The sequence below is a fragment of the Kitasatospora sp. NPDC088351 genome, from assembly GCF_040685575.1.
Classification (GTDB): Bacteria; Actinomycetota; Actinomycetes; order Streptomycetales; family Streptomycetaceae; genus Kitasatospora.
In genome coordinates this window covers 1-57671 of the sequence record NZ_JBFBIL010000007.1, presented here as the reverse complement: position 1 = coordinate 57671, position 57671 = coordinate 1, and the positions used below count along the sequence as shown (strand labels likewise).

At 71.3% G+C, this 57671-nt stretch carries 49 protein-coding genes and 4 tRNA genes (1 of these 53 running past the window's edge); 35 read left to right on the top strand and 18 right to left on the bottom strand.

Translation table 11 applies throughout. From position 1 onward, the window contains the following. Positions 1-1262, bottom strand: the 5' portion of a protein-coding gene (locus AB0P06_RS07705) for a hydrolase (protein WP_363605869.1). The gene continues 10 nt to the left of window position 1, outside the view; 1262 of the gene's 1272 nt are visible here — the first part of the coding sequence; the start codon lies at positions 1260-1262; its stop codon lies beyond the left edge, outside the window. A 253-nt stretch (positions 1263-1515) separates the two neighbouring features. Here AB0P06_RS07705 and AB0P06_RS07700 point away from each other — a divergent pair. The 6 genes from AB0P06_RS07700 to AB0P06_RS07675 all read left to right on the top strand — a co-directional run bounded on the left by AB0P06_RS07700 (position 1516) and on the right by AB0P06_RS07675 (position 4087). After that, positions 1516-1588: transfer RNA gene (locus AB0P06_RS07700), tRNA-Thr, on the top strand. 43 nt (positions 1589-1631) lie between these two features. Beyond that, a tRNA-Met gene (locus tag AB0P06_RS07695) sits at positions 1632-1704 on the top strand. An 83-nt stretch (positions 1705-1787) separates the two neighbouring features. Continuing rightward, on the top strand, positions 1788-1952 hold the full coding sequence (gene rpmG, locus AB0P06_RS07690) for a 50S ribosomal protein L33 (protein WP_006604855.1): 165 nt from the start codon (positions 1788-1790) through the stop codon (positions 1950-1952). Between the two features lie 154 nt (positions 1953-2106). Beyond that, positions 2107-2565 (top strand): MaoC family dehydratase N-terminal domain-containing protein, encoded by a 459-nt coding sequence (locus AB0P06_RS07685; protein WP_363605867.1) that lies wholly within the window; start codon positions 2107-2109, stop codon positions 2563-2565. A 4-nt stretch (positions 2566-2569) separates the two neighbouring features. After that, a complete protein-coding gene (locus AB0P06_RS07680) occupies positions 2570-2992 on the top strand; it encodes a MaoC family dehydratase (protein ID WP_363605866.1) in 423 nt (140 codons plus the stop codon). A 54-nt stretch (positions 2993-3046) separates the two neighbouring features. Continuing rightward, positions 3047-4087: a UDP-N-acetylmuramate dehydrogenase gene (locus AB0P06_RS07675; RefSeq protein WP_363605865.1), complete on the top strand. Its 1041-nt coding sequence runs from the start codon at positions 3047-3049 to the stop codon at positions 4085-4087. On the opposite strand, the gene AB0P06_RS07670 is transcribed toward AB0P06_RS07675, so the two are convergent. Both AB0P06_RS07670 and AB0P06_RS07665 read right to left on the bottom strand, forming a co-directional pair. After that, complete coding sequence (locus AB0P06_RS07670; protein WP_363605863.1) at positions 4077-5129, bottom strand: adenosine deaminase; 1053 nt, start codon at positions 5127-5129, stop codon at positions 4077-4079. The genes AB0P06_RS07675 and AB0P06_RS07670 overlap by 11 nt on opposite strands. Before the next feature lie 139 nt (positions 5130-5268). Continuing rightward, the gene (locus AB0P06_RS07665) at positions 5269-6516 is read right to left on the bottom strand and encodes a pyridoxal phosphate-dependent aminotransferase (RefSeq protein WP_363605861.1); all 1248 of its coding nucleotides are present in this window, start codon (positions 6514-6516) and stop codon (positions 5269-5271) included. Between the two features lie 239 nt (positions 6517-6755). Here AB0P06_RS07665 and AB0P06_RS07660 point away from each other — a divergent pair. The 12 genes from AB0P06_RS07660 (at position 6756) to AB0P06_RS07605 (ending at position 21707) form a co-directional block, all read left to right on the top strand. Further along, positions 6756-6828: transfer RNA gene (locus AB0P06_RS07660), tRNA-Trp, on the top strand. 150 nt (positions 6829-6978) lie between these two features. Further along, complete coding sequence (gene secE / locus AB0P06_RS07655) at positions 6979-7338, top strand: preprotein translocase subunit SecE (protein ID WP_363605860.1); 360 nt, start codon at positions 6979-6981, stop codon at positions 7336-7338. A 273-nt stretch (positions 7339-7611) separates the two neighbouring features. Then, positions 7612-8454: a transcription termination/antitermination protein NusG gene (gene nusG / locus AB0P06_RS07650; RefSeq protein WP_363606048.1), complete on the top strand. Its 843-nt coding sequence runs from the start codon at positions 7612-7614 to the stop codon at positions 8452-8454. Between the two features lie 162 nt (positions 8455-8616). Next, the gene (gene rplK / locus AB0P06_RS07645) at positions 8617-9051 is read left to right on the top strand and encodes a 50S ribosomal protein L11 (protein ID WP_363605859.1); all 435 of its coding nucleotides are present in this window, start codon (positions 8617-8619) and stop codon (positions 9049-9051) included. Between the two features lie 77 nt (positions 9052-9128). After that, positions 9129-9851 carry a 50S ribosomal protein L1 gene (gene rplA, locus AB0P06_RS07640; RefSeq protein ID WP_363605858.1) on the top strand — a complete coding sequence of 241 codons (723 nt, stop codon included), beginning with the start codon at positions 9129-9131 and terminating at the stop codon, positions 9849-9851. 197 nt (positions 9852-10048) lie between these two features. Further along, positions 10049-10843, top strand: a complete 795-nt coding sequence (locus AB0P06_RS07635; RefSeq protein WP_363605857.1) for a hypothetical protein — start codon at positions 10049-10051, stop codon at positions 10841-10843. A 107-nt stretch (positions 10844-10950) separates the two neighbouring features. Further along, complete coding sequence (locus AB0P06_RS07630; RefSeq protein WP_363605855.1) at positions 10951-11163, top strand: hypothetical protein; 213 nt, start codon at positions 10951-10953, stop codon at positions 11161-11163. 52 nt (positions 11164-11215) lie between these two features. Beyond that, a complete protein-coding gene (locus AB0P06_RS07625; protein WP_363605853.1) occupies positions 11216-12082 on the top strand; it encodes a hypothetical protein in 867 nt (288 codons plus the stop codon). 363 nt (positions 12083-12445) lie between these two features. Beyond that, entirely contained in the window at positions 12446-13009 is a 564-nt protein-coding gene (gene rplJ / locus AB0P06_RS07620) for a 50S ribosomal protein L10 (protein ID WP_363605851.1), read from the top strand. Positions 13010-13123: 114 nt separating this feature from the next. Next, positions 13124-13504, top strand: coding sequence for a 50S ribosomal protein L7/L12 (rplL, locus tag AB0P06_RS07615; protein ID WP_363605850.1), 381 nt, complete (start codon positions 13124-13126; stop codon positions 13502-13504). Positions 13505-14235: 731 nt separating this feature from the next. Then, complete coding sequence (rpoB, locus tag AB0P06_RS07610) at positions 14236-17712, top strand: DNA-directed RNA polymerase subunit beta (protein WP_363605848.1); 3477 nt, start codon at positions 14236-14238, stop codon at positions 17710-17712. A gap of 101 nt (positions 17713-17813) precedes the next feature. Then, complete coding sequence (locus AB0P06_RS07605; protein ID WP_363605846.1) at positions 17814-21707, top strand: DNA-directed RNA polymerase subunit beta'; 3894 nt, start codon at positions 17814-17816, stop codon at positions 21705-21707. A 65-nt stretch (positions 21708-21772) separates the two neighbouring features. Here AB0P06_RS07605 and AB0P06_RS07600 read toward each other — a convergent pair whose 3' ends face one another. From AB0P06_RS07600 to AB0P06_RS07575, 6 genes are all read right to left on the bottom strand, one after another. Beyond that, positions 21773-22939: a M48 family metalloprotease gene (locus AB0P06_RS07600; protein WP_363605845.1), complete on the bottom strand. Its 1167-nt coding sequence runs from the start codon at positions 22937-22939 to the stop codon at positions 21773-21775. Positions 22940-23027: 88 nt separating this feature from the next. After that, on the bottom strand, positions 23028-23570 hold the full coding sequence (locus tag AB0P06_RS07595; RefSeq protein ID WP_363605844.1) for a Pycsar system effector family protein: 543 nt from the start codon (positions 23568-23570) through the stop codon (positions 23028-23030). 15 nt (positions 23571-23585) lie between these two features. After that, positions 23586-24545, bottom strand: a complete 960-nt coding sequence (locus tag AB0P06_RS07590) for a hypothetical protein (RefSeq protein WP_363605842.1) — start codon at positions 24543-24545, stop codon at positions 23586-23588. A 28-nt stretch (positions 24546-24573) separates the two neighbouring features. Beyond that, complete coding sequence (locus AB0P06_RS07585; RefSeq protein ID WP_363605841.1) at positions 24574-26874, bottom strand: hypothetical protein; 2301 nt, start codon at positions 26872-26874, stop codon at positions 24574-24576. After that, positions 26871-27704 (bottom strand): hypothetical protein, encoded by an 834-nt coding sequence (locus tag AB0P06_RS07580; RefSeq protein WP_363605840.1) that lies wholly within the window; start codon positions 27702-27704, stop codon positions 26871-26873. The genes AB0P06_RS07585 and AB0P06_RS07580 overlap by 4 nt, the downstream gene beginning before the upstream one ends. Positions 27705-27815: 111 nt before the next feature. Further along, positions 27816-28556 (bottom strand): Crp/Fnr family transcriptional regulator, encoded by a 741-nt coding sequence (locus AB0P06_RS07575; protein ID WP_363605839.1) that lies wholly within the window; start codon positions 28554-28556, stop codon positions 27816-27818. 201 nt (positions 28557-28757) lie between these two features. On the opposite strand from AB0P06_RS07575, the gene AB0P06_RS07570 reads away from it, so the two are divergent. From AB0P06_RS07570 to AB0P06_RS07555, 4 genes are all read left to right on the top strand, one after another. Next, positions 28758-28831 (top strand) — tRNA-Met (locus AB0P06_RS07570). A gap of 298 nt (positions 28832-29129) precedes the next feature. Then, positions 29130-29870 (top strand): NAD-dependent deacylase, encoded by a 741-nt coding sequence (locus AB0P06_RS07565; RefSeq protein WP_363605837.1) that lies wholly within the window; start codon positions 29130-29132, stop codon positions 29868-29870. Positions 29871-29951: 81 nt separating this feature from the next. Beyond that, positions 29952-31166, top strand: coding sequence for a cytochrome P450 (locus AB0P06_RS07560; protein ID WP_363605835.1), 1215 nt, complete (start codon positions 29952-29954; stop codon positions 31164-31166). Between the two features lie 104 nt (positions 31167-31270). Beyond that, complete coding sequence (locus AB0P06_RS07555) at positions 31271-32644, top strand: serpin family protein (protein WP_363605834.1); 1374 nt, start codon at positions 31271-31273, stop codon at positions 32642-32644. Positions 32645-32656: 12 nt separating this feature from the next. Here AB0P06_RS07555 and AB0P06_RS07550 read toward each other — a convergent pair whose 3' ends face one another. The 4 genes from AB0P06_RS07550 to AB0P06_RS07535 all read right to left on the bottom strand — a co-directional run bounded on the left by AB0P06_RS07550 (position 32657) and on the right by AB0P06_RS07535 (position 37690). Then, a complete protein-coding gene (locus AB0P06_RS07550; RefSeq protein ID WP_363605833.1) occupies positions 32657-33757 on the bottom strand; it encodes an ADP-ribosylglycohydrolase family protein in 1101 nt (366 codons plus the stop codon). Positions 33758-33812: 55 nt separating this feature from the next. After that, positions 33813-35114: a DUF2786 domain-containing protein gene (locus AB0P06_RS07545; protein ID WP_363605832.1), complete on the bottom strand. Its 1302-nt coding sequence runs from the start codon at positions 35112-35114 to the stop codon at positions 33813-33815. 123 nt (positions 35115-35237) lie between these two features. Further along, positions 35238-36887 (bottom strand): transporter, encoded by a 1650-nt coding sequence (locus AB0P06_RS07540; protein WP_363605831.1) that lies wholly within the window; start codon positions 36885-36887, stop codon positions 35238-35240. Beyond that, positions 36884-37690, bottom strand: a complete 807-nt coding sequence (locus AB0P06_RS07535; protein ID WP_363605830.1) for an ABC transporter ATP-binding protein — start codon at positions 37688-37690, stop codon at positions 36884-36886. Before AB0P06_RS07535 ends, AB0P06_RS07540 begins: the two co-directional genes overlap by 4 nt. Before the next feature lie 258 nt (positions 37691-37948). Between AB0P06_RS07535 and AB0P06_RS07530 the strand changes: the two genes are divergently transcribed. From AB0P06_RS07530 to AB0P06_RS07495, 8 genes are all read left to right on the top strand, one after another. Next, a complete protein-coding gene (locus AB0P06_RS07530; RefSeq protein ID WP_363605828.1) occupies positions 37949-38557 on the top strand; it encodes a DUF1707 and DUF4190 domain-containing protein in 609 nt (202 codons plus the stop codon). A 427-nt stretch (positions 38558-38984) separates the two neighbouring features. Then, positions 38985-39356 (top strand): 30S ribosomal protein S12, encoded by a 372-nt coding sequence (gene rpsL, locus AB0P06_RS07525; protein WP_014144289.1) that lies wholly within the window; start codon positions 38985-38987, stop codon positions 39354-39356. Positions 39357-39358: 2 nt separating this feature from the next. Continuing rightward, on the top strand, positions 39359-39829 hold the full coding sequence (gene rpsG, locus AB0P06_RS07520; protein ID WP_030055803.1) for a 30S ribosomal protein S7: 471 nt from the start codon (positions 39359-39361) through the stop codon (positions 39827-39829). Between the two features lie 39 nt (positions 39830-39868). Next, positions 39869-41974, top strand: coding sequence for an elongation factor G (fusA, locus tag AB0P06_RS07515; RefSeq protein ID WP_363605827.1), 2106 nt, complete (start codon positions 39869-39871; stop codon positions 41972-41974). A gap of 197 nt (positions 41975-42171) precedes the next feature. Further along, the gene (gene tuf / locus AB0P06_RS07510) at positions 42172-43365 is read left to right on the top strand and encodes an elongation factor Tu (protein ID WP_363605826.1); all 1194 of its coding nucleotides are present in this window, start codon (positions 42172-42174) and stop codon (positions 43363-43365) included. A gap of 292 nt (positions 43366-43657) precedes the next feature. Beyond that, complete coding sequence (locus tag AB0P06_RS07505) at positions 43658-44674, top strand: glycosyltransferase family 2 protein (RefSeq protein WP_363605825.1); 1017 nt, start codon at positions 43658-43660, stop codon at positions 44672-44674. Positions 44675-44770: 96 nt separating this feature from the next. Then, positions 44771-47173 (top strand): hypothetical protein, encoded by a 2403-nt coding sequence (locus AB0P06_RS07500; RefSeq protein ID WP_363605823.1) that lies wholly within the window; start codon positions 44771-44773, stop codon positions 47171-47173. A gap of 28 nt (positions 47174-47201) precedes the next feature. Beyond that, entirely contained in the window at positions 47202-47666 is a 465-nt protein-coding gene (locus tag AB0P06_RS07495) for a GtrA family protein (RefSeq protein ID WP_363605822.1), read from the top strand. A gap of 107 nt (positions 47667-47773) precedes the next feature. On the opposite strand, the gene AB0P06_RS07490 is transcribed toward AB0P06_RS07495, so the two are convergent. The 5 genes from AB0P06_RS07490 to rfbA all read right to left on the bottom strand — a co-directional run bounded on the left by AB0P06_RS07490 (position 47774) and on the right by rfbA (position 52660). Further along, positions 47774-49048 carry an acyltransferase gene (locus tag AB0P06_RS07490; protein WP_363605820.1) on the bottom strand — a complete coding sequence of 425 codons (1275 nt, stop codon included), beginning with the start codon at positions 49046-49048 and terminating at the stop codon, positions 47774-47776. Between the two features lie 98 nt (positions 49049-49146). Beyond that, positions 49147-50103 carry an NAD(P)-dependent oxidoreductase gene (locus AB0P06_RS07485; RefSeq protein WP_363605818.1) on the bottom strand — a complete coding sequence of 319 codons (957 nt, stop codon included), beginning with the start codon at positions 50101-50103 and terminating at the stop codon, positions 49147-49149. Positions 50104-50130: 27 nt separating this feature from the next. After that, the gene (locus AB0P06_RS07480) at positions 50131-51033 is read right to left on the bottom strand and encodes a glycosyltransferase (RefSeq protein ID WP_363605816.1); all 903 of its coding nucleotides are present in this window, start codon (positions 51031-51033) and stop codon (positions 50131-50133) included. A gap of 155 nt (positions 51034-51188) precedes the next feature. Beyond that, positions 51189-51788 (bottom strand): dTDP-4-dehydrorhamnose 3,5-epimerase family protein, encoded by a 600-nt coding sequence (locus AB0P06_RS07475; RefSeq protein WP_363605815.1) that lies wholly within the window; start codon positions 51786-51788, stop codon positions 51189-51191. After that, the gene (gene rfbA / locus AB0P06_RS07470) at positions 51785-52660 is read right to left on the bottom strand and encodes a glucose-1-phosphate thymidylyltransferase RfbA (RefSeq protein ID WP_363605813.1); all 876 of its coding nucleotides are present in this window, start codon (positions 52658-52660) and stop codon (positions 51785-51787) included. The genes AB0P06_RS07475 and rfbA overlap by 4 nt, the downstream gene beginning before the upstream one ends. An 82-nt stretch (positions 52661-52742) precedes the next feature. On the opposite strand from rfbA, the gene rfbB reads away from it, so the two are divergent. The 5 genes from rfbB to AB0P06_RS07445 form a co-directional block, all read left to right on the top strand. Next, positions 52743-53717, top strand: coding sequence for a dTDP-glucose 4,6-dehydratase (gene rfbB / locus AB0P06_RS07465; protein ID WP_363605812.1), 975 nt, complete (start codon positions 52743-52745; stop codon positions 53715-53717). After that, positions 53714-55030, top strand: a complete 1317-nt coding sequence (locus AB0P06_RS07460; protein ID WP_363605811.1) for a hypothetical protein — start codon at positions 53714-53716, stop codon at positions 55028-55030. Before rfbB ends, AB0P06_RS07460 begins: the two co-directional genes overlap by 4 nt. A gap of 110 nt (positions 55031-55140) precedes the next feature. Continuing rightward, positions 55141-55542, top strand: a complete 402-nt coding sequence (locus AB0P06_RS07455; RefSeq protein WP_363605810.1) for a DUF2304 domain-containing protein — start codon at positions 55141-55143, stop codon at positions 55540-55542. Next, positions 55539-56315: a glycosyltransferase family 2 protein gene (locus AB0P06_RS07450; RefSeq protein ID WP_363605808.1), complete on the top strand. Its 777-nt coding sequence runs from the start codon at positions 55539-55541 to the stop codon at positions 56313-56315. Before AB0P06_RS07455 ends, AB0P06_RS07450 begins: the two co-directional genes overlap by 4 nt. Before the next feature lie 364 nt (positions 56316-56679). Further along, the coding region (locus AB0P06_RS07445) for a phospholipid carrier-dependent glycosyltransferase (protein ID WP_363605806.1) at positions 56680-57671 on the top strand (992 nt) is incomplete at its 3' end.

Here is a 57671-nt window from a genome sequence, read left to right as displayed (position 1 = left end):
CCGGCGCCGCCGGACTGCCGGGGCAGGGCCAGCGCCACCGTGTCGGCGAACTCCCGGACCGCGCTGGTCCGGCTGACGATCCGTCCGCTGTGCACCACCAGGCGGCTGTGACCGCCCGCGAGCGCCCCCGCCAGGCTGTCCCCGCGCACCGCCAGCAGCTCGGCCGGGAACCCGGCGTCCACCCGGACCGGGGGGAGCCCGAGCGCCACCCGCGCCTGGTTCGCCACCGCGTCGTACGCCGCCTCCGGGGCCAGCACCCCGCTCGCCGCCAGCAGGTACGCGGCCTCCAGCGGATCGGCCCGCCCGACCGGGTTGGCGGCGTCGCGCAGCGAACCGCTGCCCGCCGCGAGCGGCACCCCGGCCTCCGTCAGCTCGCGCAGCAGCCCCGGCCGCAGCCCGCTGGGCCGGCCCTCCAGCCCGGTGCAGCAGCCGTTCTGCGGCAGGCAGACCACCCGGATGCCGTGGCCGGCCAGCACCGCCGGGGAGCCCGGCGCCAGCGCGCCGCACGGGCCGAGCGTCACCCGCGGCCGCAGCGGGGCGAGCGCGCTCGCCAGCCGGGCCAGCCGCGCCGGGTCGGCGGCCGTGGCGTGCAGGTCGACCGGGCAGTCCGCCTCCCGGGCGGCCTCCAGCAGCACCTGGGCGTACCCCGCCGGGTCCGGGTCCAGTTCGGGGCAGCCCCCGGCCGCGGTGGCGCCCAGCTTGAGGGCTTCGCGCAGCTGGGCCCGGCCGTCCGCCCCGGCGCGGCCGGTGAGCAGCCGGGGCATGGCGACCGCCTGGAGCTCGGCCAGGCCGCGCAGCGCCTGCCGGGCGGTGAGCACGGCCTCCAGCCGGCGCAGCCCGTGCACGTCGCCGATCCGGACGTGGGTGCGCTGGGCGGTGGCGCCGTAGCCGAGCGAGGTGAGCGCGGCCTCGGTGACCCGGCGGGTGAGGTCGGTGGGGGTCTCCGGCGGCGGAGCGGGCAGCGCGGCGGAGAAGGCGACGTCGTAGTGGGCGTGCGCCTCGGCGGGGGCGGGCAGCAGCAGGTAGCCCTTGAGGTCGATCCGGGCGCCGGTGGTGGCCGTGGGGGTGCCCGGCAGGGCGGGCAGCGGTCCGAGGCTGCCGGCGGTGCCGACGGCCTGGATCCGGTCGCCGCTGATCCGTACGTCCACCACCCGGCCGTCGGCGAGCCGGGCGTCGGTGAGCAGCAGGACGGGGCCGTGCCCGAGCGGGTTGGCCGCCGGGCCGGGTCCCGGCTGAGGCCCGTCGGCGGGTGCGCTGTCCATCGCCCGGCTCCTTCTCGCGCTGGCCCGTCTCGTACCCCGGCCCGTCCCGATCAATGAGCGACGAGCCTATGGCGGCCGGGCGCGGGGCGACGGGAGGCGGGCAATAGTCGTATCGGGTCGGGCCGCGCGGCCGGGGGGGTGGTCGAACGCCCGGCCTTCGATCGGTCATCCGCGCACCCCGCCGACCTGCGGTCTTCGCGCCGGGATACGGATTTCACCTCTGGGCGCGGAACGTGTAATCTCTTCCTCGTTCGCCCCTATAGCTCAGTCGGTAGAGCGTCTCCATGGTAAGGAGAAGGTCTGCGGTTCGATTCCGCATGGGGGCTCTGGTGAAAAGCGGTCAGCTACGGCTGTGCTGCGGATCACTGTGGCGGTGTAGCTCAGTTGGTAGAGCAAGCGGCTCATAATCGCTGTGTCACCGGTTCAAGTCCGGTCACCGCTACCCCGCGTAGTCGGTCGGGAGATCGCACTCCCGGTCGGCTACTCTTGTTGTGTTCTTATTCATTGTCCAAGGAAGGCACTCCCGTGGCTGCCACCGATGTCCGCCCGAAGATCACGCTGGCCTGCGTGGAGTGCAAGGAGCGGAACTACATCACCAAGAAGAACCGGCGTAACGACCCGGACCGTCTTGAGATGAAGAAGCACTGCCCCCGCTGCAACTCGCACACCGCGCACCGCGAGACCCGCTGACCCTGTTGCAGGGCATCGGGCCTGTGTGACTCAGGTCTTCGACTCCGGGCCGCATCCCTCACTGGGTGCGGTCCGGAGTCTTTTTTGTCACCCGTTTCCGTGACCCGCTCTCTGTGACCCACTTCGGTGGCACCGGACAGTTGAGGAGTTGCCCATGGCGCTCGACCCCTCCTTCATCGGGCGGACCTATCCGCCCACCGAGCCGTACGAGGTCGGCCGGGAGAAGATCCGCGAGTTCGCCGTCGCCGTGGGCGACGCCAACCCCGCGTACAGCGACCCGGAGGCCGCCAGGGCCCTCGGCCACCCGGACGTGATCGCCCCGCCGACCTTCCCGTTCGTGATCACCTACCAGGCCGCCGGCCAGGTGGTCGAGGACCCGCAGCTGGGCCTGGACTACACCCGGGTGGTGCACGGGGACCAGAAGTTCGCCTACACCCGGCCGGTGCGCGCGGGGGACCGGCTCTCGGTCGCGGTGACCATCGACAACATCAAGTCGCTCGCCGGCAACGACGTCCTCACGGTGCGTGGCGAGGTGACGGACGGCAGCGGCGAGCACGTGGTGACGTCGATCATGACCCTGGTGGCCCGGGCCGCCGACGAGGCGGGGGAGTAACGCGATGGCGATCAGCTATGACGAGGTCGCGGTCGGCACCGAGCTGCCCGCGCAGTCCTTTCCCGTGACGCGCGCCACCCTGGTGCGGTACGCGGGTGCCTCCGGCGACTTCAACCCGATCCACTGGAACGAGAAGTTCGCCCTGGAGGTCGGCCTGCCGGACGTCATCGCGCACGGCATGTTCACCATGGCCGAGGCGATCCGGGTGGTCACCGACTGGGTCGGCGACCCGGCCGCGGTGGTCGAGTACGGCGTGCGGTTCACCCGCCCGGTGCCGGTGCCCAACGACGGCGTCGGCGCCGTGATCGAGGTCACCGGCAAGGTGGCCAAGCTGCTGGACGACCGCAGGGTCCAGGTCGACCTGCTGGCCACCGCCGACGGCCGGAAGGTGCTGGGCATGTCCCGCGCGGTCGTCCGGCTGGCCTGAGCCCCGGGGCGTACGGGGAGAGGGGCGCCGCGCCCTCCCCGTACGCTGGTGGGCGTGCTGGTAGAACTCGACGCCCCCCTCGCCCCGCTCACCACCCTCCGGCTCGGCGGCCCGGCCCGCCGACTGGTGTCCGCGCACACCGACGACGAGGTGGTGGCCGCCGTCCGTGAGGCCGACGCGGCCGGCGAGCCGCTGCTCGTCATCGGCGGCGGCTCCAACCTGGTGATCGGTGACGCCGGTTTCGCCGGCACCGTGCTGCGGATCGCCACCACCGGCTTCGCGCTGGACGGCCTCACGCTGGAGCTGGCCGCCGGCGAGGTCTGGGAGGACGCGGTGGCCCGCACCGTCGGCCACGGCCTGGCCGGCATCGAGTTCCTGGCCGGCATCCCCGGGTCGGCCGGCGCCACGCCCGTGCAGAACGTCGGCGCGTACGGCCAGGAGGTGGCGCAGTCCGTCACCGAGGTGGTCGCGTACGACCGCCGGGCCGGCGAGGTGGTCACCCTCTCCAACGCCGAGTGCGTCTTCTCCTACCGGCACAGCCGCTTCAAGGCCGACCCGGACCGCTACGTGGTGCTCCGGGTGCGCTTCGCGCTGGAGGACAACGGCGGCCTCTCCACCCCCGTCCGCTACGCCGAGACGGCCCGCCACCTGGGCGTCGAGCAGGGCGAGCGGGTCGGTGTCGACGTCGCCTGGAACGCCGTGCTGGCGCTGCGTTCGGGCAAGGGCATGGTGCTGGACGCGGCCGACCACGACACCTGGTCGGCGGGCTCCTTCTTCACCAACCCGGTGCTGACGGCCGCCCAGTACGAGTCCTTCCGCACCCGCCCGGGCACCGAGAACGCCCCCGCCTACCCGGCGCCGGACGGTTGCACCAAGACCTCGGCGGCCTGGTTGATCGACCGGGCCGGCTTCGGCAAGGGCTACGGCGACGGCCCGGCCACCCTCTCCACCAAGCACACCCTGGCCCTGACCAACCGCGGCGCCGCCACCGCCGACGACCTGCTGGCGCTGGCCCGGGAGATCCGCGACGGGGTCCGGGCGGCCTTCGGCGTCGAGCTGGTCAACGAGCCGGTGATGGTGGGCGTCAGGCTGTAGGCCACGGGCCGGTGCCGTCCCCCAGCCAGGTGTCGATGTCCGCCAGCAGCTCCTTGCGGACGCTCTCCGGGGCGCGCGAGCCGCGCACCGACTGGCGGGCCAGCTCGGCGAGCTCGGCGTCGCCGAAGCCGAGCACGTCGCGGGCCAGGGCGTACTGGTCGGCCAGCCGGCTGCCGAACAGCAGCGGGTCGTCGGCGCCGAGCGCCAGCGGCACGCCGGCGTCGAACAGCCTGCGCAGCGGGACGTCCTCGGCGAACTCGTAGACGCCCAGCGAGACGTTGGAGGACGGGCAGACCTCGCAGGTGATCTGGCGGTCCGCCAGCCGCTGCATCAGCCAGGGGTCCTCGGCGGCCCGGACGCCGTGACCGATCCGGCCCGCGCCCAGGTCGTCCAGGCAGTCCCGGACGGACTCCGGCCCGGCCAGTTCGCCGCCGTGCGGGGCGGCCAGCAGACCGCCCTTGCGGGCGATGTCGAAGGCCCGGTCGAAGTCCCGGGCGAGGCCGCGGCGCTCGTCGTTGGAGAGGCCGAAGCCGACCACGCCCCGGTCGGCGTACCGGACGGCCAGCCGGGCCAGGGTCCGGGCGTCCATCGGGGACTTCATCCGGTTCGCGGCGACCAGCACCCGGATGCCCACCCCGGTGGCCTCGGCGGCCTGCTCCACGGCGTCCAGGATCAGCTCCAGGGCGGGGATCAGCCCGCCGAGCATGGGCGCGTACGAGGTCGGGTCGACCTGGATCTCCAGCCAGCGGGAGCCGTCCCGCCGCTCGTCCTGGGCGGTCTCCAGCACCAGCCGGCGGATGTCGTCCTCGCCCCGCAGGACGGAGCGGGCGGTGTCGTAGAGGCGCTGGAAGCGGAACCAGCCGCGTTCGTCGGTCGCCCGCAGTCTGGGCGGCTCGCCGGAGCTGAGCGCCTCCGGCAGCCGGATGCCGTGTTTGTCGGCCAGTTCCAGCAGGGTGGCGGGGCGCATCGAGCCGGTGAAGTGCAGGTGCAGGTGGGCCTTGGGGAGGTCCCTGACGTCTCGCGGATTTGGCAGGCGTTCCATTCGCCGATACTGCCGTATCGGGCCCGGATACGGGAACCGCCCCCTTCGCATCCCCCGAAGGGGTGAAAAGGGGGCGGTTCCACTCAATGCGCCCCGTCAATGCGCCGGGTCGGCGCCGACGGGGGCGGTGCGGCGCGGGTCAGTCGCGGGCCTCGCCGAGCAGCTTCTGGATCCGGCTCACGCCCTCGGCCAGGTCGGCGTCGCCGAGCGCGTAGGACAGCCGCAGGTAGCCCGGGGTGCCGAAGGCCTCGCCGGGGACGACCGCGACCTCGGCCTCGTCCAGGATCAGCGCCGCCAGCTCGCCGGAGGTCTGCGGGCGCTTGCCGCGGATCTCCTTGCCCAGCACGCCCTTGACGGACGGGTAGGCGTAGAACGCGCCCTCGGGCTCGGGGCAGAGCACGCCCTCGATCTCGTTGAGCATCCGCACGATGGTCTTGCGGCGGCGGTCGAAGGCGGTGCGCATCTCCTCGACGGCCGTCAGGTCGCCGCTGACGGCGGCGATCGCGGCGCGCTGCGCGACGTTGGAGACGTTCGAGGTGGCGTGCGACTGCAGGTTGGTCGCGGCCTTGACGACGTCCTTGGGGCCGATCACCCAGCCCACCCGCCAGCCGGTCATCGCGTAGGTCTTGGCGACCCCGTTGACCACGATGGTCTTGTCGGCCAGCTCGGGCAGCAGGGCCGGCAGCGAGGTGAACGTCGCGTCGCCGTAGACCAGGTGCTCGTAGATCTCGTCGGTGAGCACCCAGAGGCCGTGCTCCAGCGCCCAGCGGCCGATCGCCTCGGCCTCGGCCTCGGTGTACACCGCGCCGGTCGGGTTGGACGGCGAGACGAAGAGCACCACCTTGGTGTTCTCGGTGCGGGCGGCCTCCAGCTGCTCGACCGAGACCTTGTAGCCGGTGGTCTCGTCGGCCACGACCTCCACCGGCACACCGCCGGCCAGCTGCACCGACTCCGGGTAGGTGGTCCAGTACGGGGCCGGGATGATGACCTCGTCGCCCGGGTCGAGGATCGCGGCGAACGCCTCGTAGATCGCCTGCTTGCCGCCGTTGGTCACCAGCACCTGGGAGGCGTCCACCTCGTAGCCGGAGTCGCGCAGCGTCTTGGCGGCGATCGCGGCCTTCAGCTCCGGCAGGCCGCCGGCCGGGGTGTAGCGGTGGTTCCTCGGGTCGCGGCAGGCCTCGACGGCCGTCTCGACGATGTAGTCCGGGGTCGGGAAGTCCGGCTCACCGGCACCGAAGCCGATCACCGGACGGCCGGCCGCCTTGAGGGCCTTGGCCTTGGCGTCGACGGCGAGGGTCGCGGACTCGGCGATGGCGCCGATCCGGGCGGAGACCCGTCGGTCGGCGGGGCGGACGGAACTGTCGGGCTGCGGGGTGGAAGCGCTCATGCCTGCATCGTCGCAGAACCGGGACGGACCGGGCATGGCGGTTTCACCATGCGTACCCGCTCGTCCACATGGCGGCCCGGACCTGCGACGGCTCGAAGAAAAGGTTCGACCAAACACCCCCGGACCACGTACACTCACTGCTCGACGGCCACCGAGAAGCCAAAGCTTCCACTGCCTGTACAGACAGCGGCGGGAGATGAGGTAGGTTGGTGGTCGCTACCGGAGCCGCGAGGCACCGTAGGGCAATAGCTCAATTGGTAGAGCACCGGTCTCCAAAACCGGCGGTTGGGGGTTCAAGTCCCTCTTGCCCTGCTGCTTGATCCGTATTCAGCCCGTTCGCTCCACAGAGCGAGCGGGCTTGATGCGGAGAGGGCACCGATCAGCACCCGCTTTAGCCGGCCGCTCGTGCCCTGTCGGGCACGCAGGTGATGCTCGGCAGGACCCGGATTCAGGTGAGGACGAGTGACGGAGACCACGGGCTCCACCGCAACGCCTGAGAGCGGCAACCCCGAGGGTGCCGACGGCGCTGCCGAAACCACGCCCGCCGAGGGCGATGAGAAGGCCCTTTCGCGCCGCGACCGCAAGCGGGCAGACCGTTCAGGCGACAAGAAGTCCGGCAAGCGGGCCAAGAAGGGCGCGTTCGCCCGTCTTGCCCTGTTCTACCGCCAGATCATCGCCGAACTGCGCAAGGTCGTCTGGCCCACCCGCAGCGAGCTGGTCAACTACACCACCGTCGTGGTCGTGTTCGTCGTCGTGGTGATGGCCTTCGTGGCCGGCCTCGACTACGGATTCTCCAAGCTCAGCCTCTGGATCTTCGGCTGACCGAGCGTCCCACCTGTGAAACAGCTTCCCGACCCGGGCCGATCCTCGGCCCGGGTCGAGCTGTCGGCGCCGAACGTACGAGGCCGCTACCGTTGACTCGGTACTGTTGAAGTCTCCGAGACGTCTCCTGGCGCCCGCGTGAGCGGAGCCGCGCCGAAGTCGATCCCGGAGCGCGCCACCTTCACCATCTCCAGGAAAGAAGCAGCCACCGTGTCTGAGTCCCCCCTGTACGACGCCGACGAGACCGTCCGCGAGGCGGATGTCGCCGCCGAGCTGGACGCGGCCGAGCTGGCTGTCGAAGCCGAGTCCGCCGAGCAGATCGTGGACGCCGCGGACAGCGACGAGGACGAGGCCGAGGCGTACGACGAGGCCGAGGCCGGCGAGCCCGCCGAGGAGGCCGCGCTGCACGTGGAGTCCGACGAGGAGCCCGCCGCCGAGGACGCCGACGAGGCCGCCGCCGACGAGGAGGCCACCGACGAGGCCGCCGAGGAGGCCGAGCCGGCCGTCGAGGTCGACCCGGTCGCCAAGTTCCGCGAGGACCTGCGCTTCATGCCGGGCGAGTGGTACGTGATCCACACCTACGCTGGCTACGAGAACCGGGTGAAGCAGAACCTGGAGCAGCGCGCGGTCTCGCTGAACGTCGAGGAGTACATCTTCCAGGCCGAGGTGCCGCAGGAGGAGGTCGTCCAGATCAAGAACGGCGACCGCAAGACCATCCGCCAGAACAAGCTCCCCGGCTACGTCCTGGTGCGCATGGACCTCACCCCCGAGTCCTGGGGCGTCGTGCGGAACACCCCCGGTGTCACCGGCTTCGTCGGCAACGCCTACGACCCGTACCCGCTGACCCTGGACGAGGTCGTCAAGATGCTCGCCCCGGACGTGGAGCGCCAGGCGGCCAAGGAGGCCGGCAAGCCCTCCCCGGTCAAGCCCAGCGAGATCCAGGTGCTCGACTTCGAGGTCGGCGACTCGGTCACCGTCACCGACGGCCCGTTCGCGACCCTGCAGGCGACCATCAACGAGATCAACCCGGACTCGAAGAAGGTCAAGGGCCTGGTCGAGATCTTCGGCCGGGAGACCCCGGTCGAGCTCTCCTTCGACCAGATCCAGAAGAACTAGTACGAAGCCACTGCTTCGGGGCGGGGCTTCGGCCCCGCCCCGAAGTCGTTTTGGTCCAGCGGCGCATCCGCGTTAGCCTGGTCCGATGTGTGTGCAGGCGGCCGGGTGTCGCCCCGGCCTCGCACGCGCCAGCAATCACCTCTCGGAAGGACCCGGAGAGAAATGCCTCCCAAGAAGAAGAAGGTCACGGGGCTTATCAAGCTCCAGATCAACGCCGGTGCGGCCAACCCGGCGCCGCCGGTCGGCCCCGCGCTGGGCCAGCACGGCGTCAACATCATGGAGTTCTGCAAGGCCTACAACGCCGCGACCGAGTCGCAGCGCGGCATGATCGTGCCGGTGGAGATCACGGTCTACGACGACCGTTCCTTCACCTTCATCACGAAGACGCCGCCGGCCGCGCGCCTCATCCTGAAGGCCGCGGGCGTCGACAAGGGCTCCAGCGAGCCGCACAAGACCAAGGTCGCCAAGCTCACCAGCGCCCAGGTCCGCGAGATCGCCACGGTCAAGATGCCCGACCTGAACGCCAACGACCTGGACGCGGCGTCGAAGATCATCGCCGGCACCGCCCGGTCGATGGGCATCACCGTCGAGGGCTGACCAGCTCTTTTCGTCCCTGTGGTAGGGCCAGCGCGGCCCGTTGATACCACAACTCCATTCATCATTCAGGAGCAGCAGTGAAGCGCAGCAAGGCTCTGAAGGCCGCGGACGCTCAGGTCGACCGCGAGCGCCTTTACGCCCCCCTCGAGGCCATCCGCCTCGCCAAGGCGACCAGCACCACCAAGTTCGACGGCACCGTCGAGGTCGCCATGCGTCTGGGCGTCGACCCGCGCAAGGCCGACCAGATGGTCCGCAGCACCGTGATCCTCCCGCACGGCACCGGTAAGACCGCTCGGGTCCTGGTCTTCGCGACCGGCGAGCGTGCCGAGGCCGCGCGTGCTGCGGGCGCCGACATCGTCGGCTCCGACGAGCTCATCGACGAGGTCGCCAAGGGCCGCCTCGACTTCGACGCCGTCGTCGCCACCCCGGACCTCATGGGCAAGGTCGGCCGCCTCGGCCGCGTGCTCGGTCCCCGTGGCCTGATGCCGAACCCGAAGACCGGCACCGTGACCCCGGACGTGGCCAAGGCCGTGAACGAGATCAAGGGCGGCAAGATCGAGTTCCGCGTCGACAAGCACTCGAACCTGCACTTCATCATCGGTAAGGTCTCCTTCACCGACGAGCAGCTGGTCGAGAACTACGCCGCCGCGCTGGACGAGGTGCTCCGCGCCAAGCCGTCCGCCGCCAAGGGCCGCTACATCAAGAAGACCGCGGTCTCCACCACGATCGGCCCCGGCATCCAGGTGGACCCGAACCGCACCCGCAACCTCCTGGTCGAGGAGGACCCGGCCGCCCTCTGAGCCTCCCGCTCCGACCGGTAGCCGCGTCCTGGGCGCAGCAGTAGTCCGTACGACGGGCCCGTACCCCCTTCACCGGGGGTGCGGGCCCGTCGTCGTTCCCGGACCGGGACCGGGGCGGGGCGCGACCGGTGCGCGGTCCGTCGTACGCTCGGCCGGTCCGCGCATGTGATCGATCAGCCGACCGCCGGAGTGTTGCCGTGCCGCCAGCCCTTCGACCCGCCGCCCTCGTGGCGGCCCTGTTGCTGCTCGGCGCCACGGCGGCGTGCAGCGGGATGGGAGTGCCGGGGAACCGCACCCCCGACGGCGAGCGGGGCACCGTCCGGCCGCCCAAGCAGGTCCTGCTCTCGGCCGTCCGGACGCTGGACGACGCCGGCGGCGCGCGGGTCGACGTGGTCGAGGAGGGCCCGGCCGGGCGGCGCACCGCGAGCGGCACGCTGGTCTGGGGCGCCCGCGACACGGCCGATCTGACCGTCACCGACGAGCTGGGCGCCGGCCTGCTGACCGCCCGGAACGGCGCGCTCGACCTCGCGTACCAGGGCGGGCCGGCCAGGCACGCGGACCGGGCCGACGCCGAGTCGCTCGACCCGCGCGCGGCGGCCGGCGCCGGCCCGGGCGGCTACGCGGGCGGCTGGATGACCGGGCTGGTCGCCAACCCGGGCGGCCGGGCGTACACGATGGCGCTGACCGGCAGGTTCACCTCGCTCGGTGGCGAGGAACTGGCCGGCGGCACGGTGGCGCACTACCGGGCCACCGCTCCGGTGACCGACTTCTTCGGCGCCGACCAGGGGCTCACCGCCGACCGGCTCGCCGCGGTGCTGGCCTACTACCGGGAGCGCGGGGTCACGGCGATCGGCTACGACTTCTGGGTCGCGCCGGGGGACCGCCTGCTGCGGCTGCGCGCCACCGCCCAGGGGACCGGCGCGACCGTGGTCACCACGACGGACGTCTCCGAGCCCGGGGCGGGTACGGAGCCACCGGCCGCGACGGACTGAGCCGCCGGGGGCCGCGCGTTGTGGCCGGGCGGACCTGGCGATCCGTTAGAGTCCGCTGCACATGAGCTGAGAATCAGCTTGGAGTTCGATCACACGGGGGACCCCCCATGCGCGCTCCGCGCCTCGCTTCCGTCGCCGTCGCCGTCACCGCGGCCGACGTGACGGGCGAGGGGGAGGCCGGGGCGATCGGGATCCGGGTGGTCGGCACGGACGGCGACCTCGGCGGCGAGAAGGACCTGCTCGCGCTCTTCGGCCGAGCCCGCCCGGCTCGCGTACGAGGGGGGTGGCGGCGGCAGGTCGCGGAGCGGGTGGCATGGTGAGCGGGGAGCGGAGCCGCCGGGACGGGTGGCCGGTCGAAAGGGGAGTCGGGCAATGGTGGTGCGGCGGCGACTGGCGGCCACGGTGGCCGCCGTGCTGCTGGCGAGCGGTCTGACGGCGTGCGGCCAGGCCTCCGGCCTCTCGCCGGAGCCGTCCGGCACCCCGACCCCGACCCCGACCAGCGCCTCCCCGACCGGCCCGGCCAAGCCGACCGACCGGTCGCCGCACGGTGTCCTGCTCTCGGCCCAGCTCGCGATGCAGACCGCCCGCCGGGCCAAGGTCAGCTACCGGCTGGGGGCGGACGCCGGCTCCGGACCGCTGTTCTGGCAGCCGAAGACCGCCCTCCAGGTCAAACGTTCCACCCCGGCCGACGCCGAGCAGCTGATCGTCGTGGACACCGTGGCCTACCAGGGCGGCGACACCGCCACCGCGGCCCGGCTGGGCGGGAAGCACTGGGAGCGGTTCTCCGGCGAGCCGGGCCAGGACGGCCACCGGGAGATCCCGTACGCGGGGCTGATCGACCTGCTCAACCCGGTCGAGGCGATGGCCGCCGCCACCGCCGCGGAGACGGACCCGCAGTACGTCGGCGAGGAGAAGTTCGACGACTCGACGGTGGAGCACTACCGGGTCACCACCAGCGCCGAGCGGTACGCGGCCGCCCAGACCCAGCTGAGCCAGGCCCGCCGGGACGGGCTGCGGGCCGCGCTGGCCCCCGGCGGCTCGGTCTCGCTGACCCTGGATCTCTGGCTGAACGACAAGGACCAGCTGGTCAAGCTGGAGCGCACGGGGACCGGGGACAGCGGCCGGGCGGACGACTCGGTGCTCTACACCGACTTCGCCGGCCCCCTCTCGGTGCAGGCCCCCGCCGAGGCGGACACCAAGGACGTCGGCACCCGCACCGTCTCCTCACTGGCCCGCTGACCGCGCCGCCGGCCGTTCCGAGGGGCCGACCTGCGCCGATTTGCCCCGGACGGCGGAGTCCGGCTACTGTTACCGGAGCCAAAGACCGCTGGTTGTCGCCGTGCCTCCGCGAGGAGTACGGGACCGAAGGATCTGCGACTTGTCGCAGGCAGCCCGCGCAGGAGTGTTTGGAGCTTGGACTTCCGGGTTCGCGCGTCTCGCGTGCACCTGTCGAGGTCGAACTGAGCCCCGTGCGCCTGCGCACCGGGGCTCATCTGCTTTTCCGCAGGAGCTTTCCTTCCGTACGACCGGTCGGTCCGAGGCACAGATGGTCGACTTTCGCGGTCGGCCCGACTTCGACATCACGGAAGGAGGCGTAAGCCTATGGCAAGGCCCGACAAGGCTGCCGCCGTCGCCGAGATCACGGACAAGTTCCGTGCCTCGAACGCGGCCGTGCTGACCGAGTACCGCGGTCTGACGGTGAAGCAGGTTAAGACCCTGCGTCGCTCGCTGGGTGACAACGCCCAGTACGCCGTGGTGAAGAACACGCTGACCAAGATCGCTGCCAACGAGGCCGGGATCACGGAGCTGGACGACCTGTTCGCGGGTCCGACGGCTGTTGCCTTCGTCACCGGTGACCCGGTGGAGTCGGCGAAGGCTCTGCGTGACTTCGCCAAGGAGAACCCCGCTCTCATCATCAAGGGCGGTGTCCTTGACGGCAAGGCGCTGACCGCCGATGAGATCAAGAAGCTCGCGGACCTCGAGTCCCGCGAGGTGCTGCTCGCCAAGCTGGCCGGCGCCATGAAGGGCAAGCAGTCGCAGGCTGCCGCGCTCTTCCAGGCCCTGCCCTCGAAGCTCGTCCGCACTGTGGACGCGCTTCGCGACAAGGTCGAGCAGGGCGGTGCCGGTACGCCGGCTCCCGCCGCCGAGGACGAGGCCGCGGAGTAGTACCACCATGTCCCTCCAGGACGTGGCCGCAGGCTGACCGCCTCGCTGCGGGCCCGTGCCCGCCCAACCCGTACATACGGCACCACCTGCCGATTTAGTGGAAGGACGCCAATCATGGCGAAGCTGTCCCAGGACGAGCTGCTCGCGCAGTTCGAGGAGCTCACCCTCATCGAGCTCGCCGCCTTCGTGAAGGCCTTCGAGGAGAAGTTCGACGTCACCGCTGCCGCCCCGGTCGCCGTGGGCATCGCTGCCCCGGGCGCCCCGGTCGAGGCCGCTGAGGAGCAGGACGAGTTCGACGTCATCCTCGAGGGTGCCGGCGACAAGAAGATCCAGGTCATCAAGGAGGTGCGCACCCTGACCTCCCTCGGCCTGAAGGAGGCCAAGGACCTCGTTGACACCGCTGGTGCCAAGGTCCTGGAGAAGGTTGCCAAGGACGTTGCCGAGAAGGCCAAGGCTGCCCTCGAGGCCGCCGGCGCCAAGGTCACCGTCAAGTGACTTGTTCCCGGCCCTGACGGCCGGGAGGCAGTACCCCCGAGCCCCCTCTGAGGGGGCCCGAGGCCGGGCCGATCACCCTTGCGGGTGGTCGGCCCGGCCTTTTCGCGTACCCGGCCCCAGCGGGCCCCCGGGAGGCCCGCCGCCAGTGTGGCCGAGAGCCCACTCGGCACTGTCGGTGCGGGCGGGTATGGTGATCGCTGTCATCGTCTGTGGCCCCCACCACGGCTTCTGTAACGCCAGGGGGCTTCCGGCCGATGGACGGGTCGAGGTCCGCGCCGGAGGCCGGCCCTTGACGAACCAGGCGCGGCGCGCGATTCTCAAGGCGCGAGTCCGCCCGGTTGGTTCGCCGCTGGATGCATAACCAGCGGCTTCAGCGGGAAGTGACTCCACGTGAGTTATGGGGCCCGGCGGTGTCCGGGCCAGTGCAGTACCCGGTGGACGTACGCGTCCGCCGGCTACCGGGAGGAGTCTCCGATTCGGTCTCCGAATCAGAGCTGGACAGCAGTGTGCCGTTTGGCTACACTGTCCCTTTGCGCTGCCTGTTAGCTGCTCCGTGACTCGTCGCCCGGAGTCGGCGTTGCCCTGAAGGGGTCTGGCACTGCCTTCGCAAAACGGCTCTGACCTGGGATTTCGATCCCGGCGGAGGCCAGTGGCGGAAGGCGGCACCAAACCCGTCCAGGCCCGGCTGGTACGCGCGCAGTGAGCTCCGAGCCCTCGGAAGGACCCCCCTCTTGGCCGCGCCGCGCAACGCCTCGAACAATTCCGCCGCATCCACCGCCCCGCTCCGCGTCTCGTTCGCGAAGATCAAGGAGCCCCTTGAGGTCCCGAACCTCCTGGCCCTGCAGACCGAGAGCTTTGACTGGCTGCTCGGCAACGCGGCCTGGAAGTCCCGGGTCGAGGCGGCCCTGGAGAGTGGTCAGGACGTCCCCACGAAGTCCGGTCTGGAGGAGATCTTCGAAGAGATCTCCCCGATCGAGGACTTCAGTGGGTCGATGTCGCTGACCTTCCGCGACCACCGTTTCGAGCCGCCGAAGAACTCGATTGACGAGTGCAAGGACCGCGACTTCACGTTCGCCGCCCCGCTCTTCGTCACGGCCGAGTTCACGAACAACGAGACCGGTGAGATCAAGTCTCAGACGGTCTTCATGGGCGACTTCCCGCTCATGACCCACAAGGGCACGTTCGTGATCAACGGCACCGAGCGTGTCGTCGTCTCCCAGCTCGTCCGTTCCCCCGGTGTCTACTTCGACTCCACCCTGGACAAGGTGTCCGACAAGGACATCTACTCCTGCAAGGTCATCCCCTCGCGTGGTGCCTGGCTCGAGATGGAGATCGACAAGCGTGACATGGTCGGTGTCCGCATCGACCGCAAGCGCAAGCAGTCCGTCACGGTGCTGCTCAAGGCTCTCGGCTGGACCAACGAGATGATTCTCGAGGAGTTCGGCGAGTACGAGTCGATGCGCGCCACCCTGGAGAAGGACCACACCCAGGGCCAGGACGACGCGCTGCTGGACATCTACCGCAAGCTGCGTCCGGGCGAGCCGCCCACGCGTGAGGCCGCGCAGACGCTGCTCGAGAACCTCTACTTCAACCCGAAGCGCTACGACCTCGCGAAGGTCGGCCGCTACAAGGTCAACCGCAAGCTGGGCAACGCCGAGTCGCTGGACTCCGGCGTGCTCACCGAGCCCGACATCATCGGTGCGATCAAGTACCTGGTGAAGCTGCACGCGGGCGAGACCGAGTGGCGTGACGACGCCGGCCGCGACATCGTGGTCGAGGTCGACGACATCGACCACTTCGGCAACCGCCGCCTGCGCAACGTCGGCGAGCTCATCCAGAACCAGGTCCGTACGGGTCTCGCCCGTATGGAGCGCGTCGTGCGCGAGCGCATGACCACCCAGGACGTCGAGGCGATCACGCCGCAGACCCTGATCAACATCCGGCCGGTCGTCGCCTCCATCAAGGAGTTCTTCGGCACCAGCCAGCTGTCGCAGTTCATGGACCAGACGAACCCGCTGTCGGGCCTGACCCACAAGCGCCGTCTGTCCGCCCTCGGCCCCGGCGGTCTCTCCCGTGAGCGCGCCGGCTTCGAGGTCCGTGACGTGCACCCCTCGCACTACGGCCGCATGTGTCCGATCGAGACCCCCGAAGGCCCGAACATCGGTCTGATCGGGTCGCTGGCCTCGTACGGCCGGGTCAACGCCTTCGGCTTCATCGAGACCCCGTACCGCAAGGTCGTCGACGGTGTGGTCACCGAGCAGGTGGACTACCTCACCGCCGACGAGGAGGACCGCTACGTCATCGCCCAGGCGAACGCCCCGCTGACCGCGGACCTGCACTTCGCCGAGCCGCGTGTCCTGGTCCGCCGCCGTGGCGGCGAGATCGACTACATCCCGGGCAGCGAGATCGACTACATGGACGTCTCGCCGCGCCAGATGGTGTCGGTCGCGACCGCCATGATCCCGTTCCTCGAGCACGACGACGCCAACCGCGCGCTCATGGGCTCGAACATGATGCGCCAGGCGGTGCCGCTGCTGAAGAGCGAGGCCCCGCTGGTCGGCACCGGCATGGAGTACCGCTGCGCGGTCGACGCCGCCGATGTCATCACGGCCGAGAAGGCGGGTGTCGTCCAGGAGGTCTCGGCCGACTACGTCACCGTGGCCAACGACGACGGCACGTACACCACGTACCGCGCCGCCAAGTTCACCCGCTCCAACCAGGGCACCGCCTTCAACCAGAAGGTGCTCGTGGACGAGGGCGCCCGGGTCGAGTCCGGCCAGGTGCTCGCGGACGGTCCCTGCACCGACGAGGGCGAGATGGCCCTCGGCAAGAACCTGCTCGTGGCGTTCATGTCCTGGGAGGGTCACAACTACGAGGACGCGATCATCCTGTCGCAGCGCCTCGTGCAGGACGACGTCCTCTCCTCGATCCACATCGAGGAGCACGAGGTCGACGCCCGTGACACCAAGCTGGGCCCCGAGGAGATCACCCGGGACATCCCGAACGTCTCCGAGGAGGTCCTCGCCGACCTCGACGAGCGCGGCATCATCCGCATCGGCGCCGATGTCGTCACCGGCGACATCCTGGTCGGCAAGGTCACCCCGAAGGGTGAGACCGAGCTGACCCCGGAGGAGCGCCTGCTGCGCGCGATCTTCGGTGAGAAGGCCCGTGAGGTCCGCGACACCTCGCTCAAGGTGCCGCACGGTGAGTCCGGCAAGGTCATCGGCGTCCGCGTCTTCGACCGCGAAGAGGGCGACGAGCTGCCCCCCGGCGTGAACCAGCTGGTCCGCGTCTACGTGGCCCAGAAGCGCAAGATCACCAACGGTGACAAGCTCGCCGGCCGTCACGGCAACAAGGGCGTCATCTCCAAGATCCTGCCGGTCGAGGACATGCCGTTCCTGGAGGACGGCACCCCGGTCGACATCATCCTGAACCCGCTGGGTGTCCCGTCCCGAATGAACCCGGGACAGGTCCTGGAGATCCACCTCGGGTGGCTCGCCAAGCAGGGCTGGGACGTCTCCGGCCTCGCCGACGAGTGGGCCCAGCGCCTGCAGGCGATCGGCGCCGACACCGTCGAGGGTGGCACCAACCTCGCCACCCCGGTCTTCGACGGCGCCCGCGAGGACGAGATCACCGGCCTGCTGGACAACACCACCCTCACCCGTGACGGTGAGCGACTGGTGAACTCCACCGGTAAGGCCCGGCTGTTCGACGGCCGCTCCGGCGAGCCGTTCCCGATGCCGGTCTCGGTCGGCTACATGTACATCCTCAAGCTGCACCACCTGGTCGACGACAAGCTGCACGCCCGTTCGACCGGTCCGTACTCGATGATCACCCAGCAGCCGCTCGGTGGTAAGGCGCAGTTCGGTGGTCAGCGCTTCGGTGAGATGGAGGTGTGGGCCCTTGAGGCGTACGGCGCGGCCTACGCGCTGCAGGAACTGCTCACCATCAAGTCCGACGACGTTCTCGGCCGCGTGAAGGTCTACGAGGCCATCGTCAAGGGCGAGAACATCCCCGAGCCCGGCATTCCCGAGTCCTTCAAGGTGCTCATCAAGGAAATGCAGTCGCTCTGCCTCAACGTGGAGGTGCTGTCCTCGGACGGCCAGTCCATCGAGATGCGGGACTCCGACGAGGACGTGTTCCGCGCCGCCGAGGAGCTCGGCATCGACCTGTCCCGGCGCGAGCCCAGCAGCGTCGAAGAGGTCTGACGGAGGTTGGGCCGGCTGCCCGCTGAGCAGCCGGCCCGCCCCCAGGCCCCCCTCAGACCACATGAACGACTCTCGACTTACGAAAGAGGGCTTGACGACCAGTGCTTGACGTCAACTTCTTCGACGAGCTCCGCATCGGCCTGGCCACCGCCGACGACATCCGCCAGTGGTCGCACGGCGAGGTCAAGAAGCCGGAGACCATCAACTACCGCACCCTGAAGCCCGAAAAGGACGGCCTCTTCTGCGAGAAGATCTTCGGCCCGACCCGGGACTGGGAGTGCTACTGCGGTAAGTACAAGCGCGTCCGCTTCAAGGGCATCATCTGTGAGCGCTGCGGCGTCGAGGTGACCCGCGCCAAGGTGCGCCGTGAGCGGATGGGCCACATCGAGCTGGCCGCTCCGGTCACCCACATCTGGTACTTCAAGGGTGTCCCGTCGCGTCTGGGCTACCTGCTCGACCTGGCGCCGAAGGACCTCGAGAAGGTCATCTACTTCGCCGCCTACATGATCACCTGGGTGGACGACGAGCGCCGTCAGCGCGACCTCCCGTCCCTGGAGGCGCACGTCTCGGTCGAGCGTCAGCAGATCGAGAACCGCCGCGACTCCGACCTCGAGGCCCGTGCCAAGAAGGCCGAGACCGACCTGGCCGAGCTGGAGGCCGAGGGCGCCAAGGCCGACGTGCGCCGCAAGGTGCGCGAGGGCGCCGAGCGCGAGATGAAGCAGCTGCGCGACCGCGCGCAGCGCGAGCTCGACCGCCTCGACGAGGTGTGGGCCCGCTTCAAGAACCTCAAGGTCCAGGACCTCGAGGGCGACGAGCTGCTCTACCGCGAGCTGCGCGACCGCTTCGGCACCTACTTCTCCGGCTCGATGGGCGCGGCGGCCCTCAAGGACCGCCTCGAGACCTTCGACCTGGCGGAGGAGTCCGAGCGCCTGCGCGAGATCATCCGCACCGGCAAGGGCCAGAAGAAGACCCGTGCGCTGAAGCGCCTCAAGGTCGTCTCCGCGTTCCTGCAGACCACCAACAAGCCCAACGGCATGGTGCTGGACTGCGTCCCGGTCATCCCGCCGGACCTGCGTCCGATGGTGCAGCTGGACGGTGGCCGCTTCGCGACCTCCGACCTGAACGACCTGTACCGCCGCGTCATCAACCGCAACAACCGCCTGAAGCGCCTGCTCGACCTCGGTGCCCCCGAGATCATCGTGAACAACGAGAAGCGCATGCTCCAGGAGGCCGTCGACGCGCTGTTCGACAACGGCCGCCGCGGCCGTCCGGTCACCGGCCCGGGCAACCGCCCGCTGAAGTCCCTCAGCGACATGCTGAAGGGCAAGCAGGGTCGTTTCCGTCAGAACCTGCTCGGCAAGCGAGTCGACTACTCGGCCCGTTCGGTCATCGTCGTCGGCCCGCAGCTCAAGCTGCACCAGTGCGGTCTGCCCAAGGCCATGGCGCTGGAGCTCTTCAAGCCGTTCGTGATGAAGCGCCTGGTCGACCTGAACCACGCGCAGAACATCAAGTCGGCCAAGCGCATGGTCGAGCGCGCCCGCCCGGTCGTGTGGGACGTCCTCGAAGAGGTCATCGCCGAGCACCCGGTTCTGCTGAACCGTGCGCCCACCCTGCACCGCCTCGGCATCCAGGCCTTCGAGCCGCAGCTGGTCGAGGGCAAGGCCATCCAGATCCACCCGCTCGTCTGCACCGCGTTCAACGCGGACTTCGACGGCGACCAGATGGCCGTCCACCTGCCGCTCTCCGCGGAGGCGCAGGCCGAGGCCCGCATCCTGATGCTGTCCTCGAACAACATCCTGAAGCCGGCCGACGGTCGCCCCGTCACCATGCCGACCCAGGACATGGTGCTCGGTCTGTTCTTCCTCACCTCGGACCGCGAGAACGTGAAGGGCGCCGGCCGCACCTTCTCGTCGACCGCCGAGGCGATCATGGCCTTCGACGCCCGCGAGCTGGACGTCCAGGCCCCGATCGAGCTGCGTCTGCCGATCGGCACCGTCCCGCCGCGCGGCTGGACCCCGCCGGTGGACGAGGACGGCCAGTCGTCCTGGTTCGAGGGCGAGTCCTTCCGCCTGAGCACCACCCTGGGCCGCGCGCTCTTCAACGAGCTGCTGCCCGAGGACTACCCGTTCGTCGACTACGAGGTGGGCAAGAAGCAGCTCTCCGCGATCGTCAACGACCTGGCCGAGCGCTACCCGAAGGTCGTCGTCGCGGCGACCCTGGACAACCTGAAGGCGGCCGGCTTCCACTGGTCGACCCGTTCCGGTGTCACCGTCTCGATCTCCGACGTCGTCGTCCCGCCGAGCAAGGGCCAGATCCTTGAGGGCTACGAGGCGCAGGCCGAGAAGATCCAGAAGCAGTACGAGCGCGGTCTGATCACCAACGACGAGCGCAAGCAGGAGCTCATCGGCATCTGGACCCGGGCGACCAACGAGGTCGCCGAGGCCATGAACGAGAACTTCCCGAAGACGAACCCCATCTTCATGATGGTCGACTCGGGTGCTCGTGGAAACATGATGCAGATGCGCCAGATCGCCGGTATGCGTGGTCTGGTGTCGAACGCGAAGAACGAGACGATCGCCCGTCCCATCAAGGCGTCGTTCCGTGAGGGCCTGTCCGTGCTGGAGTACTTCATCTCCACCCACGGTGCCCGTAAGGGTCTGGCCGACACCGCTCTGCGTACCGCCGACTCCGGTTACCTCACCCGTCGTCTGGTCGACGTCTCCCAGGACGTCATCATTCGCGAGGAGGACTGCGGCACCGAGCGCGGCCTGAAGCTGGCGATCGGCTCCGTGGGCGTCGACGGTGTGCTCCGCAAGGCCGACGACGTCGAGACCAGCGTCTACGCCCGCATGCTCGCCGAGGACATCACGGTGGACGGCAAGCTCCTTGCCACCGCCAACACCGACCTCGGTGACGTGCTGATCGACGAGCTGATCCGCCACGGCATCGGCGAGGTCAAGACCCGCTCGATCCTGACCTGTGAGTCGGCCGTCGGCACCTGCGCCATGTGCTACGGGCGTTCGCTGGCCACCGGCAAGCTGGTCGACATCGGTGAGGCGGTCGGCATCATCGCCGCCCAGTCCATCGGTGAGCCCGGTACCCAGCTGACCATGCGTACCTTCCACACCGGTGGTGTGGCCGGTGACGACATCACCCAGGGTCTGCCCCGTGTCGTCGAGCTCTTCGAGGCCCGTACCCCCAAGGGTGTGGCCCCGATCTCGGAGGCCCAGGGCCGGGTCCGCATCGAGGACACCGAGAAGACCCGCAAGCTGGTCGTCACGCCGGACGACGGCACCGACGAGATCGCCTACCCGGTCTCCAAGCGTGTGAAGCTGCTCGTCAGTGAGGGCGAGGCGGTCGAGGTCGGCCAGAAGCTGACCATGGGTGCCACCAACCCGCACGACGTGCTGCGGATCATGGGCCAGCGTGCCGTCCAGATCCACCTGGTCGCCGAGGTCCAGAAGGTCTACAACTCGCAGGGTGTGTCGATCCACGACAAGCACATCGAGATCATCATCCGGCAGATGCTCCGCCGTGTGACGATCATCGAGTCGGGCGACGCCGAGCTGCTCCCGGGCGAGCTCGTCGAGCGCGGCCGCTTCGAGACCGAGAACCGTCGGGTGGTCTCCGAGGGCGGTCACCCCGCCTCCGGCCGTCCGCAGCTGATGGGTATCACCAAGGCCTCGCTGGCCACCGAGTCCTGGCTGTCGGCCGCCTCCTTCCAGGAGACGACCCGGGTCCTCACCGACGCGGCGATCCACGCCAAGTCGGACCCGCTGCTGGGCCTCAAGGAGAACGTCATCCTCGGTAAGCTCATCCCGGCCGGTACGGGTCTGCCCCGCTACCGCAACATCCGGGTCGAGCCGACCGAAGAGGCCAAGGCCGCGATGTACTCGGCCGTCGGCTACGACGACTACGACCTGTCGCCCTTCGGCGCCGGCTCCGGCCAGGCGGTTCCGCTGGACGACTACGACTACGGCCCCTACACGGGCTGACGGTCTCGTACCGCAGGGCGGTCACCCCGATTCGGGGTGGCCGCCCTGCGGCGTTTCGGGGGCGGTCACCGCCGGGCCGCGCGCCAGTCCTCCAGCCGCCGGATCCGGGTGTGGGGGTCGGGGTGCGTGGAGAGCAGACGGGCGACCAGGCCCGGCCGCACCTGCCGGCCCCCGTTGGCCCTCCGGGCGGCTTCGAGCTCCGCCGCCTCTGCGGCCCGGAAGGTGTGCAGGACCTCCAGCATGGCGTCGGCGAATCCCGCTTCGGCCGCTTGCAGATCGGCCCGGAGCTCGGAGCGCCGGCCGACCGCCGCGATCAGGTAGGGCGTGACCAGGACCATCAGCAGCGGCGGGAAGACGAGCGCGGCGGCGACGGCCAGGGCGCCGCAGGCGATGGCCACCGCGAGGGCGCCGAGACCGGAGAAGAACGCGGTGAAGTGGAACAGGAAGGACGCCGCGAACCGGAACGCCAGCCAGGTGAGCCGGCCCGGCAGGGAGTACCAGTAGCCCAGCAGGGTGGCCCAGGCGTGACCGCCGCGGTGGTGGCCGAGTTCGTGGGCCAGGACGCCCGCGAGCTGGGCGGGCGGGAGCTTCTCCAGCGAGTAGCGGGTGACGCTGACGATGTGTCCGGCCGCCGCCGAGGCGTTGAGCTGGTGGTTCTCCTCGATCCAGAGGTCGTAGACGGAGCCGTCCACACCGGCCTTCATGGTGACCTGCTGCCAGATCGGCTCCAGCCGTTCCAGGTCGGAGCGGAGCGGGACCCGCAGATGGAAGAGGTAGCGGGCGAGCAGGCGCTCGGTGGGGCGGTGGAAGACCAGGGCGCCGGAGGCGACCCAGAGGGCGATCACCAGGTAGCCGAGGGCGGTCGGGAGGAGGAGCGAGAGCAGCCAGACCGTGGCCAGGCTGCAGAGGAAGTGCGGGAGCTGGAGGGCCAGCTGTCCGAGTGTGGTGGCGTCCGCGCCGCGCTGGCGGGCGGCGAGGTGGACCCGGCCGGTGTGCGGTGCGATGTCGACGGCAGGGTCGACCGGCCGGTCGGCGGACGGCTGCGGGGCCGTCTTCGGGGGCGCGGGGGGCGCCGTCCTCGAGGGTGTGGGGTACGGCGGTGCGACGGGTGGGACGGTCGGGTACGTCGGGGCGGGCCGGCTTTCGCCCGTCGGCGTCGGGTACTGCGGAGGGATCGTCGGGCACTGCGGTGCGGCGGGCTGGGGCGCGGCCGGAAAGGTCGGCTCGGACATGGCGGGATCCTCGGTGATGGGCGCGCGGGAACGGCGCCGGGCACGGTCGACGAGTGGTGCGGCGGTGCGGACGGACGTGCGGGAGGGGTCAGCCGATGAGCAGGGCCGTGACCAGCAGCAGCATCCCGAGCCCGAAGGAGAACACCCCGGTCCGGACCCAGCGGTGCTTCCGGGAGACGATCAGGCTGGTGTCGGCGAGTGCCGTCAGCACGCCCTCGGTGGCGAGCCGTTCGGTGTCGGCGAGGGCTTCGGCCAGCAGGCCCTGCCGGGTGGCGCGGCGTATGTCGCCGAAGTAGGCGAGCGGACGCCCCGGGCACCAGGTGCTCCGCCGGTAGCGGGGCAGGACCGCGAGCAGGAGCGAGAGCAGCGAGGCGGCCAGGCCGGCGGCGCCGGAGATCAGGAGCACCTCGGCCGGCCCGGCGAGCCGCTCCGGGCGCCAGTCGCCGCCGGCGAGCAGGCCTCCCAGGACTCCGACCAGCACGCCGAGGGCGGCGACCAGGATGGCGGCCTTGCTGTCCGCGCGGGCTATCTCGGTGCGCAACTCGGCGAGCAGCGCGGTCCCGCCGGCCGAACCGGCGGTCGGAGGCGGAGTGGGGGACGGCGCGGGGGACGGTGTGGGGGCGGTGGGCATGGTCGGCTCCACAGGTCAGTTCGGGTACGGAGCGGCCGGTCCGGTGCCCAGCTCCGGGGTGACGCCGGAGCCGGGAGCCTGGCGGAGGATGGCGGTGATCGCCTCCAGCGCGGCCCGGGAGGAGTCCTCCAGCTGGAACTGCTCGAAGGTGCCCTGGCCCAGCAGCTTTTCGACCAGATGGATCTGGTTGCGGACCAGGTCCTGTTGCTCACCGCGGAGGTGTTCGAGCGCCCGCGGCAGGTCGTCCGGGTGCTGGGCGAGCTGGAGGGCCCAGGCGGCCACCCCGCCCTCTTCCAGGTGGTACTGGTAGAACTTCGACTTCGCGGCGAGGATCTCGTTCTCCTCCTGGACCTGGCGCAGGGCGAGCGGGTGGGCCTGCCGGCTGAAGTGGTAGCTGCGGAGCAGTTCTTTCTGGGCCTGGGCGGCCGGGTCGAGGTCCAGCCGGACGGCGCAGGTCACCCGGAGCCCCTCCGTGTCGGCGAGCGGCTGCTCGTCGAGCGCCCGCTGGACGGCCAGTTCGGCCTCGCCGCTGAGGTCGGTGGCGAGCGTGCGGGCGGTGACGCGCATCCGCTGCCGGATCCGGGGGGCGAGCAGGGCCGGGACGTCGCGGATCCGGCTCATGACGACGCGTTCGGCGGCCGACACCTGCCAGTCGACGTCGACGACGGCCTCGAAGGCGCCGACGTCGTCCTGGCCGGGGAGCCGCTCGGTGAGACGGAGGTGGTGGACGGCGAGATCCACCTCGTACGCCGCCTGGTAGGCGCGGCCGACCAGATCGGTGAGGCCGGGGCGATGCGGCGGGAGGTAGACCTGGTAGCCGCCCTTGGCGGTGGAGAGGACCAGTGCGCTGTCGGCCTGGGTGGCCAGCCGCCGGGTCAGGCCGACCGACCTGCCCAGCGGGCGGACGGTCAGGACGGGGTCGGTCAGCGGGGTGGCGTGGCCCGCCGCGGCGTGGGGTCGGTGGTGCTCCGGCATGCGCTGGTGCTCCTGGGTCGAGGGCGGATCAGTGCGGGCTGAGGTTGAGCAGCAGCCGGTCCACGGCGCCGGTGCCGTCGGTGCCGAGGCCGTCGCGCGTGGTCCGGAGGAGGTGGCTGAGCCGCAGCCGGTCGCGGTCGGTGACGGTGAGTGCGGCGAGCAGGTCGGCGAGTTCGGCCTCGACCTCGGGCAGCGGGAGAGCGCTGAACAGCCAGCCGCGCAGGACCCGCAGGGCGGCCGGGCCGTAGCTCCGGTCGGCGAGCGCGGTCCGCCACAGGACGGTCAGCAGTGTCCGGACCGCCGCCGGTCCGTCCTGGCCCGGAAGGGTGGTGACTTCCACCGCCTCGCCCGGTTCGGGCCGGTGGCTCTCGGCGTACCAGCCGAGCAGCAGGGGCCGCCCGGCCGGGTCCTGCTCACCCTCGGTGCGCTGGGCGGCGGTCAGGAAGACGGCGAGTGCCAGCTGCCGCAGCTGAGGGGGGCCGGACAGCCACCGGACCAGCGCGGCGAGGGCCTCGGGGCCGGCGGGGGAGAGGATGAGCAGCTCGGCCGCCTCGACCAGGCCCAGCGCCTGGTACCCGGTGGGGTGTTCGGACGGCTGGGGCCGGTCCCCGAGCTTCACCTCCTCGGCGAGTTCGGTGAGTTCGTCCTCCGTCAGCCGGTCGGCGGCGAGGGCGAACGCCTCCAGGGCCTGGGCCGGCAGGAGGTGGCCGAGCAGCGCGTAGCCGCGGATGGCGCTCCAGCGGCGGCGCGCGTTGTCGTCCTGGCACCAGTCGTGCAGGATGCGCGGGACGGCCGCCGTGCCCGCGTAGTAGGCGAGCGCGAGGGTGTTGGCCGCCTGCAGACAGAGCCGGAAGTCCTTCGACTCGGACCAGGGCCCGAGCAGTCGGCCCATGGCCGAGGAGAGGTCGACGGAGGCGAGCAGGGCCGCGGCGGAGGCCACCCGGGTCCGGACCAGCGGCCGCGGGTCGGTGGCCAGCGCGTTGAGCCAGCCGAGGATGGCGGGCCGGGCGGAGGGGTGGCTGATCCAGGTCTCGCGCAGCAGGGTGTGCGAGGTCCGGTGGTCCGCGAAGGAGGCCATCCGCTGGGGCACCGGGCCCCAGGGGGTCTGCTCGTTCTCCTCGGTCAGCTCGGCCCTGGCCAGCGCCAGCCGCTCCTCGATCGAATTGCCGAACGGCGGGATGCCCTCCTTCCGCCCCGGTGCGTCGATGGCTTCGAGCCGGCGGAACAGTTGGTCGGAGAGTTCCGCGGTGAGCGCGTACGGGGCGTGGTCGAAGACGGCCAGTGAGAGCAGGAACGCCTTCTCGCGGAGCGGGAGGTCAGGGTCCCCGAACCAGCGGCCGACCTGTTCCTGGACCACCCCCTGGCCGAACTCGGCGAGGCCGGGCTGGTCGTCGGCCTCGGTGGCGCAGCCGGCCAACGGCGCGGCGAACTCGGCGAGTTCCCTGATCGGACGGGTCTTGGCGAGGAACTCCAGGACCGGCGGCAGGGAGAGGAGCCCGGTGATCCGCTCGGCCGGCGCGCCGGCCAGCAGGCCACGCAGGTGGGCTGCCAGGACGTCCTCCGGGGCAGGGGGCTCCCAGTCGAGCGGTGCCAGCTCCCGGAAGGACGCGGACCTGGCGACGGTGATCACCAGATAGCTCTTCTCCCTGTCCAGGTACTCCCGCAGCCGGAGCAGGTGGTGCGGGCGGAACGGCCGGCTGCGCGGCGTGGTGTAGTCGGCCAGCAGATACCCGTCGGCCCGTTCGACGCCGGTGAGCAGGGACGAGGGCGAGACGTCGGGGTCGAGGCTGCGGATCCGGCGGGCGCCCAGCCGGTGGAGCAGCATCAGAGCGGCCGACCGGCGGCCGCTGTCGCTCCGGCCTGCCAGGACCAGGACCCGGGCTTCGCGCAGCATGTCGAGGGCCGCCGGGAACGCCGGGCCGTCCTGGAAGACGCTTTCCAGGGCGTCCAGTTCGGGGGCGGGTACCTCGCCGGAACCGTGCAGGGGGGTGCCGAAGGCGGCGCCGATCCGAGCGCCGATCTGGTAGATCGTCGTCTTCTGGCCGGTGACGACGTCACCGTGCACCTGTCCGCCGGACACGGTGTGCTGGTCGCCGCCGACCAGGCCGCCACCGAAGTGCGGTGTCCCGCCGGTGAAGAAGTAGCCCTGGCCGGTGAAGCTCTCCGGCGCGTGCTCCAGCAGTTCCTGGGCGGCCTCCCAGGCGTTCTGCGGCTGCTCGGGCGGGGCTTCCTGCGGTTCCGGCTGCTCCTCGGCGGGCTGGGCCGGCTCTTGGTCGGCGGAGGCGGCGGCCGGCTGGGGGGCTTCGCCCGCCGGCTGGGCGGCGGTCATCGGTCACCGTCGGGGCGGGGAGTGCCGATGTTCACATCGCCGTGCACCTGTCCGCCGGAGACGATGTGCTGGTCGCCGGCGACCAGGCTGCCGCCGAAGGAGGGGGCTCCGCCGAGGAACTGGATGCCGCCGGCCGCCGCCCGGCCGGCGGTGCGCTCGGCGGGGGCGGGCTCGGCAGGGCTGGATTCGGCGGGGGCGGGCTCGGCGGGGCTGGGCTCCCGGCCGGTTGCGGAGGCGAGGGCGGCCCCCGCCCGGTTCCCGTGCAGCCAGGCGGTGAGCGGACCCTCCTTGCCCTCGGTGGTGATCCGGCGGAACTCCCCGGCGGGAACGCCGTGGTGGCCGTGCCGGACGATTCCCTGGTACACCGTGTCGGACACGCAGAGCACGCTCTGGCCGTCGCCGAGCGCGAGCGCCTCCCGCAGGGCGTCGGAGTCCAGCAGCCGGAACGCCTGGTTGAGATCCCAGCCGACCGCGCCGCCGAGGGCGCCGCCCAGTTCCTGCACCGCGACCTCACCGGCGGCCAGCACGGTCCGCAGCCGTACCCGGGCGCTGGCGGCCGCCAGCCGGTTGTTGCTCCGCAGCAGGGCGGGCGTCTCGGTGAGAAGGGCCCGCAGCAGCCGCGCCTTCGGCACGGTGGGGCTGATCAGCACCATCACCGCGTCCCCGCGGTCCTCCAGGCGCTGCTCGGTCGGCTCGACCCCCGCGCTCCGAAGGGTCTCGTGCAGCACGGAGTAGAGCATGCGGCGCATGAAGGCCTGTTCGACATCGTCGCGCCTGCCGAACTTCTCGATGTCGAACAGCAGGATGGTGCGGTTCACCGACTCGGTCATGGTTGCCTCTCGGGTTGTCCTCGGGCACCAGCCTGCGGGGACACCGCCGTTCGGCGTGAGGGCGGATGACGTACTCGCTCTGTGACCGTGTGCACAGAACCCGCCCGTCGGTCAGCCGAATTGGCCGCTGCGCCGGAGGACGTCGGGCCGGGCGATGACGAGGGAGCGGCGACGGGTGATCACCACCCCCCGGTCGCGTAGCGACCTGAGCAGCCGGGCGACGGCCTCCCGGGAGGCTCCGACCGAGCCGGCCAGCTCCTGTTGGCTGAGCGGGACGGTGATGAGAATGCCTTCGTCGGTCGGGCTCCCGTGGGTGCGGGCCAGCTCCAGCAGCAGGTCCGAAAGCCGCTCACTCACGCTGAGCGAGGCGAAGTCCAGCCGCCGGCGGTCCGCGGTGCGGAGGCGGTCGGTGGAGAGCGCCAGCAACTGGAGGGCCGTTGCCGGGGCCCGCTGCAGGTGGGCGGTGAACGTGGTCCGGTCGACCGCCACCGCCTCCACCGGTTCCAGGGTGGTCACCGTGGCGGCGCGGGGCCGCCCGCTGAGGGCGGCGGACTCGCCGACGATGTCGCCGGGGCCGCGCAGCGCGAGCAGCGCCTCGTAGCCGTTGGGCGCCGCCGCGGTGACCTTGAGCCACCCGTGCAGGATGAGCAGCACGTGGTCGGACGGCTCCTCCTGCCTGATCACGGTGGACCGGGGCGGGTACCGGAGCCGCCGGCCCAGGGAGAGCAGAGCGGTCCGCTCGGCCTGTTCCAGCCGGGCGAGGAAGGGCACCCGGTCGTCGAGGCTCCGCCCCGATCCGGGCCGGTGGCCGTCGGACTGCTGAACGGCCACGCTGGCAGGCGTGTTGACCATGGCTGAAGCCCCCGACGTGATCTCGCTTCGGCAGGTTGAGCGCGGTCAAACAAGCTACTCGCTACCGGGCCGGCTCGTCGGTGAATGGCGTAAATCGCCCCCGTCCGGCGGTGTTTCGCCCGGCTGCCCGGTGCGGCCCGAGGGGCCCGGGGAAACCGATTCGGTTTCCCGGCCGAAGTAGCGTAGAGTCGGGTTTACCGACGCGGGGTGGAGCAGCTCGGTAGCTCGCTGGGCTCATAACCCAGAGGTCGCAGGTTCAAATCCTGTCCCCGCTACTGCACTGAAGGGCCCGGAGGCATTTCGCCTCCGGGCCCTTCGGCATTTCCGGGCGGGTGGGGCGGTGTCTGCGGTCCCAACTCGCTCTCGGCTTCCGAAGCCGTTTCGGAACGGGCGCGGATGGCGCCGGGGTTTTCCCGGGCACACATTTCCTCCTTTCCTGAGCGAGGCCCGTTCTCCAGCCGCGGCACCCTCACCCCGGGAAGGCGCTGACGGGCCGGTGTGCGACGGGAGTTGACGCGGCGCATCCGGATTTCCGGTGGCGGCCGCGGCGCGGGTGCCCGTACCGTCCGGGGCATGAACGCGAAGCGCCCGCTGATCGCCGTGCTCACCGGTGCCGGCATCTCCACCGACTCCGGCATCCCCGACTACCGCGGTCCGAACGGCCTCTGGCAGCGCGACCCGGCCGCCCAGGAGCTGGTCACCATCGGCCCCTACCTGACCGATCCGCAGGTGCGCCGGCGGGCCTGGCTGATGCGCCGGGACGCGGGCGCGCTCGCCGCCGAGCCCAACGCCGGCCACCGGGCGCTGGTCGAGCTGGAGCGCGGCGGCCTGCCGGTGCGGGTGCTCACCCAGAACGTCGACGGCCTGCACCAGCGGGCCGGTCTGCCCGCCCGCAAGGTGCTCGAACTGCACGGCACCGCACGGGAGGTGCAGTGTGTGCGCTGCGGGGTCCACGGGTCGATGGCCGAGGCGCTGGAGCGGGTCGCGGCGGGCGAGCCGGATCCCGCCTGCCAGGAGTGCGGCGGGGTGCTCAAGCCCCGCACGGTGATGTTCGGCGAGGCCCTGGATCCGGTGGTGCTCCAGCAGGCCGACGCCATCGCCAGGGCCTGCGACCTCTTCGTCGCGGTCGGCACCAGCCTCCAGGTCTACCCGGTGGCCGCCCTCCCGCAGATCGCCGTCGAGTCCGGCGCCCGTCTGATCGTGGTCAACGGCGAGCCGACCCCGTTCGACGAGGCCGCCGCCGAGGTGGTCCGTGAGCCGATCTCCATCGCCCTCCCGGCGCTGGTCCGGCGGCTGCTGGCCGGATCGGTCTGACCGGGTGGGCCCCGGGGCGAACCGGCCGCATGCGTACGATAATCCTTCCGGCTTCCCCTCACAGCCTGGAGTGATCGAGCAATGACGACGACGGCGAAGTTCGACCCCTGGTCGGCGGCGTTCGTGGCCCATCCGTACGACGCGTACGCCGAGCTGCGCGAGCAGGCACCGGTGACGTACTACGAGCCGACCGGGCAGTGGCTGGTGTCGCGCTTCGAGGATGTCAGCGCGCTGCTGCGGGACCGGCGGCTCGGGCGCACGTACACCCACCGGTTCACCCACGAGGAGTTCGGCCGGCCCGTGCCCGACCCGGCGCACGAGCCGTTCCACACCCTCAACGACCACGGGCTGCTCGACCTGGAGGCCCCGGACCACACCCGGATCCGCCGGCTGGTGTCCAAGGCGTTCACCCCGCGCATGGTCGAGGGGCTGCGGCCGACCGTCCAGCGGCTGGCGGGGGAGCTGGTGGACGGGCTGCTCGCGGCCGGCGGCGGGGACCTGATCAGCGCCGTCGCCGAGCCGCTGCCGGTCGCGGTGATCGCCGAGATGCTGGGCGTGCCGACGTCCGACCGGCACCTGCTGCGGCCGTGGTCCGCCGACATCACCGGCATGTTCGAACTCAACCCCACCGAGGAGGCCGCCCGCCGGGCCGTCACGGCGAGCATCGAGTTCTCCGACTACCTGCGGACCCTGATCCGCGAGCGCCGGACCGCCCCCGGCTCCGACCTGATCAGCGCGCTGATCCAGGCCCAGGAGGGCTCGGACGCGCTCAGCGAGCAGGAGATGATCTCCACCTGCGTGCTCCTCCTCAACGCCGGCCACGAGGCGACCGTCAACACCACCGGCAACGGCTGGTGGGCGCTCTTCCGCAACCCGGACGAACTCGCCCGGCTGCGCGGCTCGGTGGACGAACTGCTGCCCACCGCCGTCGAGGAGCTGATGCGCTGGGACACCCCGCTGCAGATGTTCGAGCGCTGGGTGCTGGAGGACATCGAGGTGCGCGGGGTGACCATCCCGCGCGGCTCCGAGATCGCGCTGCTCTTCGGCTCCGCCAACCGCGACCCGGAGCGTTTCGCCGACCCCGACCGGCTCGACCTCGGCCGCGCCGACAACCCGCACATCACCTTCGGCGCCGGAATCCACTTCTGTCTGGGCGCTCCCCTTGCCAGACTTGAGCTCACCGAGTCGTACGGCGCGCTGCTGCGCCGGGCGCCGGGTCTGCGGCTGGTCCGCGAGCCCGAGTGGCGCCCGGGCTATGTGATCCGCGGGCTGGAGGAACTGCTGGTCGAGGTCTGAGGCCCCGAGAGGCCCGGGCCGCCGGGAGACCCGGGCCGACCGAGGTCCGGGCCGCCGGAAAGGGCGTGGCGGAACCGCTCGGGCCGGTGCCGCGTCGAACCGCCATGACGAGCCGCACCAGCCGCAATCGCAGCCACCGCCGTCTCCACCGCGACGGCCGCCCGCCCGCCGCCCGCAGCTCCCGCGGCCCGGCGGCGCTGCTGCTCACCGCCGCGCTCGCCGCGTCGCTGCTCACCGGCTGCGGCAGCACCGGCGCCGCCGACCCCGTGGTCGTCCGGGTCTCGGCGCCCGAGACCCCGGCGCCCGTCGACCCCGCCCGGGTCGCCGCCACCGCCACCGCCACCAGCGCCTTCGGCCTGGACCTTCTGCACACCCTCACCGCGGCCCCCGACCAGGCCGGCCGCAACCTCGTGCTCTCCCCGTCCGGCCTGGCCACCGCGCTCGCCATGCTGCTGCCCGGCGCCCGCGGCGCCACCGCCGACGAACTCGCCAGGGTCCTGCACACCGACCTCGCCCCGGAGCAGTACGCGCTCGCCACCGGCGCCCTCAACCGCCGTGTCCCGCCGACCGACGGCCTGACCCTGCGCCAGTCCGACGCGCTCTGGGCCCAGCAGGGCTTCCCGCTCGGCCAGGACTACCTGCGCACCCTCGCCGCCGCCTTCGACACCGGCGTCCACACCACCGACTTCGCCAAGGACCCGGACGGCTCCCGCAGGACTGTCAACGCGGCCGTGGAGAAGGCGACCGAGGGGCGGATCAAGGACCTCTTCGGGAAGGGCGCGATCACCTCGGACACCAGGCTGGCGCTCACCGACGCGCTCTACCTCAAGGCGAAGTGGGCCTCGCCGTTCAAGGCCGCGCACACCTCCGACCGGCCGTTCCACCGGCTGGACGGCTCCGCGCCGAACGTCGGCACGATGGGCCAGACCGGCACCTTCCGCTATGCCGAGGGCTCCGGCGGCATCCTCGGGGAACCCTGGCAGGCCGTCGAACTCCCCTATGAGGATGGCGGGTTGGCGATGGATCTGGTGGTGCCGGCGCAGGGCGGCTTCGCGGCCTTCGCCAAGGGTCTGGACCAGGCCCAGCTCGACACGATCCTCGGCGCGCTCGCCGAACGGCCGGTCGATCTGACCCTGCCGCGCTTCCGCTTCGACACCGCCGACGACCTGGTGCCCGCGCTGCGCGCGCTCGGCGTGGCGGCGGCCTTCGACGCGGCCGACCTCAGCGGCCTCACCGGGCCGGGGGCGCACGAGTCGCTGAGGGTCGGCACGGTGGTGCAGAAGGCCACCGTCCAGGTGGACGAGGAGGGCACGGTGGCCGCCGCGGGCAGCGGCGTGGGCGTGGTGGCAACGGCCGCGCAGGCCCCGCGGCAGGCCGTCGAGCTGCACATCGACCGGCCGTTCCTGTTCCTGGTCCGGGACACCACGACCGGCCGGCCGCTCTTCCTCGGCCAGGTCACCGACCCGCAGGCCGGGTGACCGGGCGCCGGCTCACCCGGCCGGGTAGCGCCCGCCGAGCGCCGGGTGGGCCGGCTCCCGGCTGCCGAACAGCACCACCAGGTCGTCGGCGACCCGCAGCAGCGTCTCCCGGCCCTCGACCGCCTCGGTCCACTCCGCCGGCAGGGCCGAGGCGCCGTACGCCGCGCCGACCAGGTTGCCGCAGACCGCGCCGGTCGAGTCGCTGTCCCCGGAGTGGTTCACCGACAGCAGCAGCGCCGCCCGGGCCCGGTCCGGCCCGGAGGCCGCGGCCAGCAGGCAGTACACCGCGATGGCCAGGCACTCCTCGGCGATCCAGCCGAGTCCGACCCGCTCCACCGCGTCCGCCGACGGCTCGCCCTCCTCGGCCACCCGCACCGCCCGGTGCAGCGCCCGGACCGTCTCCTCGGCGCCCGGCCAGGTGCCGGTCTGCTCGATGGTCCGCCCGACCGCCGTCCACGGCTCGACCCCGTCCGCCAGCCGCTCGACCAGCGCCGCGAAGGCGCCCGCCGCCAGATAGCCGGTCGGGTGCCCGTGGGTGAGCTGCGCGCACTGGGCGGCCAGTCCGAAGGACTGCTCGACGCCCAGCCGGGCCAGCCCGAACGGCGCCGAGCGCATCACCGTGCCGCACCCCTTGGAGTGCGCGTTGACCGGCCCCGGCTGCCCGAACGCAACCGGCGCCGGGAACTCCGGGTACTGCGACACCCCGCTCAGGCAGGCGTTGCCCGGGGCCCGCCGCGCGTACAGGAACGGCTCGCGCAGCAGCCAGCCGTCGTACGGGCGGGGGAGTGGACCGGGGTCGGGCGCGTCCTGCTGCTGCGTCAGCAGCCAGCGCCGGTAGGCACCGTGGACGGCCTCCGGCACCGAGCCGCCGCCGCCCGTCCAGCCCCGGACGAAGCCGCGGATCAGCCCCTCGGCGGTGAACAGCGTCATCTGGGTGTCGTCGGTGACCTCGGCGACCCGGCCGCCGGCTGGCAGCCCGGTCACCCCGGCCGGGCCGTACCGCTCCCGGATCTGGTAGAGCTGCTGGAACTCCACCGGCCAGCCGAGAGCGTCCCCGACCGCCCCGCCGAGCAGCGCCCCGCGCACCCGGTCTGTGTACCCCGACTCCGTCATCGTCGGTCCCCCTCGTTCGCAACGGATTCCGTTCTATCAGGCCCGGCCCCACGGCCTAGCCGCGGATCTCCCCGGCCCGGCCGTGCAGGGCGGCCCGGTCGGCGGCCGCCCGCCCGGCCGCCCAGCCCTCGCCGTCGCTCACCCGCACCCGCTGCGAGACCAGCTTCGGGAACATCCGCCCGACCTCCTGGTCCACCGCCTCCGAGCGGGCCGCCAGCGCCGGCAGCAGCCGCTCGTCGGGCACCAGTTGCTCCTCGGTGCCGTCCTCGCGCAGGTGCCGCCCGGCCGCCGCGGCGCTGGTGGCCTGCTCGGTGGCGGCGGTCAGCCGCTCGCGGATCCGCGCCGCGTACGCCACCAGGAAGGACTGCCGGAACGCCTTGGTCCGCGAGGCGCCGTCCAGGTGCTGGCGGGCGCCCGACCTGTTCATGGCCGCGGTGGCCTGCACCAGCAGCGAGGTGTACAGCAGTTCGACGCCGTCCAGGTCGCCGTCGAAGCCGATGATGGTGCAGAAGCCGAACTCCTTCGCCCACACCACCCGGCACCGGTTCGCCGCCGCCACCGCGTCCAGCAGCATCGCCTTCGGGCTCTCGTACGGGTTGTCCACGCCGATCCGCAGCGACGCCGGGGCGTCCCGGTCGGCGCTGACGGCCAGCAGCGCCTCGTCGATGCTGTGCTGGGCGATCAGCTGCTGGGCCTTGGCGGTCAGCGCCTCGGCCTCCTCCGGGTACTCGGTGGACTCGGCCTTCGCCAGCAGCGCCCGGATCCGCGACAGCATCCGCGGCTCGCCCGGCACCGGGCGCCGCGCCCGGTGTTCCACCCGGGGCGCCTGCCCGGGCGCCGGGCCGACCGGGGCGATCGGCGGCAGCCGGCCCCAGGTCCGCAGCAGCTCCAGTGCGGCGGTGGCCAGCGCGAAGCGGTCCAGCCGGTGCCGGTGGGCGAAGGCGGCGAGGTACGCCTCGTCGTCCGGCCACCAGGCCTCGGTCTCCAGCTCGCGCAGCTGCTCCTGCCAGCGCCGGTCCAGCGCGGCCGCCGGGTGGCGTCGGCCCTCGGCGGCGATCAGGTCCACCGCGAGCGCCAGATGGACCGGCTTCAGCTCCCGCCGCACCACCCGGGTCAGGTCCGCCGGGCGCCACCCGGCCGACCAGCACCGCCCGACCGCCGTGTCCGCGTGGCCCAGCAGCGCCCGGCTCACCGCCGGCCACTGCCCGGCCGAGGCGGCCAGCAGCGAGGCCCCGGTGTCGAGCGCGAGATCCAGCCCGTCCTCCGGTGCCGTCAGCACCGCCCGCAGCGCCTGGTCCAGCAACGGCCCGGCGCTCCCGTTCGCCCCGGCCCCGCCGTGCTGCCTGCGCTTGCCCACGGTGTGTCCCGTCCTCGTCACGCCCGGTCCCGTGACCGGGCCGGCTCTCCCGCCCATGATGCCGGAGCGCCCGGCCCCACCGCGGGGACCGGGCGCTCCGGCGGACGCTTCAGCGGGACGGGCTCAGCGCTCGACGGCCTTGGCGAGGATCTCCGGGCCGCGCTCCAGCAGCCGGCCGGCGGCCAGCCGGATGCCGAGGACGGCGACCAGGGCTCCGTAGAGCGGCCCGAGCAGCAGGACCGGCCAGGCGGGGCCGTCGGTGATCAGGGCCCAGCCGAGGTAGCCGGTGACCGGCAGGCAGAGCAGCGTCGCACCGAACACCGAGCCGAAGCTGTTGAGCATCACCAGCCCGCCCTGGCCGGGGGCGGCGTTGCGCATCGGGTTGCTGTCGGCGGGCATGGTGTACGGCGCCAGCACGCTCAGGACGGAGCCCAGCGCGATGCCGCAGCCGAGCAGGGCCAGCGCGAGACCGAGCGCGGGGGCCAGGCCGGCCCAGTCGCCGGTGACGGCGGCCAGCGCCACCGCGAGCAGCACGGTGACCGGCAGCGCGTAGGAGAGCACCGCGTACGCCCGCCCGCGCAGCTCGTCCCGGGCGTCGGCGGGGGTGCGCAGGGTGGCGGCGACCATCCAGAACGCCGAGCCGTCCATGCCGAACAGGTTGAGCATCTGCAGGCCGAGGAACATCCCGGCCATCGCCACCAGGTAGACGCTCGACCAGCCCTGGATCACCGACAGCACGCAGAGCACCAGCGCCATCCCGATGCTGGTGAACACGGCGGCCTTGGCCCGCGGCTCCCGCCAGGCGTAGCGCAGGTGACGCTGCATCACCGCGCCGGTCCGGCCCTCGGGCAGGAAGCCCCAGCCGCGCGAGGCCCGTACGCCGCGCGCCACCTCCAGGGTGGAGGCGTCCGCGGTGACCATCAGCTGCTGGAGGCTGCCGCGCCACCAGCGCAGCAGCAGCGCCAGCAGCACCGCGGTGGAGGCCAGCTGGAGCACGGCGAGCCCGTACCGCCCCTCGCCGGCGGTGCGGGCGGCGTCCACCGCCCCGACGGGCGGCACCCAGCGCAGCACGGAGGCGATCGACGCCAGCGGGCTGAGGTCGAGGCCGTGCTCGCCGGTCTTGCCGAAGACGCTCTGGGAGCCGATGTTGGCGATCTGGATCAGCAGCGCGAAGAGCAGCCCGCCGAAGATCGCGAAGTCCTTGCCGCGCCGGCTGGAGAGCAGCCGGGCGTTGCCGGCCGCCACCGAGCGGGACAGCGTCACCAGGCTGACCACCGCGAGCGGGACGCCCACCACCGCGGCCACCGCCGAGGCGGCGCCGTTCGCGCCGGACAGGGCCGCGCCGGTGACCAGCACCAGGGAGACCAGTGGCCCGGGGCCGATCAGCGCGGCCAGTACGGAGCCGCGCAGCAGCGGACCGGGGCGCAGCGGCAGCATGGTGAGCCGGGTCGGGTCGGCGCTCTCGTCGCTGGCGAACAGGAAGAGCGGCAGCGCGGCCCAGCCGATGGCGAGCGCGCCGACCAGCATCACGCCCGCGTCGCCGGCGCCGCGGTGGCCGTTCAGCAGCACCATGCCCAGCGCGATCAGGGCGGAGAGCAGCAGGCCGAGCACCGCGCCGATGATGTAGACGGCGGCCCGCCCGGGGCTGCGCCGGAGGCCGTTGCGGAGCAGCCGGAGCTTGAGCGAGACGAGGGCGCGGACCACCGCGCGCCCGTCGGGCACCGGGGTGCGGGCTTCGCGTATCCCGCCGGTCACGCCGGCCACGCCGCTCACTGCCCGCCCCCGAGCCAGCCGAGCGCCTGCCCGTCGTCCTCGCGTACGCCGATCAGCGCGAGGAACGACTCGTGCAGGCTGCGCTCGCCGCGGACGGTGTCCAGCGGGCCCTGGGCGATCACCTGGCCGGCGTTGATGACGGCGACCCAGTCGCAGAGCTGCTCGACGAGCTCCATGACGTGGCTGGAGAACACGACGGTGGAGCCGGCCGCCGCGTACCGCTTGAGCACGCCGCGGATGGTCTGGGCGGAGACCGGGTCGACGCCCTCGAAGGGCTCGTCGAGGAAGAGCACGTCGGGGTTGTGCAGCAGCGCGGCGGCCAGGCCGATCTTCTTGCGCATGCCGGTGGAGTAGTCGGCGACCAGCTTGTCGGCGTCGCCGGCCAGGTCCAGGACGGCGAGCAGCTCCTCGGCGCGGCGGTCCACCTCCGCGCCGGGCAGGCCGCGCAGCCGGCCGTTGTACTGGAGCAGTTCACGGCCGCTGAGCCGCTCGAACATCCGCAGGCCCTCGGGCAGGATGCCGATCCTGGCCTTGACCGCGACCGGGTCGGCCCAGACGTCGGCGCCGTGCACCAGGACGGTGCCCTGGTCGGGCCGGAGCAGGCCGGTGACCATCGACAGGGTGGTGGTCTTGCCGGCGCCGTTCGGGCCGACCAGCCCGATGAACGCGCCGGCCGGAAGCTCCAGGCTCAGCCCGGCCACGGCGGCCTGGCTGCCGAAGCGCTTCCACAGCCCCCGGATGCTGACGGCGGCGGGGGTGCTGGACACGGGGGCGGGGAACGGCGGCGGTGCTGACGCCTGCATGGCGGCCTTCTCTGTTCGGTGGTAGGGCTGCGGTCCAGGCCAGCCTGCCATTGCCCGGGCGGACTGTCGCCCGGGTGGGCGATCTTCGGCGGGTCTGGGCCGAACGGATGAAGGCCGAAGTGACGGTCCCTCGCCCGACCGGTGTGAGCGCGCCACATGCTCGTCGGGAAAAGTGGCAACTACTCAGGACCCCCGTTCGTCCTGCACTATGAAGGTCGGTGAGCGCGCGCGGCGCGCCGGGGCGTCGGGAGGTGGCGGATGGCCGTTCAGCCGTGGGGCGAGCAGGGCCCCGGGTACGGCGGTCGGCCGCCGCAGGTGCCGGCCAAGCCGTACGCCGGGTCCTGGCAGCCCGCGCCCACGCCGCAGTCGGCGATGCGGGCGGCGCACACGGACCGCGACCGCACGATCGACGTGCTGAAGGCCGCCTTCGCCGAGGGCCGGCTCTCCGCGGACGAGTACGGGCAGCGCTTCGAGGCGGCGAGCGGCGCGCAGACCTACGGCGAGCTGGCCCGGCTGGTGGCCGATCTCCCGTCCGGTCCGATGGTGACGCCGATGCTGACGCCGATGGGCGCACCGGCCCCGGTGGTCCCGCCGACCTTCCTGCCTCCGCCGCCGCGCCGCACCAACGGCGCCGCGGTGGCATCCCTGGTGCTCGGCGTGCTGACCCTGCCGACGATGGGGATGACCGGCCTGCCCGCCGTGATCTGCGGGCACATCGCCAAGAGGCAGCTGTCCGTCCGGCAGGAGGAGGGCGACGGCATGGCCGTCACCGGCCTGGTGCTGGGATGGCTCTCGGTCGCCGGCTGGACCCTGCTGCTCCTCGCGGGGATCTTCTTCAGCGGTGGCGGCGGCTCCGGATCGTACTGACGGCACCCCGCCCCGGGCGGTGGGAGGCGGCTGCGGTGGCGACGGGCTCCGGACTGTGGTAGAGCGGCAGGTAGGCGGTCCGACACCGGACGTCCGCTCGCGGGACATCCCCGCGACATCCGGCCGACGGCCGCGACCTGCGGCGTTGCATTTGTTTTGACCGAGCTCCATGCGCTAGGTACGCTCTGACCTTGTGCCTGGGGTGTCCCCGGGTCCTTGTGCGTGCATGCACACCGGTCGCCGCGCCGAGCCGGAGCGCCTTCCAGCGCCCCGCGCGTTGAGCGCCGTCGCTGTACATCAGCTCATGGGATTCCGTGTCGGAATAAGCCCAACACACCCGACCGCGTGGGTCGACCACGGGGCCGTGTGTGAGGGAACACCACAGGTTAGTTCCACCAAGCCTTGGCACACAGAAAACGGAGAAACGGTGCCTACGATCCAGCAGCTGGTCCGAAAGGGCCGGCAGGACAAGGTCGAGAAGAACAAGACTCCCGCGCTGAAGGGCTCGCCCCAGCGTCGCGGGGTCTGCACGCGTGTGTACACGACCACCCCGAAGAAGCCGAACTCGGCGCTTCGTAAGGTCGCCCGTGTGCGCCTCACCAGCGGGATCGAGGTCACCGCTTACATCCCGGGCGAGGGCCACAACCTGCAGGAGCACTCCATCGTGCTGGTGCGCGGTGGTCGTGTGAAGGACCTTCCTGGTGTCCGCTACAAGATCATCCGCGGTTCGCTTGACACCCAGGGTGTCAAGAACCGCAAGCAGGCTCGCAGCCGCTACGGCGCCAAGAAGGAGAAGTAAGAATGCCTCGTAAGGGCCCCGCCCCGAAGCGCCCGGTCATCATCGACCCGGTTTACGGCTCCCCGGTCGTCACCCAGCTGGTCAACAAGATCCTGCTGCACGGCAAGCGCTCCACCGCCGAGCGGATCGTCTACGGCGCCCTCGAGGGCGTTCGTGAGAAGACCGGCTCGGACCCGGTCGTGACGCTGAAGCGCGCGCTGGAGAACGTCAAGCCGGCCCTCGAGGTCAAGTCCCGCCGTGTCGGTGGCGCGACCTACCAGGTCCCGGTCGAGGTCCGTCCGGGCCGCGCCAGCACCCTGGCGCTGCGCTGGATGGTCGGTTACTCCCGCGCCCGTCGCGAGAAGACCATGACCGAGCGCCTGATGAACGAGATCCTCGACGCCAGCAACGGCCTGGGCGCTTCCGTGAAGCGTCGCGAGGACACCCACAAGATGGCCGAGTCCAACAAGGCCTTCGCGCACTACCGCTGGTAGTCCCTACCCCGTCACTAGACAGAGAGAGAACGAGCCACCATGGCTGCAACCTCCCTTGACCTCGCCAGGGTCCGCAACATCGGGATCATGGCGCACATCGACGCGGGCAAGACCACCACCACCGAGCGGATCCTGTTCTACACCGGTGTCTCGTACAAGATCGGTGAGGTCCACGATGGCGCTGCCACCATGGACTGGATGGAGCAGGAGCAGGAGCGCGGCATCACGATCACGTCGGCCGCGACGACCTGTCACTGGACGGTCGACGACGTCGACAACACCATCAACATCATCGACACCCCGGGTCACGTCGACTTCACCGTCGAGGTGGAGCGTTCGCTGCGCGTCCTCGACGGTGCGGTGACGGTGTTCGACGGTGTCGCCGGTGTCGAGCCCCAGTCCGAGACCGTGTGGCGGCAGGCTGACCGCTACGGCGTCCCGCGCATCTGCTTCATCAACAAGCTGGACCGCACGGGCGCGAACTTCTTCTTCTGCGTCGACACCATCGTGGAGCGCCTCGGCGCGACCCCGCTGGTGATGCAGCTCCCGATCGGTGCCGAGGCGGACTTCAAGGGCGTTGTCGACCTTGTCCGTATGAAGGCGCTGGTCTGGTCCGCCGAGGCCGCCAAGGGCGAGATGTACGACATCGTCGACATCCCGGCCGAGCTGCAGGAGCAGGCCGACGAGTACCGCGAGGCGCTGCTCGACACCGTGTCGAACGTCAGCGACGAGGTGATGGAGCTCGCCATGGAGGGCGAGGACGTCCCCGAGGAGCTGCTCTACGCCGCGATCCGCAAGGGCACCCTGGAGTCGGCCTTCACGCCGATCTTCTGCGGTACCGCGTTCAAGAACAAGGGCGTTCAGCCCCTGCTCGACGCGGTCGTCAAGTACCTGCCGTCGCCGCTGGACATCGAGTCCATCGAGGGCACCAAGCCCGGTGACGACACGGTCAAGATCTCCCGCAAGGCCTCGGACGACGAGCCGCTCGCCGCGCTCGCGTTCAAGATCATGTCGGACCCGCACCTCGGCAAGCTCACCTTCGTCCGGGTTTACTCGGGCCGCCTGGAGTCCGGCACCTCGGTGCTGAACGCCGTCAAGGGCAAGAAGGAGCGCATCGGCAAGATCTACCGCATGCACGCGAACAAGCGTGAGGAGATCGAGTCGGTGGGCGCCGGCGACATCATCGCCGTCATGGGCCTGAAGCAGACCACCACCGGTGAGACGCTGTCCGACGAGAAGAACCCGGTCATCCTGGAGTCCATGGACTTCCCGGCCCCGGTCATCCGCGTCGCGATCGAGCCCAAGTCCAAGGGTGACCAGGAGAAGCTGGGTGTCGCCATCCAGCGTCTCGCGGAGGAGGACCCCTCCTTCCAGGTCAACACGGACGAGGAGACCGGCCAGACCATCATCGCGGGTATGGGCGAGCTGCACCTCGAGGTGCTGGTCGACCGTATGCGCCGTGAGTTCAAGGTCGAGGCCAACGTCGGCAAGCCGCAGGTCGCGTACCGCGAGACGATCCGCAAGGCCGTCGAGCGTATCGACTACACGCACAAGAAGCAGACCGGTGGCTCCGGCCAGTTCGCGAAGATCCAGATCGCGATCGAGCCGATCGAGTCCGGCGAGGGCTACGAGTTCGTGAACAAGGTCACCGGTGGCCGCGTGCCGAGGGAGTACATCCCCTCGGTCGACGCCGGCTGCCAGGAGGCCATGGAGTTCGGTGTGCTCGCCGGCTACCCGCTGCAGGGTGTCCGCGTCACGCTGCTCGACGGTGCCGCGCACGACGTCGACTCCTCCGAGCTCGCGTTCAAGATCGCCGGTTCGATGGCCTTCAAGGAAGGCGCCAAGAAGGCCGGTCCGGCCCTCCTGGAGCCGATGATGGCCGTCGAGGTCACCACGCCCGAGGACTACATGGGCGATGTGATCGGCGACATCAACTCTCGCCGTGGCCAGATCCGGTCCATGGACGAGCGTCACGGTGCCCGCGTCGTTTCGGCGCTGGTGCCTCTCTCCGAGATGTTCGGCTACGTCGGTGACCTGCGCAGCAAGACCTCCGGTCGCGCGAGCTACTCGATGCAGTTCGACTCGTACGCCGAGGTTCCGCGGAACGTGGCGGACGACATCATCGCCAAGGCCAAGGGCGAGTAACGTCCCGACATTCGGGATGTTTGCGAACCCTTAGGCTATTAGGAGGCAACCCGGGAGAATCCGGTCGGATTCTCCCGGGGGCCTCCGGCCCCCACCCGCGGGACGGCATGGGGTGCCCACCGGCACCCCGTACCCAACCCGATCAAAGACCAACTGACGTCAGCACGGCGTACAGAACTGTCCTCAGGAGGACTGCAGTGGCGAAGGCGAAGTTCGAGCGGACGAAGCCCCACGTCAACATCGGCACCATCGGTCACATCGACCACGGTAAGACGACCCTTACCGCGGCCATCACCAAGGTGCTGCACGACGCGTACCCGGAGATCAACCCCTTCACGCCGTTCGACCAGATCGACAAGGCGCCGGAGGAGCGGCAGCGCGGTATCACCATCTCGATCGCGCACGTCGAGTACCAGACCGAGGCGCGTCACTACGCCCACGTCGACTGCCCCGGTCACGCGGACTACATCAAGAACATGATCACCGGTGCGGCCCAGATGGACGGTGCGATCCTCGTCGTCGCCGCCACCGACGGCCCGATGCCGCAGACCAAGGAGCACGTGCTCCTGGCCCGCCAGGTCGGCGTCCCCTACATCGTTGTCGCCCTGAACAAGGCCGACATGGTGGACGACGAGGAGATCCTGGAGCTCGTCGAGCTCGAGGTCCGTGAGCTGCTCTCCGAGTACGAGTTCCCGGGCGACGACCTGCCGGTCGTCCGCGTCTCCGCGCTGAAGGCGCTGGAGGGCGACAAGGAGTGGGGCGAGAAGCTCCTCGGCCTGATGCACGCGGTCGACGAGGCCATCCCGACCCCGGCCCGCGCCGTGGACCAGCCGTTCCTGATGCCGATCGAGGACGTCTTCACGATCACCGGTCGTGGCACCGTCGTCACCGGTCGTATCGAGCGTGGCATCCTCAAGGTCAACGAGACTGTCGACATCATCGGCATCAAGGAGACCAAGACCACCACCACGGTCACCGGCATCGAGATGTTCCGCAAGCTGCTCGACGAGGGCCAGGCCGGTGAGAACGTCGGTCTGCTCCTCCGTGGCATCAAGCGCGAGGACGTCGAGCGCGGCCAGGTCATCATCAAGCCCGGTTCGGTCACCCCGCACACCGAGTTCGAGGCCCAGTCGTACATCCTGTCGAAGGACGAGGGTGGCCGTCACACCCCGTTCTTCAACAACTACCGCCCGCAGTTCTACTTCCGTACCACGGACGTGACCGGCGTTGTGACCCTCCCCGAGGGCACCGAGATGGTCATGCCGGGCGACAACACCGCCATGACGGTCGTGCTGATCCAGCCGATCGCCATGGAGGAGGGCCTGAAGTTCGCCATCCGTGAGGGTGGCCGCACCGTCGGCGCCGGCCAGGTCACCAAGATCATCAAGTAATTGATGCTCTAGACCTGCCTGTACCGCACAGGCGAGCCGAAGGGCCCCGCACACTTCCGGGTGTGCGGGGCCCTTCGGCGTGTCGGGCCTGATCGGCCGGTGTGCATCAGGTAAAGGGCCTGTTGGGAGGGTGGCCAGATCGTGCTGCTATCCTGGCCGCTCATTGGGCTCTCCCTCGCTGCTGTCCGCGATCCTCCGGGTGCGGAGGGAGAAGGATTCCAGCCGGTGGGTCGTCCCGGCCGGTCCGCGCCCCTTCGGTCGCTCTCGGATACATGGGGACAGGCGAGCAACGATGTTCAACGCAGCAGCACAGGAAGACGCGTCGGCCGGCCGGCCGACGCCGCTGTTGTCGGTCGTGATGCCGATCTACAACGAGCAGGAGGCGCTGCCCCTGACCGTCCAGCGGCTGCGTCCGATCCTGGACGAGCTGGGGATCGACTACGAGGTCGTCGGCATCGACGACGGCAGCACCGACGCCACCCCGGCGCTCATGCAGAAGATCCACCAGGACTGGCCGGAGTTCCGGATCGTCCGCTTCGCGCGCAACTCCGGGCACCAGGCCGCGCTCACCGCCGGTATCCACCGCGCCTTCGGCGACTACGTCGTCTCCATCGACGCGGACCTGCAGGACCCGCCGGAGAAGATCCCCGAGATGCTCTCGCTCGCCCGCGAGCAGAACCTCGACATCGTCTACGGCGTGCGCGGCGACCGCGGTACCGACACCTTCTTCAAGCGGCGTACGGCCGGCGCCTACTACTGGCTGATGCGCAAGCTCGTCGGCAAGAACATGCCCAACCAGGCCGGTGACTTCCGCCTGCTCAGCCGGGCCGCCGTGGACGCGCTCAAGGCGCTGCCCGAGCACCAGCCGGTCTACCGCCTGCTGGTGCCGTGGCTGGGCTTCCCCAGCGGCGAGGTCGTCTACGTGCGCGAGGAGCGGGTGGCCGGCAGCACCCACTACCCGCTCTCCAAGATGGTCCGCCTGGCCATCGACAGCATCACCAACTTCTCCGCCAGCCCGCTGCGGCTCGCCACCTGGCTCGGTCTGCTGAGCTTCGTGCTCTGCTTCGCCCTGGGCATCTACACCACGGTCGAGTACGCGCTGGGCAAGACCGTGCCCGGCTGGTCCTCGCTGTTCATCGGCATGCTGTTCCTCGGCGCCGTGCAGCTCGTCTGCATGGGTCTGCTCGGTGAGTACGTCGGCCGGATCTACTCGGCGGCGCAGGCCCGCCCGGCCTACTTCGTGGGCTACGACTCGGCGGACGAGCGCGACCCCGCGACGGCCCGCCGCACCGCCTCGTACGCAGGCTGACGAACAGTCCGTCCGCGGCGGTGGCCGACCGCCGCGGACGCAGTCGCGTCGCGGACCGTGGCGCCAACGCAGAGCCCGGACAACAGAATGGACACCATGGGCAGCACCGACAGAACGGCAACCTCGCCGGAGGCACCCGGTGGGAGCCGGCCGGGCGACCCGGGGCGGTCCACGCCGGCCGGTGCGCACGAGGACTCGGTGCTCCTGAGGCTGCGGCGGTTCGCCCCGGCGGCCGCCGCCTACCTGTTCCTGGTGGCGCTGCTGCTGTCCGCGGACACCTCGGCGGGTGACATCGCCCGCTACACCTTCTACGCGGCCTGGGGTGTCCTGCTCCCCGGCACCCTGGTGTTCCGGGCGCTCCGGCGCCGGCCGTACACCCTGATCGAGGACCTCGCCTTCGGCGCGGCCACCGGTCTCGTCCTGGAGCTCGGTGCCTGGGCGCTGCTGATGCCGCTCGGCCTGCAGCAGGCGGCGATCGCCTGGCCGCTTCTCGTGGTCGTCCCGTTCGCCGCGGTGCCCGCCCTGCGGCGGCACTGGCGCCCGAGCGGTTACCGCCGCCAGTCGGAGGGCTGGTCCTGGGCGGTGGCCGGCGCGGTGGCGCTCACCTCGGCGTACTACTACCAGGTCTTCCTCTCCAAGTTCCCGATCCTGCCGACGGACGAGACCACCCGGCAGTACGGCGACCTGCCCTACCTGCTCTCGCTCGCCGGGAACGCCAAGCACAACTTCCCGCTGACCCTGCCTCAGGCGGCGGGGGAGCCGCTGCACTACCACTGGTTCACCTTCGTCCACATGGCGATGGGCGACATGGTCGGGCACATCGACCTGCCGGTGATCGAGATGCGGCTGATGGTCCCGGCGCTCAGCGCGCTGGGCATCCTGATCACCGCGGTGGTCGCCCAGCGGCTCAGCGGCCGGGCCTGGGCCGGTCCGGTGGCGGCCGTCCTGGTCTTCGCGGTCGGCGAGTTCACCGCCGCCTACCCCAACAACGTCAGCAGCTGGACCTTCGGGGCGCCGGCCGTGCGGCTGATGTCCTTCGTGAGCCTTTCGCTGACGTACAGTCAGCCGCTGCTGATCGCGCTGATCGGGGTCGTCGGCGATGCCCTGCGGCGGAGCCGGGAGGGCGCCGCACAGGCGGTCCCGGCCATCGGCCGGGGTGCCTTCGTCCTCACCGGGCTGTTCGCGCTGGCCTCCAGCGCGGCCAAGGCCAGCTCGCTCCCGGTGACCCTGGCGGGCCTGGCCTTCGCCGGGCTGATGGTCCTGATCGGTACCCGGCGCATCCCCTGGACGATCGTGGGCCTGGGCGCGGTGCTGGGAGCCGCGCAGCTCTTCGCGACGGCCGTCATCTTCGACTTCGAGAGCTACGGCCTGGAGGTCATCCCGTTCGGCAACATCCAGCAGTACTGGGCCGATCCGCAGCACAGCCGTTCGGCGGCGGTACAGGCCGTCGTGGTCGCCGCGACCCTGGTTGCCTTCCTGCTGAACCACCAGCTCAAGGTGGTCGGGATGGTGCCGCTGCTGTGGCGCAGCCGGTTGAACCTCGACCCGGTGCAGTGGTTCCTGCTCGGCGGTGCGGTGGCCGGACCGGCCGCGTACCTCGCCGTCAACGGCTTCAACTCCAGCTACTTCACCATCGCCGGGCTGCCGTTCGGCGTGCTGCTCTCGGCCTGGGGCTACAGCGAGGCGTTCGACCGGGCCGCGCTCCCGGGCCGCGCCAGGGCCGCGCTCGCGGCCGGTGCGCTGACGCTGATCGCCGTGCTGACCTTCGTGCTCTACCGCTACTCGGCGCAGTGGGCGGAGCACGCGATCGGGCTGTTCGGTGACACCAAGGTCTGGACCTCGTACACGCCGCTGCTGCCCGCACTGGTCGCCGCCGCGGCCCTGGCCGGGATCGCGCTGCTCTGCGGGCTCGCCTGGTGGGCCCTCTCGCGGGGCGTACCGGCCCTGCGCGGCCGCGGCGGCATCGTCCTGCTGACCGCGACCCTCGCCGTCGGCGTCCCCGGGCTGGCCCTGGACGCGCTGCAGGCCAGGAAGGTGCTCTGGGAGGGCACCTGGGTGCTCCCCGCGACCCAGGTCGACGCGGCCCGGTGGATCCGCTCGCACAGCGACCCGGCGGACGTGCTGGCCACCAACAGCCACTGCTGGCAGTTCGACGACTACGTCAACGGTCCGTACTGCGACAACTACCGCTCCCACTGGCTCGGCGCCTACTCCGAGCGCTCGGTGCTGATCGAGGGCTGGGCGTACGCGCCGCGGCTCATGGCCACCGCGGGCGGTGCGGCGGCGACCACGGCCACCTTCTGGGACGAGGCGCTGCTCAAGCTCAACGAGGAGGCCTTCTACCAGCCCACGCCCGACATCCTGAGCCGCCTGCACAACGACCACCACGTCCGCTACCTGGTGGTCCAGCGCAAGGCGGGCGCCGAGTCGCCGCTCCTCAGGAACCTCGCCAAGCAGGTGTTCGACAACGGCCGGGTGGCTGTGTACGAGCTGGCCTGATCCGACCGATCCGATCCGACGACGAATCATGGGCATTGAGATGGTCTCCACCGACAAGCAGGCCGCGACGGCGCAGGACGATTCGGCCGCCGCGCGGCCGTCCGGCGCGGCCAAGCGCCAGATCCCGTCCTTCCTGGTCATCGGGGTTCTGAGCACGCTCTTCTACCTCGGGCTGTACGTCGTCGCGCGGCAGTTCGTCAACCCGCAGGCGGCCAACCTGATCGCCCTGGCGGTGAGCGCGGTCGCCAACACCGCGGCCAACCGCCGGTTCACCTTCGGGATCACCGGGTCCGAGGGGGCGCTGCGGCACCAGCTCCAGGGCGCGGTCGCGTTCCTGATCGGGCTGGGCCTGAGCAGCGGTGTGCTGGCCCTGCTGGACGTCGCCGCGCCGCACGCCTCGAAGGTGGTGGAGGTCGGCGGCCTCGTCGTGGCGAACGGCCTGGCGACCGTGGTGCGCTTCCTGCTGATGAAGGTCTGGGTCTTCAAGGACTGACCGTCCGGCCCGCCGATACCGCGAGCGCCCGGTGGCGATCCTCTCCAGGGAATCGCCACCGGGCGCTCTTCGCGTATCCGGGGGTCAGCGAGCCGGAGCCCTCCGCATCAGGCCGAGACGGTCGGCGGCCGGACCGGCTGCGGCTCCTGGCCCGCCGGGGCGGCCGGCTCCGGCGTGTTCGACGACTCCGGTGAACCACCGTCCCGGCGCCGGTCCTTGAGCCTGCGCACCGGCCCGGGCGTCCAGTCCTTGAGCTTCATCGCGGGCGCCTCGATCAGGTGCCAGGAGAGCGCGGCCAGCACGACCGTCCCGGCCAGCGCGCAGGCGAGGAAGACCAGCTTGCCGTGCTTGGCGTAGCCGAGCATCGCGAGCGCCTGCTCGACGGTGAAGCCGTAGATGTAGATGCCGTACGAGTAGTCCCGCTTGCGGCCGATCTTCTGGAACAGGCGCGGCAGCCTGATCGCGAGCCAGAAGAGCAGGTAGGCGAAGGCCGGGTAGCCGATCACGAAGACCCCGCCCCAGCACAGGGTGGCCGCGAAGGCCAGCGCCGACAGCAGCGCCAGGCCGTCGTGCACCGGGACACGTTCGCGGTAGAGCTGGAAGGTGGCGCCGAGCAGGAAGACGAAGCCCAGATGGACGATGAAGTGGATGCTCATCGAGCCGAGGAACGGGACGTTCACCCCGGAGCCCATGTCGCCGGGGATGCCCCGCCAGCCGGGCGCGTCGATCCAGTCGTTGAGGATCAGGATCCAGAGCCCGACCATGGCCAGCGGCACGAAGCGGCGGGCCCGCAGCAGGACCCCGCCGGCCGCCAGCAGCCCGACGACTATGTAGCAGAGGATCTCGTACTTGAGCGACCACAGGGCGCCGTTGACGCTGCCGTCGAAGTTGGTGCCGCGCCGCACGCCCTCCGCGATCACGCCCGAGACGTCCCAGCCGCCGGTCAGCGAGGTGTTCCAGGTGCCGGTCAGGTAGGTCTTCGGGCCGTTGGGGTGGCTCCAGAAGCCTTCCAGGGTGTGGTGCTGCCAGCGGTACAGCAGCGGGATGATGACCAGGGTGGAGATCAGCAGCGAGCCCCAGAGGCCGGGCAGGATCCGCAGCGCCCGGTGCCAGCTGTAGCGGCCGATGGTGGAACGTCGGCCGCTGCCCGTGATCATGAACCCGGAGAGCACGAAGAAGCCGATCACGGCCATCTTCCCGAGGTCGGTCTGCTCGCCGCTGAACTTCCACAGCGGGTCCAGATGCCCCCACGCGAGCGGGTAGACGTGCGAGACCACGACGGAGGTGGCCAGCAGCAGGCGCAGCAGGCCGAAGCTGTTGGCACGGCCGGAGAACAGCTCGGCCAGTGTGCCCCGGGAGTGGAACAGACTGCGGGGTCTCATGGGTTCCTCAAGGACTGGGTCGGGGCTGGCCCGAGGGGAGAGGCACTGCGGCGTGGCGGCCGGAGCGCGGTGGAGACCGTACGGTCCCGGCCGGGTGCCTACGGGGCGGGCGTGGCGGCCTGGGCCTGCCAGAGCTCCGAGACGGCCTGGCGCAGGGTGCGCCGGGGGGTCCAGCCGAGCCGCTCACGGGCGACGGTGATGTCGAGCTGCTGCCACTCGGTCTCCGGGCCGGTGCCGGCCGGCGCGGGCACCTCGGTGATCTCGGTGGGCACCCCGCTCTCCTCGATCAGCAGCTCGACGAGCAGCCGGGCGGAGGCGGCGGAGCCGGTGCCGATGTTGACCACCGGCGGGGCCGAGCGGTCGGTGGCGGCCAGGATCACGGCGTCGAGGGTGTCGGTGAGGTCGACGAAGTCGCGCTGCGCGGTGAGCGGCTGAAGCGAGAGCTGAGCGGTCTCGCCGGCCCGCCGGGCGGCGTCCAGCTTGGCGGCCATCACGCCGAGCAGGCTGTGGCCGGGCTGGCCGGCGCCGACCACGTTGCCGAGCCGCAGCACCACGGCGTCGATCCGGCCGGCCTCGACGGCGCGGACCACGGCCTCGGTGGCGGCGAGCTTGAGCCTGCCGTACTCCATCACCGGGGCGGCCTGGTCGCTCTCCCGCTGGCTGACGCCGATCGGCGCCATGCCGTACTCGTGCACGGTGCCGAGGTGGACCAGCCGGGCGGGGGCGGCCATCGCCGAGACGGCCTCGATCAGCCGGTCGACCAGGACCACGTTGGCCTGGTACATCTGCTCGTCGGTCAGGCCCCACATGCCGCCGGCCGCGTTGACCACCGTGTCGATCCGCTCCCGGTCGAGCAGCTCGGTGAGGTCGGCCGCGGCGTCGGAGGAGAGGTCGAAGGCGACGAACCGGCCGGGGGCCGGGTCGGCGGGGGCCTTGCGGGCGAGGCTGATGACCTCGGCGCCGTGCTCCAGGAGCCGGGCGCCGAGCACCCGGCCGATGAAGCCGGTGCCGCCGAGGACGGCCACCCGGGCCGGGGCCGTGTGCGGTGCGGTCATTGCGGGGGACTCCAGGGGTGGGGAGGGTCAGCGAGGCCGGCTGGCCGTGCTGGTGGCGTTGCGCAGCAGGGTCTTCGCGCCGTCCCACTGACCGGCGCGCATCGCACCGGGGACCAGGGTGAGGGCGTGGATCCGGGCCGACAGGTGCATCCGGGACGCCTTCGCGGCCTTCGGCCAGCCGTGCGCGTCGAGGCGGTCGGCGGCGTCCAGGAAGTACCGCCGGGCCTCGGTGAAGCGGGTGCCGCTGAAGGCGGACTTGGAGGAGATGCTGACGGTGTGCCGGCGGTACTGGAACACCCGGACGTCGTCGACGACCATCTGCTCGCCGGCCTGCAGCAGGTCGATGACCAGGGCGAGGTCCTGGATGATCTCCAGGTTGTCGCGGAAGCCGGTGGTCCTCACGGCCTCGGTGCGCCAGCAGATCGACGGGAAGTACAGCCAGTTGCCCTTGAGCAGGCTGACCGCGAGGTCCTCGCCGCCCATCAGGACGCGGCCCTGCTGCCGGGGTGCGTAGATCCGCCGCTTGGCCTCGTCGGCGAGCGAGCTGCTCGGCTTCCCGCTGCCGTCGATGACCTCGACGCCGGGCTGGATCATCGCGACGCCGGGGTACTGGGCCAGGATCGACCGGACGGTGGCGACGTACTCGGGCAGCATGATGTCGTCGGTGCCCATGAACACCAGGTACTCGTGCTCGGCCATGCCCAGGCACTTGCGGTAGTTGCCGGTGACGCCGAGGTTCCGCTCGTTGCGGAAGTAGCGCACCCGCGGGTCGCCGAGCTCCGCGAACCACTCCGGGACGCCCGGCTCCCGGCCGTCGTCCACGACGGTCAGCCGCCAGTCCGGGTCGCTCTGGGCCAGCACGCTGCGGACCGCGGCCTGCATCAGCGCGACGTCTCCGTAGTACGGAAGCAGGATTTCCAGAGTGGTCATGGTGGGGCACATCCGCTGGTCGGAGTCGGGGCCGGAGGCAGGGCGAAGACCCCGCGGCGGGCCCATCATACTGAGCCCGCGGACGGCCCTCGCCGGGGCCGGACGCCGATGCCCGGGCCGGCGCCGGAGGGCGCGGACCCGGGCATCGGATCGGTTCAGCGGGTGCGCAGGCTCTCGGTGAACGCCCGGCACTTCTCGTAGTCCGGGAGCAGACCGGTGGCGAGCGCCTCGGCCAGCGAGGGGGCGGCGGCGTCCCGGGCGGACAGCTGCGGGGCGTCGGTGGGCCACTCGATCCCGAGGTCCGGGTCGAGCGGGTGCACCGCGTGCTCGCCGGTCGGGTTGTAGGTCTCCGAGCAGACGTACGACAGCGTGGCGTCGTCGCTCAGCGCGCAGAAACCGTGGCCCAGGCCTTCGGAGAGGTAGACGGACTTGCGGTCCACGTCGTCCAGCCGGACGAACTCCCAGCGGCCGAAGGTGGGGGAGCCGACCCGCAGGTCCACGATCACGTCGAGCACGGCGCCGCGGACGCAGCTGACGTACTTGGCCTGGCCGGGCGGGACGTCGGCGAAGTGGACACCGCGCACCACGTCCTTGGCGGACACCGACAGGTTGCCCTGGGCGAGCCGCAGCGGGTGGCCGACGGCCTCCTCCAGGCGGTCGAAGCGGTACCACTCCATGAACAGGCCGCGGGGGTCGCCGTGCTGCTGCGGGGTGACCTCGACGGCGCCGGCGATGGACAGCTCGCGGAACCTCACTGGTCGCCCTCCTCGTCGAGCAGGGCGATCAGGTAGTCGCCGTAGCCGCTCTTGCACAGCGGCTCGGCCAGCTCGCGCAGCCGCGCGGAGTCGATCAGGCCGGCCCGCCAGGCCGCCTCCTCGATGCAGCCGATCTTGAAGCCCTGGCGCTCCTCGATGACCCGGACGAACTCGGAGGCCTGGACCATCGAGACGAACGTGCCGGTGTCGAGCCAGGCGGTACCGCGGTCGAGGATGGTGACGTGCAGTTCGCCGGTCTTGAGGTACTCCTCGTTGACGGCGGTGATCTCCAGCTCGCCGCGGGCGCTCGGCTTCAGGCCGGCCGCGATCTCGACCACGCGGTTGTCGTAGAAGTAAAGGCCGGGCACCGCGTAGCGGGACTTCGGCTGGGTCGGCTTCTCCTCGATGGAGATGACCTGGCCGCTCTCGTCGAACTCCACCACGCCGTACGCGGTCGGGTCGGCCACCGGGTAGGCGAAGACCATGCCGCCGGTCGGGGCGGTGCGCTGCGCGAGCCGGGTGCCGAGGCCGCTGCCGTGGAAGATGTTGTCGCCCAGGATCAGCGCGACGGGCTCCTCGCCGATGAAGTCGGCGCCGAGCACGAAGGCCTGCGCGATGCCCTCGGGCTTCTCCTGGACGGCGTACTCCAGCTTGAGCCCGAACTGGGAGCCGTCGCCGAGCAGGCGCTGGAACTGCTCCTGGTCCTGCGGGGTGGTAATGATCAGGATCTCGCTGATACCGGCCATGACCAGGGTCGACAGCGGGTAGTAGATCATCGGTTTGTCGAAGACCGGCAGAAGCTGCTTCGAGACTGCTCGGGTCAGCGGCCACAGTCGTGACCCGGTGCCGCCCGCCAAGAGGATTCCACGCATGCCCCGCAGCTTATGTGAGTGGCCGGGCCCCCCGCTGGCCCGGGGCGATGGCCCCGGGGCGCACCGGTAGACTGCCCGCACTATGCGCATCCTCGTCACCGGCGGCGCCGGCTTCATCGGTTCAGAGTTCGTCCGGCAGCTGCTCGGCGCCGACGCAACGGATCAGATCACCGTCTTCGACAAGCTCACCTACTCGGGCGTCGAGGCCAACCTGGCGCCTGTCGCCGGTCACAGCGGCTACTCCTTCGTCCGCGGTGACATCTGCGACGTGGACGCCGTCGACCAGGTGATGCCCGGGCACGACGTGGTCGTGCACTTCGCGGCCGAGTCGCACGTCGACCGGTCGATCGAGGGCGCGGGCCCGTTCGTGGTCACCAACGTCCTGGGCACCCAGGTGCTGCTGGACTCGGCCCGCAAGCACGGTGTCGCCCGCTTCGTGCACGTCTCCACCGACGAGGTGTACGGCTCGATCTCCGAGGGCTCGTGGACCGAGGAGTGGCCGCTGGCCCCCAACTCCCCGTACTCCGCCTCCAAGGCCGGGTCGGACCTGCTGGCGCTGGCCTACCACCGCACCCACGGCATGGACGTGGTGGTCACCCGCTGCTCCAACAATTACGGGCACTACCAGTTCCCGGAGAAGGTCATCCCGCTGTTCACCACGAACCTGCTGGACGGCCGGAAGGTGCCGCTGTACGGCACCGGCGGCAACATCCGCGACTGGCTGCACGTCTCCGACCACTGCCGCGGCATCGAGCTGGCCATGCGCAAGGGCCGGGCCGGCGAGGTCTACAACATCGGCGGCGGTACCGAGATCACCAACAAGGAGCTGACCGGCCTGCTGCTGGAGGCCGCCGGCGCCGACTGGTCCATGGTCGAGCCGGTCGCCGACCGCAAGGGCCACGACCTGCGCTACTCGCTGGACATCACCAAGATCGGCGAGGAGCTCGGCTACGCCCCGCAGGTCCGTTTCGAGGACGGCCTCGCCGCCACCATCGCCTGGTACCGCGAGAACCGCGCCTGGTGGGAGCCGCTGAAGGCCAAGGCCACGCTGCGATGACGAACCCGGTGGCCAAGCTGCTGGGGGCGCTGCCCCCGGGGGTGCGGCTCGTGGCGGGGGGCACCGTGGTCCTCGGTGTCTCCTCGTACATCTTCCTGGCACTCGCCGGGCACAGCCTGGACACCACCCAGGTCGCCGGGGTCTCGATGCTCTGGACCCTGGTGATGTCCGTCGGGTACGGGCTGTTCTCGCCGGTCGAGCTGGAGCTGACCCGCCTGGTCGCCGCCCGCGACGTGGCCGGCCAGGGACCGGGGCCGGCCATCCGGCGGGTGCTGCTGGCCACCGCCGTGGTGCTGGTCGTGGTGCTGGCCGCGGTCGCGGCCGCCGCCCGGCCGATCGCGGACCGCTTCTTCTCCGGCGACCTCGGTCTGGTGGCCGGCATGGCAGGCGCGCTGGTCGGCCTGGCGGTCAGCTCGGTGGCCCGCGGGGCGCTGGCCGGACTCGGCAGGTTCGGCGCCTACGGCCTGCAGCTCGGCGTCGACGGCGGGCTGCGGATCGGGCTGGCCGCGCTGATCCCGCTGTTCGGCGCCCATTCGGCCCTGGCGTTCAGCCTGATCCTGGTGGTGGCGCCGCTCGCCGCCTCGGCGATCGGGATGCGTTCGGTCCTCGCCGACCGGCGCGGCGGTCCCGCCCCGGTCTGGCGCGACGTCGTCACCGGCCTCGGCCTGCTGACCGGCTCGACGCTGCTGGCGCAGCTCATGGTCAACGCCGCGGTGGTGAGCGTCGGCGTGCTCTCGCCGTCCTCCAAGGCGCTGATCGCCGCCCTGCTGAACGCGGTGGTCCTGGCCCGGGTGCCGCTCTTCGCCTACGCCGCGATCCAGGCCTCGCTGGTCTCGTCGCTCTCGGGCGCCGCGGCGGCCGGCAACCACGCGGAGTTCCGCAAGGTGCTGCTGCGCACCGGCGGCATCGTGGTCCTGATGTGCACGGCCGCCGGGCTGCCGACGGTGATCCTCGGCCCCTGGGCGATCCGGCTCTTCTTCAAGGCACAGGACGTGCTGGGCTCGGTCGACTTCCTCTGGCTGTCGCTCGGCACCCTCTGCTACATGCTCGCCACCGTGTTCGGCCAGGCGCTGCTGTCGCTCGGCCGCCACCAGCGGCAGCTGCTCGCCTGGCTGACCGGCTCGCTGGTCCTGACGGCCGTCACCCTGGTGCCCGGCGACATCGCCACCCGCGTCGAACTGGCCTACCTGGCTGGTGCGGGTGTGAGCGCGGCTGCCATGCTATGGGCGCTGGCCCGTTCCCTGGCCGCCCCGGCCGGTGCCGTGGCGGAGCCGAAGGAACCGCTGGCGGCGCGTCACACGTCGGAGGTGTGACGCTTCGTCCTCGGGCCTAGCACAACTGGCGGCGGCGGCCCGTTCACGCCACGCCTTTAATATGTGATTACCCTTGGCCACGCCACTGCCGCTGAAAGGCGCTTCCAGTCGTGCATCTCACCGTCATCACTTCGATCACCGGCGTGCTGGTGCTCGTCTACATCCTGGAGCTGCTGCGCCGACAGCAACTCCGGGAGAAGTACGCGGCAATCTGGCTCGCGATCGGCGTCGTCGTGGCGCCGCTCGGATTCTTCCCCACGATTCTGGACTCAACCGCGCGCCGGCTCGGAATCGCGTCCGGCGTGAGCCTGGTCCTCTTCGCGGGCTTCGTGCTGGTCCTGCTGGTCTCCCTGCACCTCAGCTGGGAGGCGTCCCGGCTGGAAGCGGAGACCAGGACCCTGGCCGAGGACGTCGCCATGATGCGGGCCCACCTGGCCGAGCACCACGGCTACCCGATCGCGCGCAGCAGCAACGACGGCAGCAAGTCGACCGACCCCGGGGTGACCGCATGATCGACGGCAAGCGGGTACTGATCATCCTCCCCGCGTGGAACGAGGCGGAGGGGCTGCCCAAGATCCTCCGCGAGATCCAGGAGAAGCTCCCCGGAGTGGACACCCTGGTGGTGGACGACGGCTCGGTGGACAACACCGCGGCCGTCGCCGCCGGGGCCGGCTCCCGGGTCGCGCAGCTGCCGTACAACCTCGGCGTCGGCGGCGCCATGCGGTTCGGCTACCGCTACGCGCACCTGCACGACTACGACGTGGCCATCCAGTGCGACGCCGACGGCCAGCACGACCCCGCGTACGTGCCGGACCTGCTGGCGAAGCTCCAGGAGGCGGACCTGGTCATCGGCGCCCGCTTCGCCGGTCAGGGCAGCTACAAGGTGCGCGGCCCGCGCAGCTGGGCGATGAAGCTGCTGTCGGTGGTGCTCTCGCGGATCACCGGCACCCGCCTCACCGACACCACCTCGGGCTTCAAGGCCTGCAACAAGCCGATGATCGAGTTCTTCTCGCAGTGGTACCCGGTCGAGTACCTGGGCGACACCATCGAGAGCATGGTCGGCGCCGCCCGCTGCGGCTTCGTCATCCGGCAGGTCCCGGTGGCGATGCGCGAGCGGACCACCGGCACGCCCAGCGCCTCCCCGATCAAGGCGACGATCTACCTGGCCCGCGCCGGCCTGGTGCTGCTGCTCGCGATGATCCGCCGGATGCCCAAGCACCTGAAGTCCATCCAGCCCGCCACCCGTGCGGCGGCCAACCGGCGCGAACTCGTCGGCAGGGCGTAGGACGGTTCGTCCGCGCCCCCGGCGCCCGTGCGGCGGCGGGCCCGGACCACTTGCGCAAACGGTTCCGCTCCGGCGGTCGGCACAGTGCCGACCGCCGGAGCGCGTTATGGCACATTCTTTGCCCGCCGTTAGGGTGAGCGCTACGCGGAGTGTGCTAAGGGAACAGACCGTCGGGGACGGCGGTCCGTGTGCGACCGCCTCCGAGGGGTGCGCGGGCGCCGGGTCTGCGCGAGTTGTTAGCGTGACCTCCACAACTGGTCTGCCGAGTGGAGCCCCGCGGGCTGCCGGGCGGGCCGCGGACAGGCCGGCCCGGCCTGCCGCATCCATCTCAGAGCCGGGCTACCAGGGGAAGAGTCGGAGATCAGTGCAGACTTCAACAGAGACCGTCGAAGAGCACCCGGGCGGTGCCCCGGGGAGTAGGACTCCGGCGGCCGCCGCGACCCGCCCGTCGGGCCTGCCGGGCCGGGTGGTGCGGCGGTTCGACGAGGCCCGGGGCCACCGCTGGTTCTGGCCGGTGGCGCTGCTCGTCGGCTACGCCGTGGAGGTGCTCTTCCGGCTGGTGCTCGTCCGGCACCTGAGCTACCCGTCGGTGCACGCGGACGAGGACGGGTACCTGGTCCTGGCCCGCGTGCTGGCCGGCCGGCCGACCACCGAGATGCCGGTCGGCGTGGTGATCCCCGGCGGCTACCCGCTGCTGATCTCCCCGGCGCTGCGGCTCTCCGACGATCCTGTGACGGCCTACCACCTGATCATGGGGATCAACGCGCTGCTGAACGCGCTGGTCTTCCCGCTGGCCTTCCTGGCGCTGCGCCGCCTCGGGGTCCGTCGGCTGCTGGCGTACGTCTTCGCCGGCGTCACCGCGCTGCTGCCGCCGGTGATCTTCTACTCCGAGTTCGTCATGTCGGACACCGTCCTGCCGGTGCTGATCCTGGCCTGGCTGCTCTGCATGCACGGCTGGCTCAGCGACGGCCCGGTGAAGCGCCGTGCCTGGTACGCGGCGGGGACGGGCGCGGCCGCCGGGTACGCGATGGCCACGCACGACCGGGGCGGCGTGGTGGTCGCGCTGACCGCGGTGGTCTTCCTCGGCGTGCTGGTGCTGCGCTGGGCGCCCTGGCGCACCACGGTGGCGGGGCTCGGGGCGCTCGGGGTCTTCGTGGCCGGCGCCAAGCTGCTCTCGGCCTGGCTGAACCGGCAGTTCACCGTCGAGCCGAGCAAGGTCGGCGACTTCCTGCTGGAGGGCCTCACCGACCCCGACAAGGCCCAGATGACGCTGACCAGGACCGTCGGCCAGGTCTGGTACTTCATCGTCTCCACCTGGGGCATCGGTGGCCTCGCCGTCGTCACCTGCCTCTTCGC

Bases quoted from the DNA above. Each gene is read 5' to 3' on its own strand.
- AB0P06_RS07685 (WP_363605867.1), top strand. From the start codon at position 2,107: ATGGCGCTCGACCCCTCCTTCATCGGGCGGACCTATCCGCCCACCGAG.
- AB0P06_RS07680 (WP_363605866.1), top strand. From the start codon at position 2,570: ATGGCGATCAGCTATGACGAGGTCGCGGTCGGCACCGAGCTGCCCGCG.
- AB0P06_RS07670 (WP_363605863.1), bottom strand. From the start codon at position 5,129: ATGGAACGCCTGCCAAATCCGCGAGACGTCAGGGACCTCCCCAAGGCC.
- AB0P06_RS07665 (WP_363605861.1), bottom strand. From the start codon at position 6,516: ATGAGCGCTTCCACCCCGCAGCCCGACAGTTCCGTCCGCCCCGCCGAC.
- rplK (WP_363605859.1), top strand. From the start codon at position 8,617: ATGCCTCCCAAGAAGAAGAAGGTCACGGGGCTTATCAAGCTCCAGATC.
- AB0P06_RS07630 (WP_363605855.1), top strand. From the start codon at position 10,951: ATGCGCGCTCCGCGCCTCGCTTCCGTCGCCGTCGCCGTCACCGCGGCC.
- AB0P06_RS07625 (WP_363605853.1), top strand. From the start codon at position 11,216: ATGGTGGTGCGGCGGCGACTGGCGGCCACGGTGGCCGCCGTGCTGCTG.
- rplJ (WP_363605851.1), top strand. From the start codon at position 12,446: ATGGCAAGGCCCGACAAGGCTGCCGCCGTCGCCGAGATCACGGACAAG.
- rplL (WP_363605850.1), top strand. From the start codon at position 13,124: ATGGCGAAGCTGTCCCAGGACGAGCTGCTCGCGCAGTTCGAGGAGCTC.
- AB0P06_RS07600 (WP_363605845.1), bottom strand. From the start codon at position 22,939: ATGTCCGAGCCGACCTTTCCGGCCGCGCCCCAGCCCGCCGCACCGCAG.
- AB0P06_RS07595 (WP_363605844.1), bottom strand. From the start codon at position 23,570: ATGCCCACCGCCCCCACACCGTCCCCCGCGCCGTCCCCCACTCCGCCT.
- AB0P06_RS07590 (WP_363605842.1), bottom strand. From the start codon at position 24,545: ATGCCGGAGCACCACCGACCCCACGCCGCGGCGGGCCACGCCACCCCG.
- AB0P06_RS07585 (WP_363605841.1), bottom strand. From the start codon at position 26,874: ATGACCGCCGCCCAGCCGGCGGGCGAAGCCCCCCAGCCGGCCGCCGCC.
- AB0P06_RS07580 (WP_363605840.1), bottom strand. From the start codon at position 27,704: ATGACCGAGTCGGTGAACCGCACCATCCTGCTGTTCGACATCGAGAAG.
- AB0P06_RS07575 (WP_363605839.1), bottom strand. From the start codon at position 28,556: ATGGTCAACACGCCTGCCAGCGTGGCCGTTCAGCAGTCCGACGGCCAC.
- AB0P06_RS07565 (WP_363605837.1), top strand. From the start codon at position 29,130: ATGAACGCGAAGCGCCCGCTGATCGCCGTGCTCACCGGTGCCGGCATC.
- AB0P06_RS07560 (WP_363605835.1), top strand. From the start codon at position 29,952: ATGACGACGACGGCGAAGTTCGACCCCTGGTCGGCGGCGTTCGTGGCC.
- AB0P06_RS07555 (WP_363605834.1), top strand. From the start codon at position 31,271: ATGACGAGCCGCACCAGCCGCAATCGCAGCCACCGCCGTCTCCACCGC.
- AB0P06_RS07550 (WP_363605833.1), bottom strand. From the start codon at position 33,757: ATGACGGAGTCGGGGTACACAGACCGGGTGCGCGGGGCGCTGCTCGGC.
- AB0P06_RS07535 (WP_363605830.1), bottom strand. From the start codon at position 37,690: ATGCAGGCGTCAGCACCGCCGCCGTTCCCCGCCCCCGTGTCCAGCACC.
- AB0P06_RS07530 (WP_363605828.1), top strand. From the start codon at position 37,949: ATGGCCGTTCAGCCGTGGGGCGAGCAGGGCCCCGGGTACGGCGGTCGG.
- rpsG (WP_030055803.1), top strand. From the start codon at position 39,359: ATGCCTCGTAAGGGCCCCGCCCCGAAGCGCCCGGTCATCATCGACCCG.
- fusA (WP_363605827.1), top strand. From the start codon at position 39,869: ATGGCTGCAACCTCCCTTGACCTCGCCAGGGTCCGCAACATCGGGATC.
- AB0P06_RS07505 (WP_363605825.1), top strand. From the start codon at position 43,658: ATGTTCAACGCAGCAGCACAGGAAGACGCGTCGGCCGGCCGGCCGACG.
- AB0P06_RS07500 (WP_363605823.1), top strand. From the start codon at position 44,771: ATGGGCAGCACCGACAGAACGGCAACCTCGCCGGAGGCACCCGGTGGG.
- AB0P06_RS07495 (WP_363605822.1), top strand. From the start codon at position 47,202: ATGGGCATTGAGATGGTCTCCACCGACAAGCAGGCCGCGACGGCGCAG.
- AB0P06_RS07490 (WP_363605820.1), bottom strand. From the start codon at position 49,048: ATGAGACCCCGCAGTCTGTTCCACTCCCGGGGCACACTGGCCGAGCTG.
- AB0P06_RS07485 (WP_363605818.1), bottom strand. From the start codon at position 50,103: ATGACCGCACCGCACACGGCCCCGGCCCGGGTGGCCGTCCTCGGCGGC.
- AB0P06_RS07480 (WP_363605816.1), bottom strand. From the start codon at position 51,033: ATGACCACTCTGGAAATCCTGCTTCCGTACTACGGAGACGTCGCGCTG.
- rfbA (WP_363605813.1), bottom strand. From the start codon at position 52,660: ATGCGTGGAATCCTCTTGGCGGGCGGCACCGGGTCACGACTGTGGCCG.
- rfbB (WP_363605812.1), top strand. From the start codon at position 52,743: ATGCGCATCCTCGTCACCGGCGGCGCCGGCTTCATCGGTTCAGAGTTC.
- AB0P06_RS07460 (WP_363605811.1), top strand. From the start codon at position 53,714: ATGACGAACCCGGTGGCCAAGCTGCTGGGGGCGCTGCCCCCGGGGGTG.
- AB0P06_RS07450 (WP_363605808.1), top strand. From the start codon at position 55,539: ATGATCGACGGCAAGCGGGTACTGATCATCCTCCCCGCGTGGAACGAG.